63 protein-coding genes, 1 tRNA gene and 1 other RNA gene (1 of these 65 running past the window's edge) are annotated in these 57671 nt (G+C 39.7%); 55 read left to right on the top strand and 10 right to left on the bottom strand.

All coding sequences use genetic code 11. The features are described 5' to 3' along the window. The 6 genes from DDE80_RS02830 to DDE80_RS02805 form a co-directional block, all read right to left on the bottom strand. Nucleotides 1-43 carry the start of a hypothetical protein gene (locus tag DDE80_RS02830; protein WP_108306173.1) on the bottom strand. The gene continues 143 nt to the left of window position 1, outside the view, so only the first 43 of its 186 coding nucleotides appear in the window; it begins with the start codon at nt 41-43; the stop codon falls past the left edge of the window. 65 nt (nt 44-108) lie between these two features. Further along, nucleotides 109-654 (bottom strand): DUF3267 domain-containing protein, encoded by a 546-nt coding sequence (locus tag DDE80_RS02825; RefSeq protein WP_108306172.1) that lies wholly within the window; start codon nt 652-654, stop codon nt 109-111. Nucleotides 655-731: 77 nt separating this feature from the next. Then, nucleotides 732-1289, bottom strand: a complete 558-nt coding sequence (locus tag DDE80_RS02820) for an HTH-type transcriptional regulator Hpr (protein ID WP_201261485.1) — start codon at nt 1287-1289, stop codon at nt 732-734. Between the two features lie 179 nt (nt 1290-1468). Beyond that, nucleotides 1469-1843, bottom strand: a complete 375-nt coding sequence (locus DDE80_RS02815; protein WP_108306170.1) for a YtxH domain-containing protein — start codon at nt 1841-1843, stop codon at nt 1469-1471. A gap of 102 nt (nt 1844-1945) precedes the next feature. Then, entirely contained in the window at nt 1946-2479 is a 534-nt protein-coding gene (locus tag DDE80_RS02810; RefSeq protein ID WP_108306169.1) for a tryptophan transporter, read from the bottom strand. Between the two features lie 123 nt (nt 2480-2602). Then, the gene (locus DDE80_RS02805) at nt 2603-3019 is read right to left on the bottom strand and encodes an HIT family protein (protein WP_108306168.1); all 417 of its coding nucleotides are present in this window, start codon (nt 3017-3019) and stop codon (nt 2603-2605) included. Nucleotides 3020-3122: 103 nt separating this feature from the next. On the opposite strand from DDE80_RS02805, the gene DDE80_RS02800 reads away from it, so the two are divergent. Continuing rightward, nucleotides 3123-3863, top strand: a complete 741-nt coding sequence (locus tag DDE80_RS02800) for an ABC transporter ATP-binding protein (RefSeq protein ID WP_108306167.1) — start codon at nt 3123-3125, stop codon at nt 3861-3863. Continuing rightward, nucleotides 3856-5043 (top strand): ABC transporter permease, encoded by a 1188-nt coding sequence (locus tag DDE80_RS02795; protein WP_108306166.1) that lies wholly within the window; start codon nt 3856-3858, stop codon nt 5041-5043. The genes DDE80_RS02800 and DDE80_RS02795 overlap by 8 nt, the downstream gene beginning before the upstream one ends. A 44-nt stretch (nt 5044-5087) precedes the next feature. On the opposite strand, the gene DDE80_RS02790 is transcribed toward DDE80_RS02795, so the two are convergent. Then, nucleotides 5088-5603, bottom strand: coding sequence for an antibiotic biosynthesis monooxygenase family protein (locus DDE80_RS02790; RefSeq protein WP_108306165.1), 516 nt, complete (start codon nt 5601-5603; stop codon nt 5088-5090). A 211-nt stretch (nt 5604-5814) separates the two neighbouring features. On the opposite strand from DDE80_RS02790, the gene hemE reads away from it, so the two are divergent. From hemE to DDE80_RS02755, 7 genes are all read left to right on the top strand, one after another. Beyond that, nucleotides 5815-6864, top strand: coding sequence for a uroporphyrinogen decarboxylase (gene hemE, locus DDE80_RS02785; RefSeq protein ID WP_108306164.1), 1050 nt, complete (start codon nt 5815-5817; stop codon nt 6862-6864). Nucleotides 6865-6887: 23 nt separating this feature from the next. Continuing rightward, a complete protein-coding gene (gene hemH / locus DDE80_RS02780; protein WP_108306163.1) occupies nt 6888-7817 on the top strand; it encodes a ferrochelatase in 930 nt (309 codons plus the stop codon). Nucleotides 7818-7828: 11 nt separating this feature from the next. Further along, nucleotides 7829-9262: a protoporphyrinogen oxidase gene (gene hemG, locus DDE80_RS02775; RefSeq protein ID WP_108306162.1), complete on the top strand. Its 1434-nt coding sequence runs from the start codon at nt 7829-7831 to the stop codon at nt 9260-9262. A gap of 134 nt (nt 9263-9396) precedes the next feature. Next, nucleotides 9397-10341, top strand: coding sequence for a YncE family protein (locus DDE80_RS02770; protein ID WP_161952252.1), 945 nt, complete (start codon nt 9397-9399; stop codon nt 10339-10341). Nucleotides 10342-10343: 2 nt separating this feature from the next. Further along, complete coding sequence (locus DDE80_RS02765) at nt 10344-11027, top strand: response regulator transcription factor (protein ID WP_108306160.1); 684 nt, start codon at nt 10344-10346, stop codon at nt 11025-11027. After that, complete coding sequence (locus DDE80_RS02760; RefSeq protein ID WP_108306159.1) at nt 11024-12415, top strand: sensor histidine kinase; 1392 nt, start codon at nt 11024-11026, stop codon at nt 12413-12415. Before DDE80_RS02765 ends, DDE80_RS02760 begins: the two co-directional genes overlap by 4 nt. Nucleotides 12416-12422: 7 nt before the next feature. Further along, the gene (locus DDE80_RS02755; protein ID WP_108306158.1) at nt 12423-12854 is read left to right on the top strand and encodes a FixH family protein; all 432 of its coding nucleotides are present in this window, start codon (nt 12423-12425) and stop codon (nt 12852-12854) included. Between the two features lie 212 nt (nt 12855-13066). Here DDE80_RS02755 and yhfH read toward each other — a convergent pair whose 3' ends face one another. Continuing rightward, nucleotides 13067-13192 (bottom strand): protein YhfH, encoded by a 126-nt coding sequence (yhfH, locus tag DDE80_RS02750; protein WP_069514604.1) that lies wholly within the window; start codon nt 13190-13192, stop codon nt 13067-13069. A gap of 139 nt (nt 13193-13331) precedes the next feature. Here yhfH and lplA point away from each other — a divergent pair, with 139 nt between their 5' ends. The 29 genes from lplA to DDE80_RS02605 all read left to right on the top strand — a co-directional run bounded on the left by lplA (nt 13332) and on the right by DDE80_RS02605 (nt 39728). Continuing rightward, a complete protein-coding gene (gene lplA, locus DDE80_RS02745; RefSeq protein ID WP_108306157.1) occupies nt 13332-14324 on the top strand; it encodes a lipoate--protein ligase in 993 nt (330 codons plus the stop codon). Nucleotides 14325-14501: 177 nt separating this feature from the next. Beyond that, nucleotides 14502-15206, top strand: a complete 705-nt coding sequence (locus tag DDE80_RS02740; RefSeq protein ID WP_108306156.1) for a response regulator transcription factor — start codon at nt 14502-14504, stop codon at nt 15204-15206. Further along, nucleotides 15206-16216: a sensor histidine kinase gene (locus tag DDE80_RS02735; protein WP_108306155.1), complete on the top strand. Its 1011-nt coding sequence runs from the start codon at nt 15206-15208 to the stop codon at nt 16214-16216. Before DDE80_RS02740 ends, DDE80_RS02735 begins: the two co-directional genes overlap by 1 nt. Continuing rightward, nucleotides 16194-16604: a hypothetical protein gene (locus tag DDE80_RS02730; RefSeq protein WP_108306154.1), complete on the top strand. Its 411-nt coding sequence runs from the start codon at nt 16194-16196 to the stop codon at nt 16602-16604. The genes DDE80_RS02735 and DDE80_RS02730 overlap by 23 nt, the downstream gene beginning before the upstream one ends. 6 nt (nt 16605-16610) lie before the next feature. Continuing rightward, nucleotides 16611-17387 carry an ABC transporter ATP-binding protein gene (locus DDE80_RS02725; RefSeq protein WP_108306153.1) on the top strand — a complete coding sequence of 259 codons (777 nt, stop codon included), beginning with the start codon at nt 16611-16613 and terminating at the stop codon, nt 17385-17387. Further along, a complete protein-coding gene (locus DDE80_RS02720; protein ID WP_108306152.1) occupies nt 17359-19278 on the top strand; it encodes an ABC transporter permease in 1920 nt (639 codons plus the stop codon). Before DDE80_RS02725 ends, DDE80_RS02720 begins: the two co-directional genes overlap by 29 nt. A gap of 105 nt (nt 19279-19383) precedes the next feature. Beyond that, nucleotides 19384-20934: a fatty acid--CoA ligase family protein gene (locus DDE80_RS02715; protein WP_108306151.1), complete on the top strand. Its 1551-nt coding sequence runs from the start codon at nt 19384-19386 to the stop codon at nt 20932-20934. A gap of 127 nt (nt 20935-21061) precedes the next feature. After that, complete coding sequence (locus DDE80_RS02710; protein WP_108306150.1) at nt 21062-21706, top strand: DedA family protein; 645 nt, start codon at nt 21062-21064, stop codon at nt 21704-21706. A gap of 193 nt (nt 21707-21899) precedes the next feature. Then, complete coding sequence (locus DDE80_RS02705; RefSeq protein ID WP_108306149.1) at nt 21900-23129, top strand: EAL and HDOD domain-containing protein; 1230 nt, start codon at nt 21900-21902, stop codon at nt 23127-23129. 134 nt (nt 23130-23263) lie between these two features. Continuing rightward, nucleotides 23264-23611, top strand: coding sequence for a c-type cytochrome (locus DDE80_RS02700; protein WP_108306148.1), 348 nt, complete (start codon nt 23264-23266; stop codon nt 23609-23611). 60 nt (nt 23612-23671) lie between these two features. Next, nucleotides 23672-24607 carry an HPr(Ser) kinase/phosphatase gene (hprK, locus tag DDE80_RS02695; protein WP_108306147.1) on the top strand — a complete coding sequence of 312 codons (936 nt, stop codon included), beginning with the start codon at nt 23672-23674 and terminating at the stop codon, nt 24605-24607. 14 nt (nt 24608-24621) lie between these two features. Further along, a complete protein-coding gene (gene lgt / locus DDE80_RS02690; RefSeq protein ID WP_108306146.1) occupies nt 24622-25440 on the top strand; it encodes a prolipoprotein diacylglyceryl transferase in 819 nt (272 codons plus the stop codon). 13 nt (nt 25441-25453) lie between these two features. Beyond that, nucleotides 25454-26095, top strand: a complete 642-nt coding sequence (gene ppaX, locus DDE80_RS02685; RefSeq protein WP_108306145.1) for a pyrophosphatase PpaX — start codon at nt 25454-25456, stop codon at nt 26093-26095. 2 nt (nt 26096-26097) lie between these two features. Continuing rightward, nucleotides 26098-26628, top strand: a complete 531-nt coding sequence (locus DDE80_RS02680) for an acyltransferase (RefSeq protein ID WP_108306144.1) — start codon at nt 26098-26100, stop codon at nt 26626-26628. A gap of 178 nt (nt 26629-26806) precedes the next feature. Further along, nucleotides 26807-27964, top strand: a complete 1158-nt coding sequence (locus tag DDE80_RS02675) for an ATP phosphoribosyltransferase regulatory subunit (protein ID WP_108306143.1) — start codon at nt 26807-26809, stop codon at nt 27962-27964. Continuing rightward, nucleotides 27957-28592, top strand: coding sequence for an ATP phosphoribosyltransferase (gene hisG / locus DDE80_RS02670; protein WP_108306142.1), 636 nt, complete (start codon nt 27957-27959; stop codon nt 28590-28592). The genes DDE80_RS02675 and hisG overlap by 8 nt, the downstream gene beginning before the upstream one ends. After that, the gene (hisD, locus tag DDE80_RS02665) at nt 28589-29860 is read left to right on the top strand and encodes a histidinol dehydrogenase (RefSeq protein WP_108306141.1); all 1272 of its coding nucleotides are present in this window, start codon (nt 28589-28591) and stop codon (nt 29858-29860) included. Before hisG ends, hisD begins: the two co-directional genes overlap by 4 nt. After that, nucleotides 29857-30447: an imidazoleglycerol-phosphate dehydratase HisB gene (gene hisB / locus DDE80_RS02660; RefSeq protein ID WP_108306140.1), complete on the top strand. Its 591-nt coding sequence runs from the start codon at nt 29857-29859 to the stop codon at nt 30445-30447. Before hisD ends, hisB begins: the two co-directional genes overlap by 4 nt. Continuing rightward, the gene (gene hisH / locus DDE80_RS02655) at nt 30444-31040 is read left to right on the top strand and encodes an imidazole glycerol phosphate synthase subunit HisH (RefSeq protein WP_108306139.1); all 597 of its coding nucleotides are present in this window, start codon (nt 30444-30446) and stop codon (nt 31038-31040) included. Before hisB ends, hisH begins: the two co-directional genes overlap by 4 nt. Further along, nucleotides 31037-31771 (top strand): 1-(5-phosphoribosyl)-5-[(5-phosphoribosylamino)methylideneamino]imidazole-4-carboxamide isomerase, encoded by a 735-nt coding sequence (hisA, locus tag DDE80_RS02650; RefSeq protein ID WP_108306138.1) that lies wholly within the window; start codon nt 31037-31039, stop codon nt 31769-31771. Before hisH ends, hisA begins: the two co-directional genes overlap by 4 nt. Further along, a complete protein-coding gene (gene hisF / locus DDE80_RS02645) occupies nt 31771-32532 on the top strand; it encodes an imidazole glycerol phosphate synthase subunit HisF (RefSeq protein ID WP_108306137.1) in 762 nt (253 codons plus the stop codon). Before hisA ends, hisF begins: the two co-directional genes overlap by 1 nt. Then, on the top strand, nt 32529-33143 hold the full coding sequence (hisIE, locus tag DDE80_RS02640; protein ID WP_108306136.1) for a bifunctional phosphoribosyl-AMP cyclohydrolase/phosphoribosyl-ATP diphosphatase HisIE: 615 nt from the start codon (nt 32529-32531) through the stop codon (nt 33141-33143). The genes hisF and hisIE overlap by 4 nt, the downstream gene beginning before the upstream one ends. Nucleotides 33144-33223: 80 nt before the next feature. Then, nucleotides 33224-34726, top strand: coding sequence for a tetratricopeptide repeat protein (locus DDE80_RS02635; RefSeq protein WP_235612261.1), 1503 nt, complete (start codon nt 33224-33226; stop codon nt 34724-34726). A 173-nt stretch (nt 34727-34899) separates the two neighbouring features. Beyond that, nucleotides 34900-35853: a thioredoxin-disulfide reductase gene (gene trxB, locus DDE80_RS02630; protein WP_108306135.1), complete on the top strand. Its 954-nt coding sequence runs from the start codon at nt 34900-34902 to the stop codon at nt 35851-35853. A gap of 221 nt (nt 35854-36074) precedes the next feature. Then, nucleotides 36075-36539 (top strand): 8-oxo-dGTP diphosphatase, encoded by a 465-nt coding sequence (locus tag DDE80_RS02625; RefSeq protein ID WP_108306134.1) that lies wholly within the window; start codon nt 36075-36077, stop codon nt 36537-36539. Further along, the gene (gene rapZ, locus DDE80_RS02620; RefSeq protein WP_108306133.1) at nt 36536-37441 is read left to right on the top strand and encodes an RNase adapter RapZ; all 906 of its coding nucleotides are present in this window, start codon (nt 36536-36538) and stop codon (nt 37439-37441) included. The genes DDE80_RS02625 and rapZ overlap by 4 nt, the downstream gene beginning before the upstream one ends. A gap of 1 nt (nt 37442) precedes the next feature. After that, nucleotides 37443-38435 carry a gluconeogenesis factor YvcK family protein gene (locus DDE80_RS02615; RefSeq protein ID WP_108306132.1) on the top strand — a complete coding sequence of 331 codons (993 nt, stop codon included), beginning with the start codon at nt 37443-37445 and terminating at the stop codon, nt 38433-38435. Nucleotides 38436-38466: 31 nt separating this feature from the next. After that, on the top strand, nt 38467-39414 hold the full coding sequence (gene whiA, locus DDE80_RS02610; RefSeq protein ID WP_108306131.1) for a DNA-binding protein WhiA: 948 nt from the start codon (nt 38467-38469) through the stop codon (nt 39412-39414). A gap of 59 nt (nt 39415-39473) precedes the next feature. Further along, entirely contained in the window at nt 39474-39728 is a 255-nt protein-coding gene (locus tag DDE80_RS02605) for an HPr family phosphocarrier protein (RefSeq protein ID WP_108306130.1), read from the top strand. Between the two features lie 73 nt (nt 39729-39801). Here the strand turns inward: DDE80_RS02605 and clpP are convergent, their stop codons facing one another. After that, nucleotides 39802-40395 (bottom strand): ATP-dependent Clp endopeptidase proteolytic subunit ClpP, encoded by a 594-nt coding sequence (clpP, locus tag DDE80_RS02600; RefSeq protein WP_108306129.1) that lies wholly within the window; start codon nt 40393-40395, stop codon nt 39802-39804. Nucleotides 40396-40558: 163 nt separating this feature from the next. Here clpP and DDE80_RS02595 point away from each other — a divergent pair. Further along, nucleotides 40559-40630 (top strand) — tRNA-Arg (locus DDE80_RS02595). 26 nt (nt 40631-40656) lie between these two features. Further along, on the top strand, nt 40657-41289 hold the full coding sequence (locus DDE80_RS02590; RefSeq protein ID WP_108306128.1) for a ribonuclease H1 domain-containing protein: 633 nt from the start codon (nt 40657-40659) through the stop codon (nt 41287-41289). 322 nt (nt 41290-41611) lie between these two features. Here DDE80_RS02590 and DDE80_RS02585 read toward each other — a convergent pair whose 3' ends face one another. Then, on the bottom strand, nt 41612-42487 hold the full coding sequence (locus tag DDE80_RS02585; RefSeq protein ID WP_108306127.1) for a TetR/AcrR family transcriptional regulator: 876 nt from the start codon (nt 42485-42487) through the stop codon (nt 41612-41614). Between the two features lie 145 nt (nt 42488-42632). On the opposite strand from DDE80_RS02585, the gene DDE80_RS02580 reads away from it, so the two are divergent. The 15 genes from DDE80_RS02580 (at nt 42633) to DDE80_RS02510 (ending at nt 57556) form a co-directional block, all read left to right on the top strand. Continuing rightward, nucleotides 42633-44093 carry a DHA2 family efflux MFS transporter permease subunit gene (locus DDE80_RS02580; RefSeq protein WP_108306126.1) on the top strand — a complete coding sequence of 487 codons (1461 nt, stop codon included), beginning with the start codon at nt 42633-42635 and terminating at the stop codon, nt 44091-44093. 67 nt (nt 44094-44160) lie between these two features. Further along, on the top strand, nt 44161-44400 hold the full coding sequence (locus DDE80_RS02575; RefSeq protein WP_108306125.1) for a glutaredoxin family protein: 240 nt from the start codon (nt 44161-44163) through the stop codon (nt 44398-44400). A gap of 95 nt (nt 44401-44495) precedes the next feature. Further along, nucleotides 44496-45506: a type I glyceraldehyde-3-phosphate dehydrogenase gene (gene gap / locus DDE80_RS02570; protein ID WP_108306124.1), complete on the top strand. Its 1011-nt coding sequence runs from the start codon at nt 44496-44498 to the stop codon at nt 45504-45506. Between the two features lie 255 nt (nt 45507-45761). After that, nucleotides 45762-46949, top strand: coding sequence for a phosphoglycerate kinase (locus DDE80_RS02565; RefSeq protein ID WP_108306123.1), 1188 nt, complete (start codon nt 45762-45764; stop codon nt 46947-46949). A 14-nt stretch (nt 46950-46963) separates the two neighbouring features. After that, nucleotides 46964-47731: a triose-phosphate isomerase gene (gene tpiA, locus DDE80_RS02560; protein WP_108306122.1), complete on the top strand. Its 768-nt coding sequence runs from the start codon at nt 46964-46966 to the stop codon at nt 47729-47731. Then, nucleotides 47724-49262: a 2,3-bisphosphoglycerate-independent phosphoglycerate mutase gene (gene gpmI, locus DDE80_RS02555; RefSeq protein ID WP_108306121.1), complete on the top strand. Its 1539-nt coding sequence runs from the start codon at nt 47724-47726 to the stop codon at nt 49260-49262. The genes tpiA and gpmI overlap by 8 nt, the downstream gene beginning before the upstream one ends. Nucleotides 49263-49264: 2 nt before the next feature. After that, a complete protein-coding gene (gene eno, locus DDE80_RS02550) occupies nt 49265-50560 on the top strand; it encodes a phosphopyruvate hydratase (RefSeq protein WP_108306120.1) in 1296 nt (431 codons plus the stop codon). Between the two features lie 121 nt (nt 50561-50681). Beyond that, the gene (gene secG / locus DDE80_RS02545) at nt 50682-50909 is read left to right on the top strand and encodes a preprotein translocase subunit SecG (protein WP_108306119.1); all 228 of its coding nucleotides are present in this window, start codon (nt 50682-50684) and stop codon (nt 50907-50909) included. 61 nt (nt 50910-50970) lie between these two features. After that, entirely contained in the window at nt 50971-51717 is a 747-nt protein-coding gene (locus DDE80_RS02540) for an alpha/beta hydrolase (protein ID WP_108306118.1), read from the top strand. Between the two features lie 22 nt (nt 51718-51739). After that, entirely contained in the window at nt 51740-54178 is a 2439-nt protein-coding gene (rnr, locus tag DDE80_RS02535; protein WP_108306117.1) for a ribonuclease R, read from the top strand. Nucleotides 54179-54224: 46 nt separating this feature from the next. Continuing rightward, complete coding sequence (smpB, locus tag DDE80_RS02530; RefSeq protein ID WP_036146266.1) at nt 54225-54692, top strand: SsrA-binding protein SmpB; 468 nt, start codon at nt 54225-54227, stop codon at nt 54690-54692. Nucleotides 54693-54806: 114 nt separating this feature from the next. Continuing rightward, nucleotides 54807-55162, top strand: a transfer-messenger RNA (tmRNA) gene (ssrA, locus tag DDE80_RS02525). 229 nt (nt 55163-55391) lie between these two features. Further along, the gene (locus DDE80_RS02520) at nt 55392-56258 is read left to right on the top strand and encodes a MurR/RpiR family transcriptional regulator (protein WP_235190392.1); all 867 of its coding nucleotides are present in this window, start codon (nt 55392-55394) and stop codon (nt 56256-56258) included. Nucleotides 56259-56262: 4 nt separating this feature from the next. After that, nucleotides 56263-57372: an amidohydrolase gene (locus tag DDE80_RS02515; RefSeq protein ID WP_108306116.1), complete on the top strand. Its 1110-nt coding sequence runs from the start codon at nt 56263-56265 to the stop codon at nt 57370-57372. 1 nt (nt 57373) lies between these two features. Then, entirely contained in the window at nt 57374-57556 is a 183-nt protein-coding gene (locus DDE80_RS02510; protein WP_201261483.1) for a hypothetical protein, read from the top strand. The last annotated feature ends 115 nt before the right edge of the window (nt 57557-57671 follow it).

The following is a 57671-nucleotide window of genomic DNA, read 5'->3' as shown; positions in this document are numbered from 1 at the left end:
ATAAGTAAAATACCGAGAATAGAATTACAGATAATAGTAGCAAATCTATTCCTCCCCTCTTTCGTTCCTACTAGCATAGCAAAAATGTGAAATAAAATACAAGCAACATTACCTAACATTAGGTGGTACAAGAATCTCGAATCCTCTTTTTGTTTCTTCGATTTGTGATTCTTTTGGAGAGCGCATTAAGTTTTTCACATATAAAAGGTCAATCACGCAAATCGCGGTATGGTAAGCGAGTAAAATAGCACCATAATGAATGAAACGCGGCAGCACTAACATGCCTAAAATAATACTACTGTTAATGACGATAAACGGTGCTAAGCGTGTAATAATATAGCGATTTTTAGGTAAAATTTCGGTAATGCGTAAGTGTAAAGTAGGCAACCAATCATAAATGACTTCCCACTGAGCATTTACATCTTTACGGTAATCAAAAAGTGTTAAATAATGCACGCCTTTATGTATAGGGTACATCATGATAAATAATAGGGCGAATAGCCATAAATAATCGTCTGTAAAGGGCTTGGTATAGTAAAAGGTAAATAATAAGTAGCTGCTACATAACGTTAAAATAAAAACAATAACTGCCCAAAGCAAAATGCGGGTGAGTCCATATTGTTTATAAATATTTAAGATTTTCCAACAATGCATATCGTCACCTCCTATTTAATTATAGGTAACATGAAAAGGAATGTTAAGCATGAGTGTGACTTAACATTCCTTTTGTTTCACCTATCCGAATGTTTACGTTCTAAATCATCGAAGGATTCGTGAAAATGTGAAAATGAGCGTTCAAAAATATCGATAAAATCATCACCGTAAATATTTCGGATGACCGCCATTACGTCTAAAAACTCAGGGAAACGACCGTATAAATCTTTAAGAGGCAATGAGCCATTTAATACGGTGTGCTGTGTATTATGGTAGTTAGCATTAAGCTCTAAAATTAATTGGATGCCAGCCTGTGTCAACTCAACGTAGGTGTTACGTTTATCATCATCACGTTTAGAGAAGGATAAGTAGCCTCGTTCTTCGAGTTTTTTAGAGAAGTTGAAGGCTGTAGAGACGTGCATGACTCCGAATTTCGCCACATCCGAAATAGAGGCACCTTTTAAGTGAAATGAGATCCACAGAATATGATGCTCATTAATATTTAAATCATAAGGTTTTATCCAATGTTGCCAATCTTTTTCTACTGCTTTCCATAGTGCTTTTGATAGCTGAGCAATGCGCTGACTATATAACATTGCTTCTTTTTTTGTGTATAACTCATCTGACATAGCAATCACCTACTACTTTCTCATTAGCATTTTAAAAATATTATAGCAGTAAAGGAAAAGACTTTAAAGTTAGAAAAAATAAAAAATAAAATGACGCTTAAAAAATATTATTTTAAGCGTCATTTTTATTAATTTTATCAACTATTTGATATTTTGTTAGTACTAAAAAACTATTTAAGATTAGTTTAATTTTGTGTGTTTTCTTTAAGTTCGCTAATATTTTTCTCGATTTCGCTAATAGATTGTTGTAAAGAACCGATTTCTTGTTTCAAGTGGTCTGCATTTGGTTCGATATCTTGTTGGAAACGTTGAATTGACCCTTTTAAATCATTTACTATTTGCGGAATATTATTTTTTGCAACCGAAGCTAGAGTAGCGACAGCTGTTTTAACATTCATTGCTTCGTTACGTGTATCAGCGAAGCCCATTTTAAGATTAGCTGTGTTTGTTTTAAGTGAAGAGCGCAGCGCGTTGCCAGATTGGGGTGCTACAAAAGCTGCAACAGCCATACCGCCTACTACACCTGCTGTGACACCTAATAAAAAGTTTTTTGCTTTCATCTTCCATACCTCCAAGTAAATTACGTACTTACCTTTATCATACCCAAATTCATACCTTTCGAAAAGAAAAAACGATCTGCCAAAATGACAGATCGCTTCGACTTACGCATGAGCTGTTGCTGTTTTAAATGACGAGCGTTTTACTAGGTTCGTAATAATAGGGTAAATCACAGCGAATGCTACTGCGTTGAACAATGTAGCAGGTAGTACTACACCGATAAATAGGGCAGAGAAGCCAACAGGTACGTTAGCACCGAATACAAAAAGTGCTGTCCCCAAGAAGATAACACCTGATAGTATCGTACCTAACATTACTACTATTACGCTTGCTACCATATGGTGCATAACTTTTTTTGCTAGTAGGATTACGCCTAAAAATACAAAGCCTGTAATTGCTTTATCGATAATATTTGGTAAGAAGCCACCTGGGAATGTAGTAAATAAACCTGATAGTACCCCCGTTGCTAAAGCGAGTAAAAATGTCTCTTTTGCATAGGGGAATAATAAAATACCGATAAACATCATCGTTAACATGAAGTCAGGCTTCATGCCACCTACTAAACCAGGAACTACCATATAAAGTGCTGCTCCTACACCTACGAGTAACGCCATTAAAACAAGATTTTTTGTGTTCATAACTCATCTCTCCTCAACTAATCTAAACTAAATTTGCTTCCTAACGTCTCCTCATGAGCGCTAGCGAAACTTGGCTAAATTATACAAGTGTTTAGTAATAAATGCAAACGATTGTTCAGAATATTATGCGTTTAGCGCTTGTACGATGGCCTCTGCTGTGGCACTAATTTCTCCCTCAGCTGGCGTAATAGGTTGCCATACTAACGTTAAGCCGTCTTCTTCATAACGTGGAATGAAATGAAGGTGGTAGTGAAACACAGTTTGATAAGCAGCTGCCCCGTTATTATTTAAGGTGTTGAGTCCTTGTGGTTGGAACGCTGTTTTAATCGCATTTGCAATTTTAGGCGCGACACTATAAAGATGACTTGCAATTTCGCTTGGCATTTCAAATAAATCTTTGACGTGCTGTTTAGGAATTAATAGGGTATGACCTTTTGCTAATGGTGTGATATCAAGAAAAGCGTAGACATGCTCGTCTTCATATACTTTGACACTTGGGATAGTGCCATCAATAATCTTACAAAAAATACAATCACTCATTACAATTCCTCCTTTAGTTGATGTAAACTTATTCTATCATACAAATAACTGAACAAAGCGATGAGATTTGCTAAACTAGAAGCAAGATAGGAGTGGAAAATAGATGGCGATTTTACAATTAACGAATGTTACAGGTGGGTATACGAGAAAACCTGTTATTAAAGATGTTAACTTCTCAATAGAAGCGGGCGAATTGGTAGGCCTCATCGGATTAAATGGGGCAGGTAAAAGTACGACAATTAAGCATATTATCGGCACATTGCTACCAGATAGCGGGGAAGTAACATTACAAGGTGTAACATTAGCGCAAAATATGGAGAAGTACCGCAGTTCTTTTTCTTATATTCCAGAAACACCGGTATTATATGATGAGCTGACGTTAGAAGAACATATTGCCTTAACAGGGATGGCATATGGCCTAGATGAAAAAACGGTCAAAGAACGAGCAGACAAACTTTTAAAAGAATTTAGAATGGAACGCCGCTTAAAATGGTTTCCTTCGCACTTTTCTAAAGGAATGCGTCAAAAAGTGATGATTATGTGCGCCTTTTTAGTCGAACCTTCGCTGTATATTATTGACGAACCTTTCGTAGGATTAGACCCACTAGGCATTCAATCATTGCTTGATCAAATGGCTGAAAAGAAAAAAGATGGTGCAGCGATTTTAATGTCGACCCATATTTTATCTACAGCAGAACGTTACTGTGATCGTATTATTTTATTGCATGAAGGACGTGTTCGTGCACAAGGTACGATGGCTGATTTACGACAAGCCTTTAATATGCCAGAAGCTACATTAGATGATTTATATATTGCGATGACAAAGGAGCAAGACCATGCGTAATTTACAAGCGGTTTGGCAAACACGTCTTGCTCATTATACAAACGAATTGCAAAAGTATATGCGCTATATTTTTACAGGGCACATCGCTATTGTTATTGTCTTTTTACTAGGTGCAGGCGGCTATCAATATAGCGCTTGGTTAGAACAGGTTTCACCGACGTTTCCCGCAGCGGCGCTTGTCGGTTGCGTAATGGGGCTACTCATTATGTTCAGTCAGCCTACAACACTGCTACGCGAACCTGATGCAGTATATTTATTACCGCTTGAACAAAAAATGCCGCAGTATTTTTCTCAAGCACTACGTTTTACGTTTACGACGAGTCTTATGCTCATCATAATAGTGTACGTAGCTTTTATTCCGCTGTTAAAAATAGTAACGCCCCTTGCCATTACAATGATTTGGCTAGGGTTGGGTATTGCGCTAGTAATGAAATATATGAGTATTCATAGCGAGTTTGCTTTTCGCTATTTATATCGTGGGCGCTTTGTATGGGTGGATCGAGTAATTCGTTTTATGCTCGTTTGGTTGACGATTGCGACTTATTTAAATGGCTGGTATTACGGCGTAGGTATTGGGGTAATTACACAACTCATTTATATGCAACTACTTAAAAAGAAAGTGCATAATAAGCCTTTTCCTTATGACCATTTTATTACACTTGAGCAAAATCGAATGTTGCGTTTTTATCGATTTGCTAATTATTTTACAGATGTACCACATTTACGCGGAGCGATTCGCAGACGCAAATGGTTGGATATGATTTATCAATTAGTACCATATCGTCAACAAAATGCGCATCGCTATTTATTATGGCGTACGTTTATTCGTACAAATGATCATTTTTATTTATGGGTGCGTTTAACGGTAATAGCTGCTGTATTAATGGCATTTATCGATATTACAGCTGTTCGCTTTGTTATTGCTGGAGCGTTGGCGTTTGCTACCGCGCTACAACTCCAACAAGCACTAACGCACCAAAGCGCTTTTCGTATGGATGTGTTGTATCCTGTAGCACAAGCACATAAGCAAGCAGCCGCTACTTCTATCGTACGTCTACTCATCGTTGTACAAGCGTTAATTGTTACGCTAAGTCATAGCATGCAGCCTTATTTTTATGTCACAGGTGCCATCATGCTCATTGTGGGGCTAGTTACACAAAAAATGATGAAAAAAGCGTAAAGAAAAAGTTAGACCGACCAAATTAGGTTAGTCTAACTTTTTTATTATGCTTCGTCTTGTTGTTTAGCGGTTTGGTAAGTTGTAACGTATGAAGCAGCAGAGAAAATGTTTACAGGAGGCTTAGCACCTTCTGGTTTTTTTTCTGCGTGTGAATTGCGGAATGCTTGAGATTCTGTCCATGCTTTAAACGATTCAGGACCAGCCCATTCTGTTAAAACGATGTACGTTTCTTCACCGATTGGTCGCATTAAACGGAAAGCGATAAAGCCAGGCTCATTTTCAATAGATCCTTTGCGACTTAAGAAGCGATGTTCAAATACAGGACGGCCTTCCTCAGTTACTGGAATATTATTTAAAACATAGTACCCCGTACCTTTTAGTTCGTTGATCGAATCAATTGCTTCGAATTTTCGGGGAGATTGAAAAACAGTTTTACCCTCAGTTTCATGAAGTAATACAGCATTGCCTTCACCGTATAGAACGATCATTTTTTCGTTCGGGTATTTTGCACGCACTTGTTCCATATACTCAGGTGTGCCTGATGTTAAATAAATATTCATTTGTAAATGCCTCCTCAATTTAAGAAAAAAGTCTGAATCTTATCTTCTATTTAAACGATAATACAAGATTATGTCAAAAGAATCGCCCAGAAAGAACGATTTTATGACATTTGTCAGTTCGCGCTATACAATACTAGCATACGCGTTTATAGTGAATAAGGATGTCTAGTTTTACATACAAGTTATTTATTTTGAAGGGATGATGGTAATCATGACAAAGTTTAATGATACATTACTGCGCGCAGCACGTGGCGAAAAGGTGGAGCATACACCTGTATGGTATATGCGACAAGCAGGGCGCTCACAACCTGAATACCGCGAAATTAAAAAGAAATATTCGCTCGAAGAAATTACAATGCAACCAGAATTATGCGCGTATGTTACACGCCTTCCTGTAGAGAACTATAACGTGGATGCTGCGATTTTATATAAAGATATCGTGACGCCACTGCCAGGCATTGGTATTGATGTACAAATTAAAGCGGGTGTTGGTCCGGTTATTTCAAATCCAGTACGCACAGTTGCTGATATTGAAAAATTAGGTGAATTTAATGCTGAAGAGCACACACCATTCGTGTTAAAAACAATTGAAATGCTAACAAAACAACAATTGAATGTACCGTTAATTGGTTTCGCTGGTGCACCGTTTACATTAGCAAGCTATATGATTGAAGGTGGGCCTTCGAAAAACTATAATAAAACAAAATCATTAATGGTGTCTGAACCGAAAGCATGGTTTGCCCTAATGGACAAATTAGCTGATATGATTATTGTAGATATTCGTGCGCAAGTGAAAGCAGGCGCAAAAGCTGTACAAATTTTTGACTCATGGGTAGGCGCTTTAAATGTAGCGGATTACCGCGTATTTATTAAGCCAGTAATGACACGTATTTTTACGACGTTACGCGAAGAAAATATTCCACTGATTCAATTTGGTGTAGGGGCAAGCCACTTAGTTAATGAATGGAATGACCTGCCAATTGATGTAGTAGGCTTAGACTGGCGTTTACCAATCAATGAAGCGCTAGCAAAAGGTGTAAATAAGCCGGTTCAAGGTAACTTAGACCCAGCACTATTACTTGCAGATTGGTCAATTATTGAAGAGCGTGCAAAAGACATCATTGATCAAGGGTTAGAGGCTAAAGGTCATATCTTTAACTTAGGTCATGGCGTCTTCCCAGAAGTAGATCCAGAAGTGTTAAAACGTTTAACAGCATTTATTCACGAATATAGTGCAAAACAAATCGCAGCGCGCGGTTAATAAAAAAACGAGGTGACTCACGCATGAAAGAAGTGCGAGGATTATTAGTAATGGCGTATGGTACGCCTTATAAAGAAGAAGATATTGAACGTTACTACACGCATATCCGTGGTGGTCGTAAGCCAGCACCTGAACATTTAGAAGACTTACGTCGTCGCTATGCGGCAATTGGTGGTATTTCGCCACTAGCAAAAGCAACAGAAGCACAAGCTGAAGCGTTGTGTGCACGTTTAAATGAAGTGCAAGATGAAGTAGAGTATCAATTATATATCGGTCTAAAACACATCGAACCATTTATTGAAGATGCGATTGCAAAAATGCATGCGGATGGTATTAAAGAAGCGGTATCAATCGTGTTAGCACCTCACTTCTCTACTTTTTCGGTTAAGTCTTATAACGGTCGTGTATTAGAAGAAGCAGAAAAAGTAGGTGACTTAAAAGTTACTTGTGTTGAGTCTTGGTATGATGAGCCTTCATTTATTCAATACTGGGCAAATAAAGTTACCGAAACGTTTGATGCAATGTCAGATGAAGAGCGTGAGAAAGCTTGCTTAATCGTATCAGCTCACTCATTACCAGAAAAAATCAAGCTACTAGGTGACCCGTATGAGCAACAATTACATGATACTGCTAAGTTAATTCAACAAGCGACTGGCGTTAAAAATGTAGAAGTAGGTTGGCAGTCAGAAGGCCAAACACCTGATCCGTGGTTAGGGCCAGATGTGCAAGATTTAACGCGCGATCTTTATCATAATAAAGGTTATCGTTCATTTGTATATACACCAGTAGGTTTTGTAACCGAACACCTAGAAGTGTTATATGATAATGACTACGAGTGTAAAGTAGTGTGTGACGAAGTAGGCGCTAACTACTACCGTCCAGCGATGCCAAACACTGATCCATTATTTGTCGATGCAATGGTTAGTGCAATCCAAAAAAAGCTACAGCAATAAAATAGAAAGTGATGATGGCAGTGACAAAGGAAAGACGGAGAATTGTAATCATTGGAGGTGGCATAACAGGATTAACGGCCATGTATTATATACAGCGTGCCATTGATGCTGAAAATTTGCCAATTGACATCACGTTAGTCGAAGCCTCACTCCGTTTGGGAGGGAAAGTGCACACACATCGTAAGAACGGTATTATTATGGAAAAAGGCCCGGAGTCTTTTTTTGACCGAACGGGTAGTGTGAAGCGACTGGCACAGGACTTGCAAATTGAGGACAGTATTGTTGGCAATGCGCTTGGCAAAACATTTATTGCCCTTGGCAATGAATTGTACCCAGTACCCCCGAGTTTGTTAGCTGGCGATGCGCCGCATATTTCATCATTTATCACATCTCGATTATTTTCAGTCAGCGGTAAAGTGCGTGCGGCGGGTGATTTTTTCATTCCACGTACGCAATTGCCTGTTGATCAACCGGTAGGCGCGTTTTTGCGACGTCGTTTTGGCGCAGAAATTGTTGAAAACTTAGTGGAACCACTTCTTGCTAGTGTTTATGCAGGTGATGTGGAGCAATTAAGTTTACAAACTACTTTTCCTGAGCTTTATGAAGTAGAGCAAAAGCACCGTAGCCTATTACTCGGTATGCGAAAAGCGCAGTCGAGTCTTTTTTACAGTGATATACCAAAGCAAGGTGCTGGTATTTTTCAGACGTTTAAAAATGGTTTAGAAACAATGGTCGAAGCAATAGAAGCGACGCTAAAGCCAGGCACAATACGCAAGGGAGTACGGGCGGAAGCAATTGGTCATACCGAGGATGGCATGGCTATTCAATTAAGCCATAACCCAACCTTATACGCAGACGATATTGTAGTTGCTACACCTTATTATGTAGCACAGAGCTTATTTGAAGATAAAACGATGTTACAGCCACTTGAAGCTATGACTACAGCTACAATTGCCACTGTTAATATGGTGTTTAAACGTGAGCAATTTGATGACTTAGAAGCGCTGGCCTTTTTTGTTTCACGTAATAGTGATTTAACGATTACTTCTTGTACGTGGAGTAACCTAAAGTGGCCTTTAACGGCTAGTGAGGATTATGTTGTATTACGAAGCTATATTGGGCGCGTAGGCGATGAAGCAATTGTAGAGCTATCAGACCGAGAAATTGAACAGAATGTGATTGCTGATTTACAGCAAACATTACAAGTGAAAGGTAAACCACTCACTACGATCGTAACGCGTTGGAAAAACGCTATGCCGCAGTATACGGTAGGTCATACTGCACGCATTGCGCAAGCGAGTGAGCAGTTGCAACAACAATTTCCAAATGTGCATCTTGCAGGGAGCTCATTTAGAGGTATTTCAATTCCGGAATGTGTGGCGCAAGGCCAGGCAATCGCTGCACAATTGGTAGCAGCACATAAAGAGCGATTACACATCGATTAATTAACACTTTCAAAGGTAAACTTTGAAGGTGTTTTTTAATGAGCAAAAGTTAGTGGAATATGTTCAAAATATATCCTATGTTGTTTCATGGAAACTTCACACTTATGAAGTATGATATTAAAAGAGGTGAGAACATGCGAAAACAACTGCTACTACTCCTAATGGTGAGCCTAGTATTAGTGGGCTGTTCAGGGCAAAAATATGAGCCTGTAACAGAAAAAGCGTTTGTGGCAACAGTAAATATACTCGAGCCTTCATTATCTTTCTTTAGCGCTACTGGAGAGCCATTAACTACATGGCAACTCGATAAAGCGTATACCGGAGCTACGCTTGTAGGGGACAACGTGGTGTTGTATGGTTTCGGCTTAGACCGTGCCGTTGCTTATGCTTTAGCCACAGGCGAAAAACAGTATGAATTAAAAACAGGTACAGGCGTAACGAACGTTTATTATGATGACGAACAAGCCCTTACTTACGTAGCGAATGGAGAGACAAACCGCATTCATTCGTACAGCTTAACGGGTGAACCGCTAAAGCAAGCACAAGTAGGCAATTATCCTATGTCAATGCTCGTGCATGACGGCGAATTATATAGCATTAATTATAAAGATACCGTACTCACAGTACTTGATGCGAAACAACTAACGAAGAAAAGACAATTTACGATTGATAAATCAGCAAATGGTTTACTCGTTCCGCATAATACAACAGAGTTATGGGTAGGAGGGCACGGCGAAGGTGCGAAGCCAAACACGGATGTGAAGCGCTATGACCTTCAAACAGGTGAGTTGCTTGGTAAATTGCCAATGCCACTAATGCCAATTGAATTTACACAACGCAATAATGAAGTGTACGTAGTTAGCCATGGGCGAAACACTGTTTATGCTGTGACAACAGACGGCACACCTATTTGGAAACAGGATGTTGGCGCTAACCCATTTGCAATTGCTACACTAGGCGAAACAATTTTTGTAGCAGGTTATGATGACCATACCTTATATGCTATTGAAGACGGCACAATTACGAAAGCACTTGACGTTCAAAAAGGACCGTTTAAGTTGCTCGTTAGGGAGGACTAACTTTGACAAAAGTTTTAATTGTAGACGATGAGCGCGATATGCGCCATTTAATAGAGATGATGCTTAAAAATTCACATTTTGAAACGATTACAGCTAGCAGTGGGGAAGAGGCCTATTATGCGCTTCGCCACAATAGCGTAGACTTAATTTTACTCGACGTTATGATGCCAAACGAAAACGGCTTTGAAGTTTGTACGCGCATTCGTGAAACTTCTAAAGTACCTATTATTTTTTTAACTGCACGAGATGCGAGTGAAGATAAAGTGCGTGGTTTAACGATTGGTGCGGATGATTACATCGTAAAACCATTTACGATTGATGAATTAGTAGCACGCATTAACGCAGTATTGCGTCGCACAGGAGCTACAGAACTAGAAATCCAACAAAAATATATCGCAATCGATCCTATTAAGTTAGATGAAGTTGCACGAAAAGTATATGTGGAAGATAAAGTTGTACCACTGACGTTAAAAGAATTTGAGCTATTGTATTTATTTATGTTAAATCCAGGCACTGCTTATTCACGTGAACAGCTGCTTGAGCGTATTTGGGATATTGATTATGCGGGTGGAACGCGCACAGTGGATACGCATATTAAAACACTGCGCTTAAAATTAGGAAAGCAAGCGAGCGAGTATGTACAAACCGTATGGGGTGTAGGTTATCGCTTTGAGCCTAAAAAATGAAAAAGCTCTCTACCCGCATTTGGTTATTAATTGTTACCTTTATTGCGTTAACTGTAATTTTTATGTATTTTTTAACAGAGTTTCTTTATTTACAGTTATATGTGCAAGATGCAGAAAGTTCTATGGAAGAAATCGGCACAAAACTTCAGACGATGTACAAAGGTGGCCGTGTAGATGACCAGCTTATTTTAGATATCGAAACGTATAATAATTATTCCAACTTCAATGTATTTGCGGTACGTAATCCGCGTGAGCTGAGTGCTTGCGTGCCCTTCGATATTGATTACGATACGTTAATAGGTGTTGATGAACGCCAAAAATTATTAGCAGGTGAGTATGTTTCTTCGATGGGATATGAGCCGCGTTTTGAACGCCAAGTCATTTCTGTAATGTTTCCATTAGTAGATCAAAATCGTTTAGAAGGTATTATTTATATTTATTTTCCACTTGCTAAAATTAGCGAGCTGACGAATAAAGAAGTGTTAATATTATTCTTTAGTGCATTTTTATTTGCGCTCGTTGCTGCCTTTTTAGTTTCTAAAGGGCTTCGTCATATTATGCGCCCTTTACGTGACTTGCAGCAGGCGGTGGATAAAATGTCAGCGGGAGACTATAACATTCATGTGCCGGTAAGTTCAATGGATGAAATCGGCAAGCTGTCGCAAGCGTTTAATGAAATGGCTGCGGCTATCCACAAAGAAGATGAGGCACAAAAAACTTTTTTAGCTACCGTATCACATGAGCTACGAACGCCGATTAGTTATGTTAAAGGTTATAGTGAAGCGATACAGAGTGGCATGATTAAAAAAGAAGAACAAGATGAAACGATAGGGCTCCTCGTGCGTGAAGCGAATCGCATGGAGCGTTTAACGAATGAATTATTACAATTAGCGCGTATGACGAATGAGCAAGAAGAAGAAATTACAGTTTACCCTATTCCACTTGCTGAAACACTACGCGAAGTAGAGCAGCTCTTACAACCTGTAGCTACGCGTAAAGCAATTACATTAGAAGTCACTGTAGATGATACGCTAATCGTTATGGCGGATGAAGAGAAGCTAAAACAAATTACTATAAATTTAGTGGAAAATGCCGTAAACTATTCTAGTGAAGGTAGTCGTGTAGTGTTGCGAGCTCAACAGCAAGGACGTTTTGCGCGCATTATTATACAAGACCAAGGAATTGGGATTCCTGCTGAAGATTTACCTCATATTACAGAGCGTTTTTATCGCGTTAATAAAGCGCGTAGCCGATCAGATGGTGGTAGCGGTTTAGGCTTGTCTATCGTTGATCAGTTAGTGAAGCAATTACATGCGACTATGACGATTAATAGTGAGGTAGGGAAAGGCACGACAATTTTAGTGGATATCCCATTGATGGAGGAATGACAGTTCAATGAAAAAATTATGGTTAGCAATAGCCGCTAGTACTGTTATCGTTGCGGGCTGTAATGCAACAAATAAAGAGCCAGAAGTACCGGAAATTGTAGAAGTAGAAATTTTAACGCCTATGGAAGCCCCGCTTGCACCACTGAAGTTAGAAGCGCGTGTAACACAAGGTGGCAAAGATTTAGAGGATGCACATGTCCAATTTGAGTTTTGGCAATCTGGTATGCGCGATGATGCATATATGTTAGACGGCGAATATCAAGGTGAGGGTGTGTACGAGGTTGAAGTAACACCTGAAGAAGACGGTGTATATTATATGTTTGCTCATACAACAGCAAGCGGTATGCACGTTATGCCAAAGCAAGAGTTAATAATCGGTAACCCTAATATGGATGAGGTAATTAAAGAGGGACCAAATGAAAATAACGATATGCGTTAATTAAAATAGAGAAGCAGCTACTTAGAAGGTCGAAATCTTTCTAAGTAGCTTTTTTTTACATGAGAAAACCCGCTACACCATTTGAGCGAGGTGAGCGGGTTAGTGTAAGAGATTTAATTAACAATTCATTGCGTTAAGGGTACGCATCAATTGTAAGGGGCCATTGTTCAGGGAATAACAACTGCCCGTATTAACATGTACTAGACAAATGCTTATAGGCAGTTACATTTTTCACAAGTGTTGCTGTAGCATTCGCTTTGTTCTTCAATTTTTTCGCCACACTCTGTGCATTGTTTTGCAGGTAAATTTTTGAAAAATTCTACAACGTTTTCTAACATAATGTTTCCTCCTCTATAATTATCTGTACTAATACTGTTTTGATATTTCTTATTGTATTATAACAGATTGCGTCCGTCAACACTTAAATTCAAAAATGTTGTAAAATAAATATGACTAAATGGTGAAGGAGCCAAAATCATGCTATTTGTTGATAACGAAAAAAATTATGATCCACGCATTAACTTAGCAATTGAAGAATATCTTGTGAAAACAATGGATGTCGAGCAGGAGCCTATCTTATTATTTTATATTAATCAACCATCTATCATTATCGGTAAAAATCAAAATACTATTGAAGAAATTAATACAGCGTATGTGGAAGACAATGATATCATCGTCGTACGTCGTCTATCAGGTGGTGGCGCAGTCTACCATGATAAGGGTAACTTGAATTTTAGCTTTATAACAAAAGATGATGGTAACAGTTTTTTAGATTATAAAAAATTTACACAACCTGTAGTAGATGCATTAGCAAAATTGGGTGTCAACGCAGAGCTATCTGGTCGAAATGATATTTTAGCAGAAGGAAAGAAAGTATCAGGTAATGCGCAGTTTACTACGCGAGGTCGTATGTTTAGCCATGGTACGCTGATGTATAACACAGACATTGATGCTGTCGTAGCAGCGCTTAACGTTAAGCAAGAGAAGATCGCGTCAAAGGGTATTAAATCAATTCGTTCACGTGTGGCGAATATTGCTGATTTTTTACAAGACCCTATGGATATTGAAGCTTTCCGTATGACGTTGCTCCAATCGATTTTTAATGGAGAGGAAAATATTCGTTACTATAAATTAACCGAAGAAGACTGGGCAGCCATTCATAAAATTTCACAAGAGCGCTATCAACAATGGTCGTGGAATTACGGTAAGTCTCCTCGTTTTAACTTACAGAAAACAGAGCGCTTTCCATCAGGTAGCGTCGACCTGCGCCTAACTGTCAATAAAGGAATAATAGAAGAGATTACAATCTTCGGTGATTTCTTTGGAGTGGGAGAAGTAGCTGAGCTAGCTGAAGCGTTAAAAGGTGTAGCTTATCGCAAAGAAGATATTGCTAAAGCAATTGCGCCATTTGATACGGCTAAGTTATTTGGCGGTGTAAGCACAGAGGCGTTTTTACAATTAATTTATTAAAATTGCAAATAAAATACCGCACACTATCTCAGTGATAAACGCATAGTCGAGTGAAAGTGTTGGTATGCATTTAATAGCAGTAGTAGAAGAGTTCAGTAGGAGCTCTTCTTTTTTAGTTAGAAATTCTCAGCAAGCACGATATTTGCTATACTATAAAGGAGAGAAGGAGGCGTTGTTGTGGAAAAACATCGCATTTTCATCGTAGAAGACGATACTAAAATCGCTTCATTACTTGCCGATACTTTGCGCAAGTATCAGTATGATGTTCAAGTTATCCAAAACTTTGATGCATTAATCGAAGAATTTACGGCCTTTCAACCCCATTTGGTGTTATTAGATATAAATTTACCAGCATATGATGGCTATTATTGGTGCCGTCAATTACGTCAACATACGACGTGTCCTATATTGTTTATCTCTGCGCGTTCTGGTGAAATGGATCAAATCTTTGCGCTCGAAAATGGCGGAGATGATTTTATTACGAAACCATTTAATTATGAAATTGTACTCGCCAAAATTAAAAGTCATCTGCGCAGAACATACGGAGAGTATGCTGCGCGTCAAGAGGAGCGCACGATTAAGCTCGGTCAATTAACATTGCATTTAGAACGTATGGAATTACATACAAAGGTAGATGAAGTACCACTGCAAAAGAAAGAATGTATTATATTAGCTCTCTTAATGGGACAGGCACCTAAAGTCGTCTCGCGTGAACAACTTTTAGAAGAGCTATGGGACGATCAGGCTTTTGTCGATGAAAACACGCTAAACGTAAATATGACGCGTGTACGTAAAAAGTTGGCCGACTATCATATTCAGTCAACAATCGAAACAGTGCGTGGTGCGGGCTATCGATTTACTTTACATGAGGAAGAATATTAATGGGCAGCGTCAAATTATTTTTACGTGACCATGTTTCGTTTATTTTCTTTGAGCTTGTTCTTATTATGTTTATTATGGCTATTTATTGGCTAGATGGTTTTCGCAGTAGCAGTACAGCCATCTATTCATTAGCGATTAGCTTAGTGCTACTCGCATCATTTTTAATTTTGCGCTTCATACCAAGGCAGCGCTACTACCGAAAGATTTTGCGTTTGCCTGAGACGGTAGAAGATGCGCTTCAAAAAAATGCTAGTACAGCAGAAGCTAAACATGTAGAGCGCTATATTCAACAGCTGTATAAGCTTTATCAACGTGAAGTGCAAGAGCTTTATGCCAATCAAAAGCGTCATGATGAATTTATGAATCAATGGGTGCATCAAATGAAGACGCCGATTTCAGTCATTGAATTATTGTTACAAGAAGAAGGTAATCTGGATAAACAAAGCGTTCAGGAGGAAATAGATCGTTTAAAACGCGGTCTTGAAATGGTGCTCGTTAATGCAAGGCTCGAGCGTTTTGAAGACGATATGCATGTAGAGCAAGTAAATTTACGTGCAGTTGTGACGGCAATTATTAATGAAAATAAGCGCCTATTTATTACAAATCGTGTCTATCCTGTAATCGATGTTGATGAAGCGCTTATTGTAGCGAGTGATTCAAAATGGTTGCGCTTTGTTATCGGTCAATTTATTACAAATGCAGTGAAGTATACCTTTGAAGAAAATAAAAAAATTTATATTACCGCCACCACAGGTGAAGAAGTTACGTTAATTATTAAAGATGAAGGCATTGGCATACCTAAGTCTGATTTAAGTCGCGTAACGAAGGCATTTTTCACGGGTGAAAACGGTCGGAAAACAGGCGAATCAACAGGTATGGGTTTATACTTAGCACAAGAGGTATGTGAAAAATTAGGACATGGGCTCGTCATAACATCAAATGTGGGAGAAGGCACAACAGTAACAGTCACATTTAAGGGGGAGTTACATGACGAACATACGCGTCCATGATTGGGTATTAGATGTTGATTTAGAGGCAACGAAAGAAGCATACGCACAAAAGGCAGATTGTTGCTTATGTGAGGAATGCCAAAATTTCCGTTATGTGACGGAACAAATGTCAGCTGAAATTATTGCTTCAGCAGCACGTCTTGGCATTGATTTACTAAATCCTTGTCGCATTAGCGCTTTCGAAGTAGAAGGCGAAAAAATTATGTATACGGGGCATTATTGCCTACAAGGTAAAATTATTGAAGGTGAGCTTGATGCTTGGGATATCGTGGTAGGCGAGCATTGCTTCTCTTTAATGAATGAAGGCGATGTCACAAAGCCATTTACAGGAGAAACATTTGAGATTGCCTTTGAAGTTGTATTACCAAAAGTAACGATAATGGAGTGATGATAAATGCCAATCTTAGAAATCGACAATATGACGAAGGTTTATGAGGGTAAAGTTACGCACCGTGCGATTAATCAACTGAGTTTTACTGTAGAAGAAGGCGAATTTTTAGCGGTGATGGGTCCTTCAGGTAGTGGTAAAACAACATTGTTAAATATGATTTCTACAGTAGATGAACCAACGTCAGGTACGATTTTAATGAACGGCGTTAATCCACACCAATTACCAGAAAACGAGCTGGCGTATTTTAGACGTCGCCAGCTCGGTTTTGTTTTTCAAAATTTTAATTTACTGCAGACGTTAACAGTAGAAGAAAATATTATTTTACCACTCACGTTAGACAATCAGCCGCTTGAAGAAATGGAAGAGCGTCTAGCTATCATTACTGAGCGTTTGCATTTACAAGCGATTTTGCATAAGCGCCCTAATGAGATATCCGGTGGTCAGGCACAACGTACAGCGATAGGACGCGCGTTAATTCACCGACCTAGTTTAATTTTAGCGGACGAGCCAACAGGTAATTTAGACTCCAACACATCACGGGATGTACTCGAATTACTCATGCACGTTAATCAAGAGCAAAAAACAACGATTGTTATGGTGACACATGACCCTATTGCAGCAAGTTATTGCGATAGAGTGCTCTTTATTAAAGATGGCGAATTTTACAATGAAATTTACAAAGATGATCGTCGTCAAATGTTTTTCCAACGTATTTTAAATGTACTCAGTTTACTCGGGGGAGGGCAAGTCGGTGACCTTTCGACAATTCGCTTACCGTAATGTATTTCGTAATGGCCGTATTTACGCTGCATTTTTTATGGCTAGCTGTTTTTCAGTAGCTGTATTTTTCATTTATTCGATGCTGATGTTCCACCCCAATTTAGGTCGTGGCGTACTAGGCGAAGTTTCATTAGTAGGGATGGCGGGCGCTGAAGTAATTTTAGTGCTATTTACGCTATTCTTTTTATTTTATTCAATGAGTGCATTTTTAGCGGCGCGCTCAAGAGAATTCGGTATCCTGCTTCATCTTGGAATGGAGCGTAGACAACTAAATCGTTTAGTATTTATTGAGACGATGGTTATTGGTATCGCATCCATTGTTATTGGCATTATTTTTGGTTTCTCATTTTCAAAATTCTTTTTTATGATTGTACGAGAGATGTTGTACCTTGAACATCTGCCGCTTTATTTAAGTTGGGCGCCATTTTTATTAACGATAGGTGTTTTTACGAGTGCCTTTGTTATTATCTCGTATTTAAGCGTATCTTTTTCGCGAGAATATAAAGTGCTTGATTTACTGCGTGGTATCGACCAAATTGAAACGAGTTTTCAGTATTCGATTAAACGCGCTATTAAAGGCGTTGTTTATATTTTAGTCGGTTATGGTCTTATTATATTTACGTCGTATTTTACCGGTTATTTAGCGTTAACTATTTTTGTACCATTGTTAATTACTTTTGGTACGTATTATTTTTTTAGTGATACAACGTTATTATTACTAGCAATCGTGCGTCGTAAACGTAAAATCAACTGGCGTCGCTTTCGCTTATTAGCCATTGCTGAACAAACGCATATTATGAAAAATAATGCCAAAATGTTTTTCGTAGTGACAATGGTATCAACGCTTGCATTTTTATCCGTAGGTGTGTTGGCGACAATGTCGTCTTATACTACGCAATATAATTTAATTAATCCGATGGGGCTCATCTATAAAGGCGATGCTAATAACCCGTATGAAGGCGAACATATTCGGTCATTAACGGAACAGCTAGAGGAACGGGGGCTGTCCTATCATTTAACGCGCTTTGTTGTAGTGAAGCAAACATCATCGGCTACTAAAAATGAAGTAGAAGTATTGCGCGAATCGGATATTAACCGGCTATTGTACTCTTATAATTATCCAATGGTAAACTTGCAAGAAGGCGAGGCCATGTTCATTCCTAATACCGAAGAGGATTTACAAATATTAAAAGATAAAGTAGTGCATACGGTGTTAGAAGAAAATGATATTGCGATTCAAATTGATCGTGTCTATCCGAGAGTTATTTTTCCTAAAGCTGTTATTAGCGTGAATTCAATTATTTTAAGTGATGAAGATTTTGAAAAGTTATGGTATGTCACGAGTGATCCCACGGTAGCGCAACCTGTATATCACTTATTTACATTTGATGTTAGCAATTGGATGGAAACAAAGGACATTACATTAGATGTTGATCCAACAGCAATGTTAAATAAAAACTCACCTTATAAATTAGAAAATGCAGGGCTCAATTATTCTTACATTGTCGCTACGTATTCTTTATTTACATTAGTTGTGTTATTAGTAGCTACGGTGTTTTTATTAGCATCAGGAAGCTTTATTTACTTTAAGTTACATGCAGCACTCGAACGCAACCAACAACAGTTTGCTGTGCTTCGTCGCATGGGGTTAACCGATAGTGAGTTAAAAAAATTAGTTAACCGTTATTTATTCCCTCAATTTTTTGTACCTTGGGGCTTAGCGTTGTTACACTGTACATTTGCTTTTGCCGCGTTGCAGCTATTTTTAAAAGATCTAGTTAATATTTCTATTGCTAAAGAAGTTATTTTAGCATTTAGTTTTTTAATTATGATTCAAGTCATTTATTTTTATTTGATTCGTTGGCGCTATATTGCCCATGTTCGTTCATGAATAACGATAAAAGGTGCGTAAATGACAGAAAATTGTTGTTTAAGTCAGATTATTCTTGTATAATGTTTGTGAATGGCTATTCATTTTACAAAGGGGATGGTAGTAATGAATTTAGTGTCAAGTTTACACAGTCAAGCACAGCAGCAACCGACAAAAGTTGCTTATCATTTTATGGGGAAAGATACTACGTATGAACAGTTGGAGCAAGCGGTCGGCAAATTTGCACAATCACTTGCGACAATTGGGGTCAAAGAAGGTGACCATGTTGCCTTATTACTTGGCAACACATCGCATTTTATTATTTCACTATATGCAACAATGCGTTTAGGAGCGGTAGCCATACCGATTAACCCTATTTATACGCCGAGTGAGATTAGCTATATTGTTAACAATGGGGACGTTAAGACCGTTGTAGCACTTGATTTATTATTACCATTAATTACAGAAGGAGAGACGCTGTTTCCGCAAGTCACACAGTATATCATTTGTGAAACACAAGACGACGTTGTAGAGCGTGTAGAACTACTGCCAACAGCGGTTCGTACGAAAACATCATTGTTCCAAGCATTATTGCATGCTGCAGAGTCAGAGGCAGCCATACAACCTGTGCAGACTGATGATACAGCTATTATTTTATACACATCTGGCACGACAGGTGTACCTAAAGGCGCGATGTTAACGCATGGTAATCTTTACTCAAATGCGCGCGATATTGGCACTTATTTAGGCTATACCAAAGAAGATAAAGTTATCGCAACCTTACCTGTCTTTCACGTTTTTGCGTTAACTGTAGTCGTCAATGCACCGCTAATTAGCGGCGCTACTATTATATTGTTGCCTAAATTTAGCCCTACGGAAGTTTTCCAAATTGTTAAAGCGCAACAGGCTACAGTTTTTGCGGGAGTACCGACAATGTTTAACTTCCTATATCAATTACCAGAGAGCGATCCGAGTGATTTTTCAACGATTCGTTTGGCGATTTCTGGCGGTGCTTCAATGCCGGTATCATTGCTACACAACTTCGAAAATAAATTTAACGTGCGTGTATCGGAAGGCTACGGTTTATCAGAAGCATCACCTGTAACATGTTTTAATCCACTGGTGCGAGAGCGCAAAGCAGGCTCAATTGGTATGTCCATTAACAATGTCGAAAATAAAGTGGTAAACGAATACGGTGAAGAAGTACCTGTAGGTGAAGTTGGTGAGTTAATTGTACGTGGACCTAACGTTATGAAAGGGTATTATAAAATGCCGGAAGATACAGCGGTAGCATTACGCAATGGCTGGCTTTACACAGGCGATTTAGCACGTATGGATGAAGAGGGTTACTTCTATATTGTAGACCGCAAAAAAGATATGATCATTGTTGGTGGTTATAATGTTTATCCACGTGAAGTAGAAGAAGTATTTTATGCGCACCCAGCCGTAATAGAAGCAGCTGTTGTAGGCTTTCCTGACCCTGACTTCGGTGAAGCTGTACATGCTTATGTTGTCGTTAAGGATCCAGCTGTAACAGAAGAAGTATTAATGGCTTATTGTAAAGAGCATTTAGCAAAATACCGTGTGCCAAAAGAAATTGAAATTATTGACGAGCTCCCTAAAAATACAACTGGGAAAATTTTGCGTCGTTCTTTAAAAGAACAAAGAAAGCAATAATAAAAAAATTCTTCTTAGCTTAAGCTGAGAAGAATTTTTTTGTGTGAAATATGCTATGATAAAAGCCGAAACCTTTTTAAAGAAGTAACGTTAAAGGTATTAAAACATGATGAAAGTGAGTTATATAATGGATATTCTCTATTTTTTGTTTGATTTTATTATGCACATTGATGTACATCTAGGAGAAATCATTGAGAAATTTGGCGCTTGGGCATACGCTATTTTATTTACGATTGTGTTTGTTGAAACAGGGCTTGTCATTTTTCCGTTTTTACCAGGTGACTCACTCTTATTTGCTAGCGGTACGTTTGCAGCATTAGGCCATTTTAATTTACCTGTTTTATTGCTTGTTTTTCTAAGTGCAGCAATTATTGGGGATACCGTAAACTATCATATCGGTCATAAAGTAGGGATGGCTATTCCTGAAGATAGTTTTTTAGGGCGTGTCATTAATCGCGAGCGTTTAGAAATGGCACAAAACTTTTTTAATAAACATGGCGGCAAGACGATTGTCATCGCACGCTTTATGCCTTTTATTCGTACGTTTATTCCGTTTGTAGCAGGGGCGAGCCGCATGAACTATCGTTACTTCATTATGTTTAACGTAATTGGTGCGTTCCTTTGGGTATTTATTTGTACGTTTTTAGGTTATTTCTTTGGCAATATTCCAATTGTTAAAGAAAACTTTTCGACCGTATTATTATTAATTATTTTCATCTCAGTTTTACCGGCAATCATCGGTATCCTTAAAGCAAAATTTGGGAAAAAATAAGGGTGTGGCATAGCTGCACTCTTATTTTTTAATGTACAGGTACAGTTTTGGGGCGCAGCGATTATTTTTATCCGAAGCGGGTATAAAAATCTAGTATGTGGAAAATAACGTGAAAAAGTAAAAAAAATAAGTATTTAGTATCAATAAATGTTATAATAAACAGTAGAATCTTATTATAAAGTGAGGAATAATAGTGGAAGTTTTTATCGGAAGACAGCCTATTTTAGATATAAATGAAAATATTGTAGCGTACGAATTATTATATCGAAGTAAAAATAAAAATTCATTTCCTATGGTAGATTCAGATGCTGCAACAGTGGATGTATTAATTAATTCATTTTTATCAATAGGCATTGAAGAAGTAACAAAAGGTAGACCAGCTTTCGTTAATTTTACCGAAAATCTTTTAATGAGTAATTTAACAGACTTTTTAAATCCATCTCAAGTAGTAATTGAAATTTTAGAAGATGTGGCTATTACACATGATTTAATTGATCGTGTAATTAAACTAAAAAAAATGGGCTATAAAGTAGCATTAGATGATTTTGTTTTAGATGATTCTGTCGATATTTACGACGAACTTTTTGAGCATATTGACTACATTAAAGTTGACTTTTTACTATCACCATTAAAAGAGCGTTTAGAAATTGAGAATCGTGTTAAAACATCATTCCCCCATATTACATTACTTGCAGAAAAAGTAGAAACACGTGAAGAATTTGAAATCGCCAAAGTATCAGGCTATCAATTATTCCAAGGGTATTTCTTTGAACAACCACAGGTGTTAACATCGACAGATATTCCGGTAAATACGATTCAATATTTCCAATTGATTTCGCTATTGCGTGAAGGTGAGCCTAATATGGATGTAGTAGCTGAAAGTATTGAGCGCGATATCTCATTAAGTTATAAACTACTACACTTAATTAATACATCGCCGCGCCGACGAACAAAAGTACGTTCGATTAAACATGCGGTAATGATGTTAGGTATTGCGCAATTACGAAACTGGATTTATTTATTAGCGATGCGCGAAAATAATAATAATCATGATAGTGACGTATTCACAGAAGTTATGCATTCGACATTATATCGTGCTAAAGTATGTGAAATTTTAGCGAAACGCGATCGTCATAAAAACTTCTCAGAGTATTTCTTAATAGGGATGTTCTCATTAATGGATACATTATTGCAGCGACCGATGCATGTAGTATTGCAACAAATGCCATTCTCTGAAGAAATTATCGAAACAATTTCAGGGCAGCAGACGACAATGTCGCCTTATTTAAATTTAGCTGTAGGTATGGATAAAATCGATTGGGATGCTATCGATGAAGGATCAAGTCATTTTGATTTATCACCGACAAAATTAGAAGAGATTCACAATGAAGCAAACGAATGGGCAGAAAATGCGTTTGCTTAAGCAATAATTTGTGAACATATAATGTATAGACGTTTACTTTCTTCGTATACTGGGGCCTTTCTCTTTAATAATATAAAAGGGATTTGTTATACTTAGAGATGTACGTTTTACTATTATAATTTGGAGGGGTTCAAATGAAAAAAGCATTACTAACAGCAGTATTCGGATCAGCATTATTCCTAGCTGCATGTGGTGGCGGAGACGACGCTGCAAAAGACAAAGATACAACAGCAACAGATGGTGGTAACACAACTGAAGTTGCAGCTGGTGAAGCAATTGCTAAGCAAAAATGTATTTCTTGTCACGGTGGCGATTTAAAAGGTCAAGGTAGCACACCTTCACTAATCGGCACAGGCAAATCAGCAGATGAGTTACAAGACATCATTGAAAACGGTAGCCCTGATTTCCCAGGTATGCCACCAGGCCTTATCAAAGGTGACGACGCTAAAGAAGTTGCAACTTGGTTAGCGGAACAAAAATAATAAGATGAAGGTTGTTGGTGCATTCACCAACAACCTTTTTTTACGTAGAGGAGTGAAAAAATGGTGGTAGTAACGACAAGAGATGTAATGGAGAGATTTCATTTACAAGTAGTAAGTGGTGGGGAAGGCTTAGGGCGTTATATTGCAACAAGTGATTTATCAAGACCAGGGTTAGAAATGGCAGGTTACTTTATGCACTATCCTGCCGACCGTGTGCAACTTCTTGGTAAAACAGAAGTCTCCTTTTTTGACATGCTAGATGCATCGGTTAAAAAGGAACGCATGTTAAAGCTCTGCTCACCAGATACGCCTGCTATTATTATCGCACGTGGCATGCATGTGCCAGAAGCATTGATAGAAGCTTCTAATGAGACTCAAGTGCCTGTACTAACGACAACAATGACAACTACGCGTTTTTCAAGTAAACTAACGAATTATCTAGAAAGTCGTTTAGCACCGACTACCGCTGTACATGGTGTGTTAGTAGATGTGTACGGTATTGGTGTGCTCATCGTCGGTAAAAGTGGGGTAGGTAAGAGTGAAACAGCACTAGAGCTCGTAAAAAAGGGACACCGTCTTGTAGCAGATGATAGCGTCGAAATTAGACAAGAAGCAGAAGATTTTCTTGTCGGTAGTGCGCCGCCATTGCTCGAACATTTGCTTGAGATTCGCGGTATCGGTATTATTGATATTATGACGTTATTTGGCGCGAGTGCTGTACGACCTTACAAACGTATTACGCTAGTCGTGGAGTTAGAAATTTGGGATGATGAGAAAGTGTACGACCGTCTAGGTTTAGAAGAAGAAAAACTAAAGATTATTGACACAGAACTTACTAAATTAACAATTCCTGTAAGGCCAGGGCGTAACGTTTCTGTATTACTAGAAGTAGCGGCCATGAACTACCGCTTAAAACGTTTAGGTATTAACGCAGCAGAAGAGTTTTCTCGTCGTTTAGATGATGTTATTAATGCAAATGAACGAGAAGATTATTAAGAAGGGAGCAAGTTATGGAGTTTTTATTATTACGAATTGACCCCACCGCATTCCACTTAGGGCCAATACCGGTACAATGGTATGGCGTGTTAATTGTTTCAGGCATTATTATTGCGTATTTAATGGCGCAAAGAGAAGCGTTAAAGCTTGGCTTTGAAGAAGATACGATTGCTGATTTATTACTATGGGCTGTGCCTATTGCGATTTTATCAGCGCGCGCGTATTACGTTATTATGCGTTGGGATTATTATAGTGCGCACCCTGAACGAATTATTCAAATTTGGGAAGGCGGTATTGCTATACACGGAGCACTAATTGGTGCATTTATTACCGCATACATTTTCACGCGTAAAAAGCATATTAGTTTTTTTAAACTTGCGGATATCGCGGCACCGAGTATTTTAGTAGGGCAAATTATTGGTAGATGGGGTAACTTTATTAACCAAGAAGCTTATGGTGGAGAAGTAAGCCGTGCTTATTTAGAAGGTTTACATTTACCGAACTGGTTAATTGAACAAATGTATGTAGAGCACCTAGGTAGTTATGTACATCCCACATTTCTTTATGAATCATGTTGGAATATTGTCGGTCTAATTATCGTATTAGTGCTTAGACGCTTTAATCCACGTCGCGGGGAGTTATTTATTTTCTATTTAATTTGGTATTCTATTGGTCGTTTCTTTATTGAGGGATTACGCACAGATAGCTTATATTTAGTAGGAGAGTTGCGCTCTGCACAAGTCGTATCGATTATAGCGATTGCGGTAGGTATTATTTTATTTGTATATCGACGTACTATGATTCGACCAGCTGTTCGTTATAAAGATAAATAAGGAGCTGAGATAGATGAAGTATAAGGCATTACTATTCGATTTTGATGGGACATTACTCAATACGAATGAACTTATTTTACAATCATTTCACCATGTATTGGCTACAAGATTTCCTGGGAAATATCAAGTGGAGGATTGCGCGCAATTTATTGGGCCTTCTTTACAACAAACGTTTGATACGCTAGCACCAGGAGAAACAGAAACGTTAATTGCGCGCTACCGTGCATTTAATGAAGCAAATCATGATAAGTTGATTAGTGAGTATCCAGATGTTGTAGAAGTGTTGACGGAGCTAAAAGCAATGGGAATAAAATTAGCTATCGTCTCTACTAAACGCAATGATATGATTGAGCGAGGCTTAACATTGCTTGGCGCTAATCACTTATTCGATGTTAAAATTGGAACAGATGATGTTGCGCATGTTAAACCGCACCCGGAGCCCGTGCTATTAGCATTAGAGCGCTTAAACGTACCGAAAGAACAGGCTATGATGATCGGCGATAATTCTCATGATATTGAAGCAGGTAATAATGCAGGCGTTACTTCTGTCGGTGTCGCATGGGCGCATAAAGGCGAAGCTTATTTACGCAAATATAATCCTACGCATATCGTCACAACGATGCACGACTTTATTCCGTTAGTAAAAGGAGAATAGCGATGGCGCGTAAAACAGAACGATATCGTGTGCAGGGCGCTAATTCATTATGGCAACTTTATAAAACCGTATCGTTTTTTAAAGTGATGAAATGTTTTATCGTCATACAACTCGGACGCTTTACGCCTTCTTTGCGTGTGAAAAATGCGATGTACCGTCGATTATTGAAAATGAAAATTGGCAAACAAACTTCATTGGCACTTATGGTAATGCCGGATACGATGTTTCCAGAACGTATTACAATAGGAGATAACAGTGTTATCGGCTTTAATACGACAATTTTGGCACATGAATATTTAATCGAAGAATACCGCTTAGGAGATGTCACAATCGGTAAAAATGTGATGGTCGGTGCTAACTCTACTATTTTACCTGGTGTAACAATAGGTGATGGTGCAGTAGTATCTGCTATGACATTAGTGCATCGTGACGTACCAGCAGGCTGTCTTGCGGGGGGAAATCCTATGCGCATCATTTATACAAAAGAGCAAATGGACGCACGACGTCATGAAGATCCATTTTGGAAGAGCTAGCCTGCAGCTAGTTCTTTTTTTTGTGGAAAAAACGTCGGTAATTAGTAACAATTAACAAGTGTGAAATATGTGATAATACAGATAATATTATGTATAGTATTGACTTACTAAAAAGAGTGCGATAAAATTACTTTAACGTTCTAGTTCTCTAGTGAACTAAAGTGAAAGGGTGGCAACAATGTCTTCTATTAAAATGTTCGAAAAACCTGTAGGTATGCGTGATACTTTACCTAAAATCTTTGATAAAACAGAACAATTGCGCCAACAAACGCGAGAGTTTTTACGCGTACGTGGCTATGATTTTATTAAAACACCAAGTGTAGAATACTACGATACCGTAGGCAAAGCTTCAGCTATTCAAGATGCGTTATTGTTTAAACTATTTGATAACCAAGGTAATACACTAGTATTGCGACCAGAAATGACGACACCTATCGTGCGTGTAGCTTCTTCAAAATTATTAAAAGAACAAACGCCGCTACGTTTAGGTTATTTCTCTAATGTTTTTCGTGCACAAGAAGTAGAAGGTGGCCGCCCCGCTGAATTTGAACAGATGGGGATTGAACTCATCGGCGATGAAACAGTTTACGCCGATGCTGAAGTTGTAGCTACTGTTATTGAGCTATTACAGGCGCTGCACGTACAAGATTTTAAAGTGACGATTGGTCATGCAGGTATTTTGCAATGTGTGTTAAGTGATTACACAGAAAGTGCTATTGAAGCTAATGCTTTACGCAATTTATTAGTGAAGCGTAATTATGTTGGTTTTGAGGAAGCTGTAGCTTCATTTGATTTACCGAAAGCGAAATCTGATGCGCTTATGCAATTTATTGGTGAAGCAACGAACATCGAAAAAATTAAAGATATCGAAAAATACGTACGTAAAAATGAAGCGTTACAATATATGCAAAAGTTGGATGAGTTGTTAGCTGATGCTGGTTTAGCTGACTATATCGACTTTGACTTTACATTATCGAGCCATATGAATTACTACACTGGCATGCTATTTGAAGTATTTGCAAGTGGTAGTGGTTTTGCGCTCGGTAACGGCGGACGTTACGATGGGTTATTAACAGAGTTTGGTGTTACAACAGGCGCTACTGGTTTCGGTTTACGTGTGGATCGTTTATTAGAAGTGCTACCGCTACCGACTGTAGCAACGGAGCGTGTACTCGTACAATTTAATGAAGCGACCTTTACTAAAGCGTTGCAACTAGCTAATGAGCTGCGTGAGCAAGGTGTAAGTGCGACACTTCATAACGCTGATGTACCAGTAAATGAAGCAAATTATAGTCGTGTAATACATGTGACGAAGGGAGCGATTGGCAATGAGTGAATTAACAATTGCAATGCCAAAGGGGCGTATTTTTGAAGAGGCCTACCAAATGCTAATCGAAGCGGGCTTTAATCTACCAGCGGAAGTCGAAATGTCTCGCAAATTAATGATTGAAATACCAGAAGAAAATATTCGTTTTATTTTAGCTAAGCCGATGGACGTACCTACTTATGTAGAACACGGCGTTGCAGATATCGGAATCGCAGGTAAAGACGTACTACTAGAGCAAGAGCGTGAAGTGCATGAATTACTCGATTTAAAAATTAGCGCATGTTATTTAGCTTCAGCAGGGCTACCTAATACAGTAATGGACGAAATTGCACCGCGTATCGCAACAAAATATCCGCATATTGCGACAAAATATTATAAAGGCATTGGCGAGCAAGTTGAAATTATCGAACTTAACGGCTCGATTGAGCTTGCGCCTATGATTGGCCTAGCAGACCGTATTGTTGACATTGTATCTACAGGGCGAACATTAAAAGAAAATGGCTTAGTGGAGTATGAGCATATTGCCGATATTTCTTCTCGTTTAATTGCTAATCCTGTAAGTTATCGTATGAAGAGCGCACGCATTTTAGATTTAGCGAAGCGTCTAAAGCAAACTATTGAGGGGGGCGTACAATGAAGATTGTAGCATTACAACAAGGCGTATCATTAAAGCGCCCATTAGAGCAAGGTAATGAACAGCAGCTTGCGACTGTGCGTCAAGTATTGCGAGATGTGAAATCGCAAGGTGATGCTGCTGTAAGAAAGTATACTGAAAAGTGGGATGGCTTTACACTACCTACATTTAAAGTGACTGTAGCTGAAATGGAAGTGGCGGTGGCTACATTTGATCCTCAGCTATATGACGATTTAGTAGAAGCGGCAGCGAATATTCGCGCTTACCATACAAAACAAAAGCGTGAAGGCTATACAATGCCTTTAGCTGATGGTTCGTATTTAGCGCAAAAAGTAACACCTATGGACGCAGTAGGCTTGTATGTACCTGGGGGCACAGCAGCATATCCTTCAAGTGTGCTAATGAATGTCATTCCTGCACAAGTAGCAGGGGTGCAGCGTATTGTAATTACGTCGCCAGCAGATAAAGAAGGCAATGTGCCAAAAGGTGTGCTAGTAGCAGCGCATATTTTAGGTGTAAGTGAAATGTATAAGGTTGGCGGTGCTCAAGCGATTGCAGCACTCGCGTATGGCACCGAAACAATTGCACCTGTTGATAAAATTACAGGGCCAGGCAATATTTTTGTAGCATTAGCTAAACGTGAAGTGTTTGGTGAAGTGGCGATCGATATGATTGCAGGACCTAGTGAAATTGCTATTATTGCAGATGATACAGCTTATGCGGATGAAGTAGCGGCAGATTTATTATCCCAAGCCGAGCATGACACAATGGCTTGTGCCATCTTAGTAACTACTAGTGAAGCGTTAGCAACAGCAGTTGCCGAGCAGGTTGAGCAACAGCTACAAGCATTGCCACGTGAGGCTATTGCACGTAAAGCAATCGAAAATTTCGGTACAATTTATGTAGCGAAAACTATGGGTGAGGCAATAGCGGCAGTAAATACATTAGCGCCAGAGCATTTGGAAATTATGACGAAGGATGCTGAAGCCGTAGCTGCAAAAATTAAGCACGCAGGTGGTATTTTTATCGGGCGTTACTCATCAGAGCCTGTAGGTGATTACTTCGCAGGTACAAACCACGTCTTACCTACTAACAGCACGGCACGCTTTGCTAGTGGTCTTGGGGTAGATGATTTTGTGAAAAAATCGAGCGTAGTTTATTATAGCGAACAAACATGGGCAAAAAATGCGCCTAAAATTGCACGACTTGCACGTCTTGAAGGTTTAGAAGGACATGCACGTGCAGTAGAATCGAGAGGATGGGACAAATGACGCGTTCAGCAAAAATTACACGTACAACGAGTGAAACACAAGTAGCGGTAGAAATTAACTTAGACGGTGAAGGACAAGCGAAAATTGAAACAGGTGTGCCATTTATGGACCATATGCTCGACTTATTTATTAAGCACGGTTTAATGGATGGAACAATTGTCGCTAATGGTGACACGCATATTGATGATCACCATACAACAGAAGACTTAGGCATTGTACTAGGGCAAGCGATTCGTGAAGCATTAGGCGATAAAAAAGGAATTAAGCGTTACGGCAATGCTTTTGTACCGATGGACGATGCGCTTGCACAGGTGGTCGTAGATTTTTCAAATCGCCCTCACTTAGAAATTCGTACACCAGATTTAAAGCAAAAAGTCGGCACTTTTGATACAGAACTTGTGCATGAGTTTTTATGGAAGTTTGCATTAGAAGCACGTATGAATGTGCATGTTATTGTGCCATACGGTCATAATACACACCATATTATTGAGGCAATCTTTAAAGCGTTAGCACGCGCGATTGATATGGCAATTCAAATTGATCCACGTGTTAAAGGAGTACCTTCTACGAAAGGACTGTTGGGATGAACATAGGCATTATCGATTATGGTATGGGTAATTTATTTAGCGTAGCCGAGGCAATTAAACGCCTCGGTTGCGATTATTTTATCGCAGGGGATAGCACAACGTTGGCACAAGCTGATGCGCTTATTTTACCAGGTGTTGGTGCTTTTCCTGATGCGATGCATAAACTAAAGGCTTCAAAACTTGATATGTTTATTGCGCAACAAACAAAACCTGTACTCGGTATTTGTTTAGGTATGCAGCTATTGTTTGAATTCAGTGAAGAAGTACAACCGACAAGTGGGCTCGGTGTCATTAACGGTCAAATTACGAAGTTTGACGCTAGTGCATTACGTGTTCCTCATATTGGTTGGAGCGAGCTAACTTGGCATAAACCGTACGTAGAAAGTACGACAGATTTTGTCTACTTTGTACATTCGTTTTATGCAACGCAAACAAATGAAGCGGATATCGTAGCTAGCGCTCAGTACGGGGATGTACAAGTCCCTGCAGTTGTGCAATATGCTAACTTTACAGGTATGCAATTTCACCCTGAAAAATCAGGTGAGTTAGGCAAACAATTACTTAAACGATGGTTAAAGGACGTGGCGAAATGACAATTGAAATTTACCCAGCAATCGATATGCTAGGCGGCAAATGTGTGCGCTTATTTAAAGGAGATTATGAGCAAGAGACCGTATATGGTGATTCACCATTTGAGATGGCAAAAAAATTTGCTGAAGCAGGTGCTCGTAATATTCATATGGTAGACCTTGACGGTGCAAAGGACGGCGAGCGAGTGCATTCGGCAGATGTCATTCGTGTAGCGAAAGAGCTGCCTTTACGTGTGCAAATTGGTGGCGGTATTCGTACAGAACAAGACGTACGCTTTTATTTAGATAACGGTGTAGACCGTGTCATTATTGGTAGTTTAGCTATTCGTGAGCCAGCGCTAGTTGCACAAATGATTAAAGATTTTGGTGCAGAGCGCATCGTTATTGGTCTAGATGCTAAAGACGGTATGGTAGCAACACATGGTTGGTTAGAAACTTCCGATAAATCGGCGATTGATGTAGGTAAGTATTTTGTTGAGGCAGGTGCTAAGCACTTTATCTTTACTGATATTGCAACAGATGGCACATTAGCAGGACCAAATATTGCAGCTAATAAGGCATTAGCTGAAGCAACAGGCGCTAACATTATCGTGTCAGGTGGTATTAGCTCACTTGAGGATATTACAGCAGTGCGTGAGGCAAGCACTACAACAACGGTTGGTGGTGTCATTATTGGTAAGGCGCTATACGCTAATCGCTTTACATTAGAGCAGGCACTTGAGGAGGCAAAGTAATGGTGACAAAACGTATTATTCCTTGTTTAGATGTTAAAGATGGCCGTGTCGTAAAGGGCATTCAATTTGAAGGCCTACGTGATGCAGGCGATCCTGTAGCACTGGCTAAATACTATGATGAACAAGGGGCAGATGAGCTCGTATTTTTAGATATTTCGGCATCGCATGAAGGACGTGCTACTATGGTTGATGTTGTGCGTGAAACAGCTAAAGCATTAGCCATTCCATTTACGGTTGGCGGCGGTATTCGCACAGTTGAAGATATCGAGCGCATTTTACGCGCGGGCGCAGATAAAGTATCCGTTAATACAGCCGCACTTGATAACCCGAGCCTACTCACAGAAGGTGCTAAAAAGTTTGGGGCACAGTGTATTGTCATTGCGATTGATGCTAAATATAGTGAGGAAGACCAAACATGGATGGTGTATACACATGGTGGTCGCAATAAAACGACTTGGGCTGTTGTAGACTGGGCTAAAGAAGCGACGCGTTTAGGCGCAGGCGAGATTTTACTTACAAGTATGAACCGTGACGGCGAAAAATCAGGGTTTGATTTAGCGGTAACGCGTGCTGTACGCGAGGCTGTAACTGTACCAGTTATTGCAAGTGGCGGTGCAGGAAGTGCAGAAGATTTTTATCAAGTATTAACAGGGGATGTCCAAGCAGATGCAGCACTGGCTGCTTCGATTTTCCACTATAAAGAGACGAGCGTAGCTGAAGTGAAGAGCTACCTACGTAATAAAGGGGTCGACATTCGATGATTGAAATTACATTTGACGAACAAGGTTTAGCACCAGCAGTTGTGCAAGATGCACGCTCTAAAGAAGTATTAACGGTAGCTTATATGAATAAAGAGTCACTTGAAAAAACGATGGCTACAGGCGAAACATGGTTTTATAGCCGTTCACGCCAAGAGCTATGGCATAAGGGTGCAACGAGCGGTAACACACAGCAAGTTGTCAGCATTCGTACAGATTGCGATCAAGATGCATTAGTGATTGAAGTATTACCAAGCGGACCAGCGTGCCATACAGGCGCCCGCTCTTGCTTTACAGAACTGCTACAAGAAAATACGAAAGCGGGATCAGTCGGTATTTTGCCACACTTAATGGCTGTAATTGCTGAGCGTGAACAAGCGATGCCAGAGGGCGCTTACACAACGTATTTATTTACAGAAGGTATTGATAAAATCTGTAAAAAAGTTGGTGAAGAAGCAACTGAAGTAGTCATTGGCGCAAAAAATCGTGATGCGGAAGAAGTAAAATGGGAAGCGGCTGATTTAATTTATCACCTCCTCGTTTTACTCCAAGAGCAAAAGGTAAGTTTCTTCGATGTTTTACAAGTATTAGAGAAACGCCATGAGGAAAAATAAACAACCTATGGTATAATAAAGTTTACTTTGTAAAGGAACGTGCTATGCGTTCCTTATTTCTTGTTTTGGAGGAAAAATGAATGAAAAATAATAAACCACAACACAACGTTGTTTCATTTCTTCCGACGGGTGATTTTTATTATACAAAAGCTATGGATGCCATGCTTTTAGGACAAATAGAAAAAACACATAAGTATTTATTGAGAGCGGTCGAGCTAGAGCCAACAGATGCACGTAGCTTTTTACAGCTAGGGATATTAGCGTTAGATGCAGAAAACTATCATGAAGCTTATGATTATATTGCGAAAGCTCATATGTTAGACCCAACGAATACCGAGACATTATTTTTTATGTCAGAAAGCGCTGGTTGTTTGGGGCTCGTGCAAGAAGCAAAAAGTTACGCTAGCAAATACTTAACTGTAGCACCAGAAGGCCCTTATGCAGAAGAAGCTGAAGAAATCATTACTTTTTTTGATTACGAGGCAGAAGCTATGCCGGGAACGACGGAGCATACGTTAGAAGAAATACAAGCACAAGAAAAGGCTAGATTGTTAATGGAGCAAGGCGACTTTGAGCAAGCGGTCGGCGTATTAGAAGATGTAATTATTGATTTCCCCAAGCTTTGGTCAGCTTATAATAACTTAGCACTTGCGTATTTTTATATCGGTGAAGCGACAGAAGCGAAGGCAACGTTAGCAAGCGTGTTGCGAGGGGATCCAGGTAATTTACATGCGTTATGCAACTTAGCTGTCATTGCCTTTTATGAAAAAGATGAAGAGACGCTACACGACTACATTACGTTATTAAATAAAATTCAGCCGTATGCGTGGGAGGATCGTTATAAATTAGGCGCTACACTGGCACTCATGGGCGAGTATGAAGGTGCCTATAAGTGGTTAAACAGCATGCAAAAGCGAGGATACGAAGGTGATCCGGGCTTTTATTTTTGGTTAGCACATGCAGCTTATTATACAGGTGCTAAACAGCAAGGTGAGCGTGCCTGGGATAGCCTCGTAGCGATTGATCCAACAAAGAAGGACAGCGCACCGTGGTTGACGCATGCCAAAGATCGTGATTTTTTAAATGAGCTCGCTTTTATTCGTGATAAATTAGCGAGCCATTATAGCAGTGACCACCTTTTTGCACTCTTTCTCATTAGTAAATCCGCTTACCGCGATGAATTATTAAGCGAACCAGCGATTATTGATGTAGAGAACTATACAGGCTTAGAAAAAATGTATTTGGCTTTTTTATTAGGTCATACATTTTCGCAAAAAGAACCGCTCGAAAAAATTTTTTTGCGTGCTAGTGAAGTAGCAGAGCTATTGTATGAACAAGTCGGGATTAAAATTACAACATTACCCCTTTATCAATTGTGGTTTGTGCTATATGAAAATGCAATTAATGCCGGCTACACGTTCAAAAACCCTAAGGCGCTGGCAGCAGCTAATGAATATTTATTTTTATCTGCCCATGATGAGCGCGTAACAAAAAAGGCAATAGCTGAAAAATATGCGATTAGCCCATCTACTTTAACGAAGTATATTGATGAGTTGTTAAATTATTTACCAGATGTAGATTGAACGAAAGATGTTGTGCCAGTGCACAGCATCTTTTTTTACATAAATAATACCCCTATAGGCATATAATTTGTAATCGGTGACGTTATGCCGTAAAGTGAAAGTATCAAGTAAATGACTTACAGGAGTGCTTCAGTTAAAATAGAAGCACGACAATCGAAAGGGGCAATTTAAGAATGTCAACAGAAGAGAAAATTTATGATGTAGTAATCATTGGTGCAGGTCCAGCAGGTATGACAGCAGCGGTATACACATCTCGTGCAAACTTATCTACATTAATGTTAGAGCGCGGTATGCCAGGCGGCCAAATGGCAAGCACTGAAGAAGTAGAAAACTACCCAGGTTATGACCATATTTTAGGGCCAGATCTTTCTACTAAAATGTTTGAACACGCGAAAAAATTCGGTGCAGAATATGCGTACGGTGATGTGACAGAAATCATCGACGGTGAAGAATATAAAGTCATTAAATCAGGCGCAAAAACGTACAAAACACGTACGATTATTATTGCAACTGGTGCTGAATATAAAAAAATGGGTGTACCAGGTGAGCAAGAGCTTACAGGTCGCGGTGTAAGTTACTGTGCGGTATGTGATGGTGCATTCTTTAAAGATAAAGAATTAATCGTTGTAGGTGGCGGTGACTCAGCAGTTGAGGAAGGTATGTATTTAACACGCTTTGCTAGCAAAGTAACAGTAGTGCACCGTCGCGATAAACTACGCGCACAAAAAATTCTACAAGATCGTGCATTCGCTAATGAAAAAATGAACTTCATTTGGAATAAAACAGTGAAGCAAGTAAACGGCAATGCTGATCAAAAAGTAGAAAGCCTAACAGTAGTAGATACGCAAGACGGCACAGAGACAGACCTTAAAACAGACGGTATTTTCGTTTATGTTGGTATGTTGCCATTAACTAAACCGTTTGAAGCATTAGGTATCTTGAATGAAAACGGCTATATCGAAACAAACGAGCGTATGGAAACAGCAGTACCTGGCATTTACGCAGCAGGTGACGTACGTGAAAAAATGCTTCGTCAAATTGTTACAGCTACAGGAGATGGCAGTGTTGCAGCTCAAGCAGCACAAGGCTATGTAGAAACATTAAAAGAAAAATACGAGTTAGCTTAATACTATTTTCGAATCGCTTACACGTTATGAAAAGTATTATCGTATTGTAACTGCTCTGTAATGAAGTAAAAGTATAATAAAGGTGTAGCGATGAATCCACGCGTTGCACCGTTAGACCATTATCGTAATTTGCGATAATGGTCTTTTTTTGGCGCATCGTTTTGGTCGGATGTTAAAAAAATTGTTATACTTATACTATATAAGCTAGGAGGTGGCGAGCTATGCAACGCATCGCAAATTTACTTGCTATAAAAGATGGCAAGGTATTATTATTACAAAAACCACGACGAGGTTGGTATGTAGCTCCCGGAGGTAAGATGGAGAGCGGTGAATCGATCTATGAGGCAGCTACACGCGAGTTTTATGAAGAAACAAATATTACGGCTCATAATGCTCATTTAAAAGGAACCTATACGATGGTTATTAAAGAAGGCGAACGTGTAGTAGATGAGTGGATGCTCTACACCTTTATAACGACACAAATTACGGGTGAGGCCTTTACAGAAACACGAGAAGGAACACTCGCATGGCATCCGATTGAAGCGTTAAAAACATTACCAATGGCAGAAGGAGACCGCACAAATTTATTGTTCGCTGTATCCCATAAAGGCATGCAATATGGTACATTTGAATATACAACTGATTTTGAATTACTCAACGAACACATTCAACAATCAATAGAATGAAAAGGGGCTGTTGTTTAGTGGAAAGTAAGCATACATCAAATGAGCTAGTTATTATTACGGGGATGTCTGGTGCAGGACGTACAGTAGCGATTCAAAGTTTTGAAGATTTAGGGTATTACTGTATTGATAATTTACCTCCTGTGTTGCTCACTACTTTTTTAACGCTTCTGCATGATGCTGACAAAACAAACTTCCGCATTGCAGCGGTGATGGATATGCGGGGCGGGGTATTTTTTGAGGAGCTCATTGCAGCGCTTGATTTATTAATGCAGGAAGAAGATATTAATGTGCGCATTTTATATTTAGATGCTACAGATGATACATTAGTGCGCCGTTACAAAGAGACGCGTCGTTCGCACCCATTAGCGCCGAGTGGTTTACCGCTAGAAGGTATTCAAAAAGAACGTAAAATTTTATCGGAGATTAAAGGGCGAGCGGATTCAGTTTATAACACATCAACGATGAAGCCGCGTCAATTAAGAGAAAAGATCCAACAGCAGTTTGCAAGTACGACGACGCCAATCTTCACCGTCAATGTGATGTCTTTTGGCTTTAAGCATGGTATGCCAATTGATGCTGACCTCGTATTTGATGTGCGCTTTTTAAAAAACCCTTACTATGTAGAAGAGCTACGTCATAAAACAGGGCTTCAAACAGAAGTCTCATCATACGTACTAGCTTTGCCAGAAACGCAACAATTGATTGAAAAGTTAAAAGATTTATTTGAGTTTATGATTCCACTTTATAAAGAAGAAGGCAAGTCACAGTTAGTAATTGCTTTCGGTTGTACAGGTGGTCAACATCGTTCAGTTACGCTAGCAGAGTATTTTGGTAAAGTATTAGCCGCAGAGGAAATGACGGTCATTACACACCGTGATATCGAGCTGAGAAAGAAGGGATAGCATGCGAAAAAATCCCATTAAATTAGTTGTTATAGGAGGCGGGACAGGCCTTTCTACATTACTGAGAGGGCTGAAACGCTTCCCTTTTGATATTACGGCAATTGTCACTGTTGCAGATGATGGTGGTTCTTCTGGACGCTTGCGCGATGATTATGATATTCCGCCGCCAGGCGATGTGCGTAATGTCATCGCTGCACTATCAGATGTCGAGCCTTTAGTAGAGCAAATGTTTCAGTATCGCTTCTCTCATTCGGACGACTTACACGGCCACTCATTAGGCAATTTAATGCTGACGGCTTTAACAGACATTACGGGGGACTTTAGTTATGCCATTAGTGAAATGAGTCGAGTGCTTCAAGTGCATGGTCATGTTTTACCGGCAGCTAATAAAAAAGTTACGTTACGTGCAGAGCTTGAAGATGGCACAATCATTACAGGTGAATCAAATGTGCCAACTGCTCAGTCACGCATCCATCGTGTATATTTAGAACCTGAAAATGTGAAACCGCTACCAGCGGCAATTCGCGCCATAGAACGAGCAGATTTAATCGTCTTAGGCCCAGGGAGTTTGTACACGAGTATTATTCCTAATTTATTAGTTAAAAACATTAGTAAAGCGCTTTGTCGTACGCGAGCGCCTAAACTTTACATTTGTAATTTAATGACCCAATTAGGTGAAACGATAGGGTATAATGCAGAGGACCACATTAATGCCTTGCATGATCATGTAGGGAGGCCGTTTATTGATGCGGTGCTTGTTAATGATCTCGAGCAATCTACGCTCGTGCAAACGATTTGTTCTATCGGTAAAGTAAAGCCTGTTACGTATGATGAACAGCGTTTAGTCGAAAAAGGGATTAAAGTTATTAAACGAGACATTGCCATCATTCGTGAAGACACGTTATGTCATGAAGCAAATGAAGTGGCAAAGTGGCTGTATGACTATATGTTAAAAGAAACACAATTACCCCATAAAAAAAGTAGGTTACTATAAGGTATCACTGGTTTAGAAAGGAGTGGACGCTATGTCATTTGCTTCCGAAACAAAAAAAGAGCTGACGTTGATTGAGGCGGATTTAACATGTGTGAAGGCGGAGGTGTCTGCGCTCATTCGCATGAATGGCTCCATATCATTTTCTAATCGTCAATTAAGCTTAGATATTCAAACGGAAAACGCAGCGATAGCGCGCCGCTTGTATACAAATTTAAAAAAGCTTTACACGTACAATGTAGAGTTGCTAGTGCGTCGAAAAATGCGTTTGAAAAAAAACAATGTATACATTTGTCGTGTACGAGAAGGAGCAAGAGAGCTGTTAATTGATTTACATATCTTAACCGATGATTTTCAATTTGCGAATCAAATCTCTCCTACCCTTATACCGAAGACAATGCAAAAGCGAGCGTATTTACGCGGCGCTTTTTTAGCGGGAGGGTCCGTTAATAACCCAGAAACGTCTGCTTATCATCTCGAAATCTATTCCTTGTACAAAGAACATAGTGAAGCACTCATGCAAATTATGAATGAATTTGAACTGAATGCTAAAACAATTGAACGTAAAAAAGGGTTTGTAACGTACTTAAAAGAAGCTGAAAAGATTTCAGATTTTTTAAGTTTAATCGGAGCCCACCAAGCTATGATGCGTTTTGAAGATGTGCGTATTTTACGAGATATGCGCAATAGCGTAAATCGCATTGTGAATTGTGAAACGGCTAACTTAAATAAAACGATCGGTGCCTCAGTACGACAAGTAGAAAATATTAAATACATTGATCGTACAATTGGTATCGATCAATTGCCTGAGCGCTTGCAAGAAATTGCTCGGCTGCGTGTCGCGTATAAAGAAGTATCGTTAAAAGAGCTTGGCGAAAAAATTTCATCAGGCACAGTTAGTAAATCAGGCGTAAACCATCGCTTACGTAAAATTGATGAGATTGCTGATTCCTTACGCCGTGGAGAAAATACGTATCGCTAATATAAGTGAAGGGAAGGTGACATCTGTTGCTAACATAAGTTAGTAACAGAGTGACAATCATGTATGAAAAAGAAGTGAATGTACAATTAAAAGTAGGCTTACAAGCTCGACAAGCCGCACATTTTGTTCAGCAAGCCAATCGTTTCCGCGCTGAAGTATTTTTACAAAAAGGAGACAAACGCGTTAATGCCAAGTCTATTATGGGTGTTATGAGTTTAGCTGTAGCTAAAAATACGACCATTGTATTAGCAGCGGATGGCGATGACGAAAAAGAAGCAGTAGAAACATTAGCTAATTTTATTACAGCTGAATAAAGCAAAAAGGCGAGCTACTCACTCTTCATTATGAAGAGACAGAGTAGTTCGCCTTTTATATCAAGCAATGTGATTATGCTTTTAATTGGTTGCGCTCAATTACGTGGTCAATTAGCCCGTAATTTTTCGCTTGCTCTGCAGACATGTAGTTATCACGGTCTGTATCACGAGCAATTGTTTCTAAATCTTGGCCGGTACGCTCAGCTAAGATTTTGTTTAATTTTTCGCGTGTTGCTAAAATATGTTTTGCTGCGATTTCGATTTCAGTCGCTTGACCTTGAGCACCACCAAGCGGTTGGTGAATCATTACTTCAGCGTTTGGTAATGCGTAGCGCATACCTTTTTCGCCAGCTGCTAGTAAGAATGAGCCCATTGAAGCGGCCATACCGATACAAATCGTTTGTACTTTAGGTTTAATAAATTGCATCGTATCGTAAATTGCCATACCTGCTGTAACTGAGCCACCAGGTGAGTTAATGTAAAGGTGAATATCCTTATCTGGGTCTTCAGCCTCTAGGAATAATAGTTGGGCAACGATTGCGTTAGCGACGTTATCATCAATCGCACTACCTAATAAAATAATACGGTCTTTTAATAAACGTGAATAAATGTCGTAAGCACGTTCACCGCGGCTTGTTTGTTCAATGACTGTAGGAATTAAGTTCATGTTTAAATCCTCCTTAAAATTTACTAATTATTAAGCTGAGTACCTTTGTTCTCAACGGTAATTTTATCATACACGCAATAGTCAAGGAAGGTCAAATATAAACTCCTATTTTCAATGGAGCTTGAAGTGACATTAGGCAATTTGCTATAATAGCTAACATACTGCCCTCGTGGTGTAATGGATAACACGTAAGATTCCGGTTCTTACACTGGGGGTTCGATTCCCTCCGAGGGCGTACGATAAACGTAAAGGGTGAAAATAATGGCGAAATTTTATGCTGTGCGTGTTGGCCGCACACCTGGCGTTTATACGACATGGGCAGCCTGCACTGAGCAGGTAAAAGGTTTTTCAGGCGCTGTCTATAAAAGTTTTGCTACGGTACAAGAGGCAGAAGCATTTCTAGCAGGAGCTCAACCTTCACAACCCGTAACAAACGAACAAATCGAAACGATGATTAAAGCACTAGACGATGAAACAATGATTGCTTTTGTAGATGGTAGTTACGATAAAACACATCGTTACTATAGTTATGGTGCGATTTTATTAACAGCAGATGGTATGTCAGAGCGCCACGCGAGTAATAATGATCCGTTATATGTAGAAGCGCGCAATGTAGCAGGCGAGATTGAGGGCGTTAAGGCGGCGATTACAGCCGCGCTTGAGCAAGGTTACCGTAAGCTTCATATTTTTTATGACTATGCAGGCATTGAAAAGTGGGCGGTAGGTGATTGGCGTGCAAATAAACCTGTTTCACAGGCATACGTTACTTTTATTAATGGTTTACCCAAAACACTTGAGCTAACTTTCGTTAAAGTAGCGGCACATACAGGGATTTTATATAATGAATTAGCTGATGAGCTAGCTAAAAAAGCAATACAAGAACAAATTAGTTAGTACGTTAGAGGGTATATGCTTTACTTTATGACGAATTTGTGAAATGATGCAAATAATAATGAAAAAGTTATTGATTTTTTATGAGCTTTTGCCTATTATTAATTATGTCCTTGAAAAAGGGCACCATTTTACTGTTTTAAATGATATATTTTTGAATAATTGGATTCACACTATTTTTAGTATAGCAGCCTAGAAATAGTGTGGAGCACATAGAAGTGAGGTAGCTCGCTACTTCACTTTCTGTACTGATAATATAAAGCGAGAGTTGCTCTCGACATAAAGAAAATCTCGAAACCGTTGTTGGTTTCGAGATTTTTTTACGTTAGCTATACACTTCCTCTAAATAGCGCCAAAGCGCACTCGTAATAGCAATGGCCTCCTCTGTATAAGGTGTCGTAGCAAAACTTCCTGAAAAAGAAGGCAAAATCGCACGAATAATCGTAATGTTAGGTTCACTTTTACGTAACTCATCTAGTAAAAAGGCGGTAAGTTCGTAACTTTCTGTTGAAACCTTTTGAGCGAGCGGCACGAGCTCTTGCAAATCCTGTAAAATGTCTCCTTTTTCGATAGGCTCCGACGCAATATATTGAGCCATATAACTATTAATTTCATCCGTCATAAAACCTTCATGTAAATGCGGCATCATATTGTCCAATTGACTAAATAAAAAATGAAGCGCACCTTCTACATGAAATGGCTCTTGTGTAACGGCACGCCACATTTTTTGAAAGCTCTGTAAGCTGCCAAATAACATCATCGTGACATCGTATTTAACCGGTTTAATTTTAGTTCCGTAGACGTCTACTAAGCGTGTAGCTAGCCATTTAATTTCTCTTAAGTGATAGTTACGTAACGCAGCTTTTAACGCTTGGTTACCATATTGAAAGACGTTTTCTAAAAGAGGGAGTAGGCTCTGGTTGTAGTTGAGTTGGATGCCAACGACGATTTGTTGGATGAGTACTTGGACGTCGCAGCGTTGTTTGCCAAGGAGTAACTCATTGCGTTTAACCATCGTTTGTTCGCGCCCAATTTCGATAATCGCAATGAGGCAATCATCTTTAGAAGAAAAATAATTGTAAAACGTTCCCTTTGAAATTTCAGCGTGTTCAATAATATCTTGTATTGAAGTTTGGACGTAGCCTCTCTCTAAAAAAAGCTGCAAAGCTACTTGTATTACTTTACGTTTGCGCGCGTTCATACTAGCGCTCCTTTCACTTAATGTACGTATATTATCGCATAGCTCGAAAAAAAAACCTATAAAATGAACTGCAAGTATAAAAAGTTTGATTTTTTTAGACGATGTGTATAAAATGGGTAAGTGATTTAGAGGAGTGAGTAAAAAAATGAGCGAAAAGAAAGTCCCTTATTTTATGATAAGTATCTTATTTATTGGTGCATTTATTTCAATATTAAATAACACACTATTAAATATTGCACTACCAACAATTATGAATGAATTTTCGATCTCCCCGTCAACAGCTCAGTGGTTAATTACTGGCTATATGTTAACGAGTGGTGTATTAATTCCAGCAAGTGCATTTTTAGTCACACGTTTCACTAATCGTAAGCTATTTATTGTAGCGATGGGATTATTTACATTAGGTACAGCGACAGCAATGTTAGCACCGAGCTTTGCAGTACTACTAACAGGTCGTTTTTTACAGGCAGCAGGGTCAGCCGTTATGATGCCGCTGTTAATGAACGTTATGCTTTTAGCGTTTCCTGTAGAGCGTCGTGGTGCGGCGATGGGTGTCTTTGGTATGGTAATGATTGTAGCACCAGCCATAGGCCCGACATTATCAGGATGGGTAATTGAACACTACACATGGCGCACGTTATTTACGATTATTTTACCGTTCGCAGTACTTAGCTTAGTGCTCGGTATTTTTAAACTGCAAAATATTACACCTAATCGTAAAGTGTCACTAGACGTATTATCTGTACTGTTATCAAGCGTAGGGTTTGGCGGTATTTTATATGGCTTTAGTTCGGCTGGTGGCGATAAAGGATGGGGTGCGCCAGAAGTATATAGCACAATTATTATCGGTACGATTGCTTTAGCCTGGTTTATTGTGCGCCAGTTAAAGCTTGAGGAGCCACTCTTAAATTTAAGCGTATATCGTTATAATATGTTTACACTTTCGTCTATCATCGTCAGCGTTATTTCAATGGCGATGTTTTCCGGTATGATTTTGACGCCACTTTATGTACAAACTGTGCGTGGTATTTCGCCATTTGACGCTGGCTTATTAATGTTACCAGGTGCGATTATTATGGGCTTAATGTCACCGATTACCGGTCGTATTTTTGATAAGTACGGTGCAAAACTATTAGCGGTTATTGGTCTTACAATTATGGTTATTACGACATATTTATTATCAACATTAAAAATTGATACGAGCTATTATTATATTATGGCAGTGTATACGACGCGTATGTTTGGTATGTCGATGGTAATGATGCCAATTTCCACAAATGGTTTAAATCAATTGCCACGTGAGTTAAATCCACATGGTGCAGCGATTAATAATACCTTGCAACAAGTTACGGGTGCCATTGGGACAGCGCTACTGTTAACAATTATGCATAATCGAACAGAGAGTACGATGGTAAACTTAGTAACAGATGCGACAAAAGCAGGTATGCAAATGACAGCGGAGTTACAAGCGAAACTGGGTGTAGAAGCGATGCTAGATGCCATTAACTATTCATTTTATATTTCAACATGGATTGCAGCAGTAGCACTCGTATTAGCATTCTTTGTTAAACGTGTAACACCACCAACAAGCTTGGCAAAAAAATAAACGATAAGCTACCACTTGAGCCGTTCATAGTGGTAGTTTTTTTGTATACTACTGATGAGGTGATAACATGACAGTGCTATTTTATGGTCGTCCTAATTGTGCGTTATGTGACGAAGGAAAAAAAATAATGGCTATGGTAGCGCAAGATTTAGCGCTTAATGTAGCGTATATTAATATCGAAGAAGACGATCAAGTGCATGAAAAATATATGTTGATGATTCCAGTTGTAGTAAAAGGGGAAAAGGTAGTTCAATACGGCCAATTAGATTACCTCACGCTACTTGATGGTTGTAGCGACGGGTTATAAATTGTATTTGCCAAAATAATCTTTATAATTAAAGACAGATGTCTGACAAGAGGTCTTATGTCGTATTACTATACTTACAATTGGAGGAATTTATGATGGCACTACAATTAGCAATCAACGGTTTTGGACGTATCGGTAGACTGGTGTTTCGTGAGGCAATGTTGCATGACGAATTTGAAGTAGTAGCAGTGAATGACTTAACGGACGCGCATCAACTGGCGCATTTACTAAAGTACGACTCTGTACACGGTATTTATGATCGTGACGTACAGTCCGAAGACGATGCATTCGTCGTAGATGGCAAACGTGTTCGCGTGTTTGCTGAAAAAGATCCAGCACAGCTACCTTGGGGTGAGTTAGGCGTAGACGTTGTGCTTGAGTGTACAGGTAAGTTTCGTTCAATGGAAGATGTAAAAAAACATATTGAAGCTGGGGCTAAAAAAGCAATTTTATCAGCACCGGCAAAAGGTGAGATGCCAACGTTTGTAATGGGCGTTAACCACGAGGATTATAATCCTGAAACGGATCATGTTATTTCCAACGCTTCATGTACGACAAATTGTTTAGCGCCTGTTGCTAAAGTGCTAGACGAAAAATTTGGTATTGAGCGCGGCATGATGACGACAATTCATGCGTATACAAATGACCAACGCATTTTAGACTTTCCGCATGCTGACCCGCGTCGCGCACGAGCAGGTGCAGTGTCGATGATTCCGACAACAACAGGTGCGGCTGTAGCAGTAGCAAAAGTGTTACCGCAATTAAAAGGTAAATTAGACGGCTTCTCTATGCGTGTTCCTACACCGAATGTTTCGTGTGTTGACTTAGTAGTAGAATTAAAACAAGGTGCAACGCGTGAACAAGTGAATGAGGCATTAAAAGAAGCTTCTGAAAATGAGTTGAAAGGCATTTTAGGCTATAATGAGCTACCGCTAGTGTCCATTGACTATAACGGTGATCATCATTCTTCTACTGTAGACGGTTTATCTACGATGGTATTAGAAAGTAGCATGGTAAAGGTACTTGCATGGTACGATAACGAAATAGGCTATGCGACTCGCTTAATGGACTTGGCATTATATTTAGTAGCGCGCGGTTTAAAATAATAGGACGAGCACGATTTAGCAATACTTTGCTAGGTCGTGCTTTTTCATTTGTTGCGATAACCTAATTCTTATTAAGTGTGACATATTAGTGGATTTGCTAATGAAAAGTATAGCCTTTATACAAGTGAACGGCTATAATAAATAAGGATAATTTTTAGATAACCATACAATTTGATGCAGGTGGAATTAGTGTTCAAGCAAGGTGGCGAGACGCATAATTCGCACGGCTTTATAAACTGAAGGAGGGTTTTCTTCATGTATAATAAGAAAACAATTAACGATGTCAAGGTAGAAGGCAAACGCGTAGTCATTCGCGTAGATTTTAATACACCGATGGAAAATGGCGAAATTACGGATGATACACGTATTCGTGGTTCATTACCAACGCTTAAACAACTCGCTGATAACGGCGCTAAAGTTATTATTTTAACGCACCTTGGACGTCCAAAAGGCGAGGTGAAAGAAGAGTTACGTTTGGATGCTGTAGCAAAGCGCTTAGGTGAGCTAATGGGTCAACCTGTTACAAAGCTCAATGAGTGGAAAGGCGAAGCAGTAGAACAAGCAGTAGCTGCTATGCAAAATGGCGACGTTATTATGTTAGAAAACGTACGCTTTGACGCAGGCGAAGAAAAAAATGATGAAGCTTTATCAAAAGCTTTCGCAAGCCTTGCAGACATTTATGTTAACGACGCATTTGGTACAGCACACCGTGCCCATGCTTCAACAGCAGGTATCGCGGCATTTGTAGACGAAGCGGTATCAGGGTTATTAATGGAGCAAGAAATTAAAGTGTTAGGTCAAGTGTTAAAAACACCACAGCACCCGTATACAGCAATTATCGGTGGCGCTAAAGTTAAAGATAAAATCGGCGTAATTAATAATTTGCTTGATGAAGTAAATCATCTTATTTTAGGTGGTGGCTTATCATTTACATTTATTAAAGCGTTAGGCCATGATGTAGGTAAGTCGTTATTAGAAGAAGATAAAATTGAATTAGCCAAATCATTTATTCAAAAAGCTAAAGATAAAGGTGTTCAATTACACATCCCAGTAGACGCAGTAGTAGCGGATGCTTTTTCAAATGATGCGCATACCGAAGTTGTAGCGACTGATGCAATTCCTGCAAATATGATGGGGCTTGATATTGGTCCAAAAACAGCAGAAAAGTATGCTGAAATTATTAAGGGTTCTAAATTAGTTGTATGGAATGGACCGATGGGCGTATTTGAAATGGAAAAATTTGCGAATGGTACGAAAACCGTAGCACAAGCAATGGCAGAGACTGAGGGCTATACAGTTATTGGTGGCGGAGACTCAGCGGCAGCAGTAGAGAAATTTAACGTAACAGATAAGATGGATCATATTTCAACAGGTGGCGGTGCTTCACTAGAGTTAATGGAAGGTAAAGTGCTTCCGGGTATTGCAGCGCTAGACGATAAATAAAAAGGAGGATAAGGATGCGTAAACCAATTATTGCGGGCAACTGGAAAATGTATAAAACATTTGACGAGGCAGTAACGTTCGTGGAACAAGTAGCAGAAAATTTACCGACAGCACAGAAGGTGGATGCTGTGATTTGCGCAACATCTTTATTTGTACCAACATTAACAGCAATCGCACAAGATAGTGAGTTAGCTATCGGTGCACAGACGATGCACTATGAAAACGAGGGCGCATTTACAGGCGAAGTTAGCCCAGCGCAACTTGCAAGTGTGGGTGTAGATTACGTGGTGCTCGGTCATTCAGAGCGTCGCGAATACTACAATGAAACAGACGAAGCGGTAAATAAAAAGGTCGCGGCAGCACTTGCGCATGACATCGTGCCAATTATTTGCTGTGGTGAAACGCTACAAGAGCGTGAAACGCAACAAACCGCAACAAAAGTAACGACACAAATTACGAAAGCGCTTGAAGGCTTTACAGCTCAACAAGTGGCGCATTTTGTTATCGCTTATGAGCCAATTTGGGCAATTGGTACAGGTAAAACAGCAACAGCTGAACAAGCGAATGAAGTGTGTGGTATCATCCGTCATGTCATTGCAGACATGTATGACGAAACAACAGCGAATGCCGTGCGTATTCAATACGGTGGTAGCGTGAAATCAGAAAACATTGACGAACTTTTAGCAAAAGAGCATATTGACGGAGCATTAGTAGGTGGCGCGAGCCTTGAGCCGCAATCGTTTTTAGCCTTAGTAGAAGCGGGGGCGCGTGTTAATGACTAAGCCAGTAGCATTAATTATTTTAGATGGTTTTGCTTTTCGTGATGAGGTGTTTGGTAATGCAGTAGCACAAGCTAACAAACCAAACTTTGACCGCTACTACGCTAACTACCCACATAATACATTAGGTGCAAGCGGCAGTAGTGTTGGCTTACCCGACGGACAAATGGGTAACTCCGAAGTAGGTCACTTAAATATTGGTGCAGGACGTATTGTGTACCAAAGCCTAACGCGTGTTAATAAATCCATTACAGATGGTGACTTTTTCGAAAACCAAGCGTTTATGGATGCCATTCACCATGTGAAAAAAAATAACAGTAAGCTACACATCATGGGTCTATTATCAGACGGTGGTGTACATAGCCACAATGATCATATGTTTGCTTTGTTACAATTAGCTCAACAGCATGATGTACAAGATGTGTTTGTGCACGGCTTTTTAGATGGTCGTGATGTTGGACCAAAAACAGCGCTAACTTATATTGAGCAAACGGAAACACAAATGACAGCAACAGGTGTTGGCGAATTTGCATCTATCCATGGTCGTTACTATGCGATGGACCGTGATAAGCGCTGGGAGCGTGTAAAGTTAACGTATGATGCACTTGTTGACGGTGTAGGTGGCTCGGCAACTTCTGCTAAGGAAGGTGTGCTTGCCTCATACGAAACAGAGGCGACAGATGAGTTTGTGCTACCATTTGTTATTGAGCGCGACGGTAAGCCTGTAGCGACAATTGATACAAATGATGCCGTCATCTTCTACAACTTCCGCCCAGACCGAGCAATTCAGCTATCATATGTCTTTACTAACCCTGCGTTTGATGGTTTTGCATTATCACCAAAGCATCCACAAAACTTAGAGTTTGTGACATTTATGCATTATAGCGATATCGTAAAGGCGAATGTGGCGTATGCCAATACAGATTTAAAAAATACAATTGGTGAAGTATTAGCGGATAATAAGCTGCGTCAACTGCGCATTGCCGAAACCGAAAAATACCCACATGTCACATTCTTTATGAGTGGCGGACGTGAAGCTACTTTTGCAGGTGAGGAGCGTATTTTAATCGCTTCTCCTAAAGTAGCAACATACGATTTAAAACCAGAGATGAGCGCTTATGAGGTAACAGATGCTTTAGTCGAAAAAATTGAAGCAGATGCCTTTGACGCGATTATTTTAAACTTTGCTAACCCTGATATGGTAGGGCATAGCGGCATGTTAGAGCCAACAATTAAAGCAATTGAAGCAGTAGATGAGTGCTTGGGGCGTGTAGTAGATGCCCTGCTTGCTAAAGGCGGCGCAGCTATTATTACAGCTGACCACGGTAACTCAGATGAAGTTGTAACGATTGAAGGTCAACCAATGACGGCGCACACAACAAACCCTGTGCCTGTTATCGTAACGAAGGAAAATATTGTGTTACGAAACGGTGGCATTTTAGCCGATTTAGCCCCAACCATGTTAGACTTATTACAAGTATCACAACCAACAGAGATGACAGGTACGTCATTAATCGAAAAAGAGGAGAATTAATCATGCCATTTATTACACAAGTGAATGCACGCGAGGTTATGGACTCACGTGGTAACCCAACAGTAGAAGTAGAAGTATTTACAGAATCAGGTGCTTTTGGCCGTGCTATCGTGCCATCTGGCGCATCTACAGGTGAGTATGAAGCGGTTGAACTACGTGACGGCGACAAATCACGCTACTTAGGTAAAGGTGTTTTAAAAGCAGTAGAAAACGTTAACACAGTAATCGCTCAAGAATTAGAAGGTCAATACTCAGTACTTGACCAAGTTGTCATTGACAATGCATTAATCGAACTTGATGGTACAGAAAACAAAGGTAAATTAGGTGCTAACGCAATTCTTGGTGTATCTATGGCAGTTGCACACGCAGCAGCAGATTACTTAGATCTTCCACTTTACCAATACCTTGGTGGTGTAAACGCTAAGCAATTACCAGTACCAATGATGAACATCGTTAACGGCGGTGAGCATGCTGATAACAACGTTGATATTCAAGAATTTATGATTATGCCTGTTGGCGCAGAATCTTTCCGTCATGCATTACGCATGGGCGCAGAAATTTTCCACAGCTTGAAAAAAGTATTACAAGATAAAGGGCTTAACACAGCTGTAGGTGACGAGGGCGGTTTCGCACCAAACCTTTCTTCTAACGAAGAAGCACTTGCTACAATTATCGAAGCTATTGAAAAAGCAGGCTACAAACCAGGCGAAGAAGTTCGCTTAGCAATGGACGCAGCTTCTTCTGAGTTTTACGACAAAGAAAAGGGCGTTTATAACTTAGCAGGCGAAGGCGTTGTAAAAACATCAGCTGAAATGGTTGAATGGTATGCAGAGCTTTGCGAAAAATACCCAATCATCTCTATTGAAGATGGTTTAGACGAAAACGACTGGGATGGTCACAAACTATTAACAGAGCGTATTGGTGACAAAGTACAATTAGTGGGCGACGATTTATTCGTAACAAACACGAAAAAACTTGCAGCTGGTATTGAACAAGGCGTTGGTAACTCAATCCTAATCAAAGTAAACCAAATCGGTACATTAACAGAAACATTTGATGCAATCGAAATGGCAAAACGCGCAGGTTATACAGCAGTTATCTCTCACCGTTCAGGTGAATCAGAAGACGTTACAATTGCTGATATCGCAGTAGCAACAAACGCTGGTCAAATTAAAACGGGCGCACCATCTCGTACAGACCGCGTTGCAAAATACAACCAGTTACTTCGCATCGAGGATCAACTTCACCAAACAGCGAAGTACGAAGGTTTACAGTCTTTCTACAACATTAAAAAATAATTTTTTAAGAGCGGTGGTTGGTTAGCAATCACCGCTTTTTTGTCGCTAGCATTGTAACAAACATTGTAATTTGTTATAATGTGTTGTATTGTGAAGTTTCATTATCGGGAGGTGCAGTAGTTTGCATACAGTTCTTTTAGTATTACTTATGGTAGTTTCATTAAGCTTAATTACGCTTGTTTTATTACAATCAGGGAAGAGTGCAGGGTTATCAGGCGCTATCTCAGGTGGAGCGGAGCAATTATTCGGTAAGCAAAAAGCTCGCGGGATGGACTTAGTCCTTCACCGTGCGACAATTGTTTTAGCAGTTCTATTTTTTGTTTTAGCATTAGCGATTTCTAAAGTTTAAGCATACTTACGCCTAACCATAAGTTGTGGTTAGGCGTTTTTTTTAAGGGGATGGTTAATTTATGAAAAGATTAGTAATGGAGCCATTTTATTTCCAAGCAGGTAAACGTGCGGTGTTATTATTGCATGGTTTTACAGGCTACTCAGCAGATGTGCGTCAAGTAGGTCGCTTTTTAGAGAAAAAAGGGTATACCTCTATTGCCCCTCATTATAAGGGGCACGGTGTAGCACCAGAGCAATTAGTACACACAGCACCTACAGATTGGTGGCAAGATGTGGAGGGCGCTTATCAAACTTTACAGCAAGACGGGTATGAACAAATTGCCGTTGTCGGTCTATCACTTGGTGGTGTGTTTACGTTAAAATTATCAACGGTACAACCTGTACTTGGCGCTGTTGTCATGTGTGCGCCGATGACGATGCGTACAACGGATAAGATGTTTGAGGGTGTACTACGCTATGCCGAAAACTATAAAAAACTAGAAGGCAAAGCTGAAAATATAATCGAAAAAGAGCTAGCCGCTATTAAAGCACAAGGCATGCCTTCGTTAGCTGAATTACGTAAATTAGTAACGGAAGTAAGAAGTGAATTAGATATGGTGTATGCACCACTTCTCGTCATTCAAGCGACGCATGACGAAGTGATTGATCCACAGTCAGCAAAGGTCATTTATGAGGGCGTATCTTCAGACGAAAAACAGCTAAAATGGTACGATGAATCTGGGCATGTTATTACATTAGATAAAGAAAAAGAGCAAGTACATGAAGACATATATACATTTTTAGAAAGCTTGCCATGGCAAGTGTAATGAGATAAAAGGAGGGAAATGTATGACAACACAAGATTTAACACAGCGCATTTTAACGATTATGAAGCGTGAGGGTTATAAACCGTTAAAAGTGCAACAATTTGAAGATGAGCTCGGCATGATTGAAGCAGCTGAATTTAAAGAGTTAGTAAAAACACTCGTACGTATGGAAGCTATGGGTAAAATTGTACGTTCAGCTGACAATGCGTACGGGCTACCAGAGCAAATGAATCAACTTAGAGGGCGCTTTATCGGCCACGCTAAAGGATTTGGTTTCGTCGTGCCTGAAAAAGAAGGTATGCAAGATATTTTTATTCCGCCTACTGAAATTAACGGAGCAATTAATGGTGATATTGTACTCGTTCAACTGGCGAGTCAGTCATTTGGTGACCGCCAAGAAGGTACGATTTTAAAAGTTGTAGAACGCACACAAACGAGCTTCGTTGGTACGTTTCAAGATAATCGCGGCTTCGGTTTCGTAATTTTAGACGATAAAAAATTACCGTTTGATATTTTTGTAGCTAAAGGTGATACCCTAGGTGCAATGGACGGTCATAAAGTTGTGGTAGAAGTTAGAGAATGGGCAACAGATGAGCGTTCTGTATCGGGCTATATTACAAAGATTTTAGGTCATAAAAATGATCCAGGTGTCGATATTTTATCGATTATTTATAAATATGGTATTACGATCGACTTCCCACAAGAAGTGATGAACGAAGCGAACGCTATTCCTGAAACTGTACAACCGAAGGAATATGAAGGTCGTCGCGACTTACGTGACCAAACGATCGTGACGATTGACGGAGCGGATGCTAAAGACTTAGATGATGCCGTTACTGTTACAAAGAATGAAGACGGTACGTATAAATTAGGTGTGCATATTGCCGATGTTAGTCACTATGTACAAGAAGGTAGCGCACTCAATGAAGAAGCTTATGACCGTGCAACGAGCGTCTACTTAACAGACCGTGTCATTCCGATGTTGCCACACCGTCTATCAAATGGGATTTGTTCATTAAATCCAAACGTTGACCGCTTAACAATGTCATGTGAAATGATTATTGATGGCAATGGTAAAGTGGTATCGCACGAAATTTTTGAAGGTGTTATTAATACGACAGAGCGTATGACGTATACAGATGTTTATAAAATTCTTGAAGAGAAGGATGAGGAGCTATTAACACGCTATGCGCCACTTGTGCCGATGTTTACGCATATGGCAGAGCTCGCACAAATTTTACGCAATAAGCGTGCAGACCGTGGTGCGATTGATTTTGATTTTAAAGAATCTCAAGTGTTAGTGGATGCAGACGGCTGGCCAACAGACATCGTCATTCGTGAACGTACGGTTGCCGAACGTTTAATTGAGGAGTTTATGTTAGCAGCTAACGAAACTGTAGCCGAGCATTTCCATTGGATGAATGTGCCGTTTTTATACCGTATTCACGAAGACCCAAAACCAGAAAAATTGCAGCGCTTCTTTGAGTTTGTCACAAACTTTGGTTTATTAATTAAAGGTACGGGCAATAGTGTACATCCCAAAGCAATGCAAAAAATTATTAAAGAAATTGAAGGCTTGCCAGAGGAGCCAGTTATTTCAACGATGATGTTACGCTCTATGCAACAGGCGAAATATTATCCAGAGTCATTAGGTCACTTCGGTCTATCTACTGATTTTTATACGCATTTTACGTCACCAATTCGACGCTATCCTGATTTAATTGTACACCGTTTAATTCGCACGTATTTAATCAACGGCGATACATCGCGTGAAACGATTAAAAAATGGGGAGAGATGATGGACGAAATTGCTGATCATACATCAGGGCGTGAGCGCCGGGCTGTAGAGGCAGAGCGTGATACAGATGCACTGAAAAAAGCGCAATTTATGGCTGATAAGATTGGCGAAGAGTTTGTCGGTATTATTTCATCTATTACGAATTTCGGTATGTTTATTGAACTGCCGAATACTGTAGAAGGTCTCGTACACATTAGCAATATGCATGATGATTATTACAACTTCAACGATCGTCAAATGATTATGATTGGTGAGCGTACCAACCGCCAATTCCGCATAGGAGACGAAGTAAAAGTTATTGTGACTAATGTAAACATCGAAGAGTCGGCGATTGATTTTGAAATCGTAACAGATGGTGTTGCGCCAACCTTTAAACGTACGCGTAAAGTTGCACCGCGCGTTATTCAAGCCGAGCGTGGCAAGCGTCGAACAGGTGGCAGTGAACGTAAGCGTAGCAATCGCCGTCGTAGTGACGAGGATAAGCCAAAACGCCGAACAGATGATAAACCTGCAAAGCGTAGTAAGAGCCGTCGCGCAACAGGTGACAAGCCAAGAGATAAACAAGAGCGTGACCCACGTGGTAAACGCGTAGGTGATAAAGATAAACCAAAATTTTATGAGGCTATCGCTAAAAAGAACAAGCGTAGCCGACGACGTAAATAACGAGTGGGCGGCTTTGGCCGCCTGCGTAAGTGAGGAGTAGAGGGATATGGCAAAAGGAGAAGGTAAGGTATTAGCGCAAAATAAAAAGGCAGGGCATGATTATTTTATCGAAGAAACATACGAAGCGGGCTTAGTGCTACATGGTACAGAGATTAAAGCCATTCGTGCAGGTAAGGTGCAACTTAAGGATTCATTCGTCCGCATTCGCAACAATGAGGCATGGATTTCAAATATGCATATTAGCCCGTACGATCAGGGTAACCGCTTTAACCATGACCCGCTGCGCTCACGTAAATTACTATTGCACAAAAAACAAATTGCACAATTGATTGGTCGCATTAAACAAGATGGCTATACGATTGTGCCGTTAAAAATGTATATTAAAGATGGCTTTGCTAAGCTATTAATTGGCGTTGGTAAAGGTAAGAAAAACTACGACAAGCGTGATGACCTACGTAAGAAGGAAGCAAAACGCGAAATGGAGCGCGCATTCAAAGCAAAAAACCAAATGTAATAAGGCATTTGCTTGCAAGCTGCCCAAAATTATTTTATACTAATGAAAGTCAGTATAAAAAGTTGTTACCGTACTAGCCGTTTAGCTAGACCCTCACTTGTTTGAGGCAAACAAGGGGGCGTTACGGATTCGACAGGGATGGTTCGGGCTCTAACTGCGCGTCGGAGGTCTCGTCTTCGTCATCAACGGAAGTTATATAATAACTGGCAAACAACAAAACTTAGCTTTCGCAGCGTAAGCTCTTAAGCGCTCTACCTATACATCGCCCATGTGTATAACGTAGGGCTCAACTTTAGTGGGATACGGTCGCTAGTGCAACTTGAGCTAGTGTCAAGAGACTTCCAAGTTAGCGTACAGGACGCCAGTTTATCGGCATAATGCTACGTGAAATGCAAATAGGTAAACTACACGCGTAGACGTTGGAGTAACGGAGTCTTTGGACGCGGGTTCGACTCCCGCCGCCTCCATACATACTATAACTGCAACTGCAGTTATATCAATGATTGAATAGAAAAGGGATATTGCATGAGAGTTTAACTCTTGTACAATATCCTTTTTTTGATGAGTTAGCCTCCCTTTTCACAAAGTAATTATAAATTTCAGAAAATTCATTGAAATTAGTTAATAGTTGTGGTAAATTACAATACACAACATGAAGTTTACGCTTCATAAAATATAAAAATGAAGGGAGAGCTTCTTTTGGCGACATATCGTATTACGAAAAGAATAGAAGACTACTTTCCTATGCTTTCGAAAGGTCAACAAAAAGTGGCACGTTTTATCCGGGACAATTTAGCGTATTCAAGCAGCCATTCAGCAAGTGATATTGGTAAGCGGGCAGGAACAAGTGAAACAACCGTCATTCGCTTTTGTTATGCGATAGGGTTAGCAGGTTTTGCACAATTGCAAAAAGAAATAGGTATGCTTGTTTTTGAACAAAATTCGGATAGTTCCTTACGATACTATGTGGCTTCAAAACAATCTCTCTTTGAAGAGCAACAGCTAGCAGAAATAGTGATGGGTCAAATTAGTCATCAAATTATTTATGTAGCAGAAAATATTGAGCCTGAACAATTTAATGGCTTTACGAAGCAACTGCATGAGGCAGATACCATTTATTTAATTGGTTCTGGTGCTTCAAGTTTTGCTGTTCAGTGGTTACAGTTTACACTCAATATTTTGCGACCTAACGTACAGCTTGTGACTACAGAGGCAAGTAGCTTAATTAGACTAATGCAGCAAGTCACTTCACGTTCAGTTGTTCTTGTGGTGTCACTTCACCGCTATGCGAGTGAATCAATTTCGCTAGCTAAATCTTTCCAAGAGCAAGGCGCTTATGTTATGGCCATTACCGATTCTAGTGTGGCGCCTATTCATGAGTATGCAAATGCAGCTTTTGTGTTACAGCAAATGGAGCTCTCACCAATTGACTTAATGCCAATTTTAATTTCATTTATGAATACACTTGTCGTAGGCATGATGGCGCATGATGCGACGTATTATAATAGCCAAAGACAAAAATTTGATGAATTTCAAAATAGCTTTTTAGCAGATCGATGGAGTTGAAAACATGGAACAACGTCTTTTTGAAATATTTACTCATTTACACAATCACCCTGAGCCAAGTTGGCAAGAAGTAAATACTACAGCCTATTTGGCAGAACAATTGCGCGCTGCTGGTCTTAATCCGATAACATTTGATGATATAACAGGTTTGTATGTGGATATTGGTCAAGGGACACCACGTGTAGGTTTCAGGACAGATATTGATTCCCTATGGCAAGAGGTAGACGGAGAGTTTAAAGCAAATCATTCTTGTGGGCATGATGGCCATATGACAATGGCACTCGGTGTAGCTTTTGCGTTACAACGCTATAAGTTACCAGGTGCCATACGAATTTTATTTCAACCTGCTGAAGAAAAAGCAGGTGGCGCTAAAGCTTTTGTAGAGAAAGGGCTTGTAGATTCACTCCAATTTTTATTTGGTGCTCATGTTCGTCCACTTGTTGAGTTAGAGGATGGGTGGCATGCACCTGCTTTATACCACGGGGCGGCTAAACTTATTACCGGTACTATTACAGGCGTAGAGGCGCATGGTGCTCGCCCAGAACAAGGAATTAATACGATAGAAGTAGCGGCAGCACTTATTGATGCTATCAAAAATATTTGGGTAAGCCCTAACGAGTCGTATTCGATTAAGATGACACAAATTCAAGCAGGTGGCACTTCAACTAATATTATTCCAGGAAGTGCAACATTTAGTATTGATATGCGTGCGCAAACAAATGATACGATGGCAGCAGCTTCTAAAGGGCTCGCTAAAGCAATCGAAGCGGTAAGTTTATTATACGAGGCAAAAATTACAACAACGGTATCGGCTCATATTGTTGCAGCAACGGTAGATGAAGTAGCAAAAAACATCTTAGCAACAGCGATTGAAGCAACAGAAGGTGCGAGTTGTGCTCCACCTGTCATTACCCCTGGTGGTGAAGATTTTCATTTTTATGCCTACCACCGTCCGCACTTACAAACGACAATGCTAGGGCTAGGCTGTGGCGTAACACCAGGGTTACATCACCCTCACATGACCTTTAACACAGAACAGCTATCCGTCGGTGTAGACATTATTACGACAGCGTTAGTCAACGCCTTACAGCATGTAAAGGAAGAAGTGATTTGAGTTGATCGAAATTAAAGAACTCACAACAATAGAAGAGATGGCACAAGTGCAACAATTAGAAGTAGCGGTTTGGAAAACTACACCGCTACCAACGCATCAAACGTTAACAGCAATTAAACACGGCGGTATTATCGTAGGGGCCTATGATAAAGATAAATTAGTAGGGTTTAGCGTAAGCCCGTAATCAAATAACGCATATATTCATTCAGGCACCTCCGGTACCATAAAGGTATCAATTTTAAGGAGGTGCCATCTCTATGTCTAAAGATAAATTAACGATTGTCCCCGTTTCACTTGAT

This window comes from Metalysinibacillus jejuensis, assembly GCF_003057615.1.
In the GTDB taxonomy this organism is placed as follows: Bacteria; Bacillota; Bacilli; order Bacillales_A; family Planococcaceae; genus Metalysinibacillus; species Metalysinibacillus jejuensis.
The sequence above is the reverse complement of the archived record's forward strand: the minus strand, read 5'-3'. Positions and strand labels throughout refer to the sequence as shown.

What these genes read in the sequence shown, in the direction of transcription:
- smpB (WP_036146266.1), top strand. Translation starts at nt 54,225, where the DNA reads ATGGCAAAAGGAGAAGGTAAGGTATTAGCGCAAAATAAAAAGGCAGGG.
- DDE80_RS02795 (WP_108306166.1), top strand. Translation starts at nt 3,856, where the DNA reads ATGCGTAATTTACAAGCGGTTTGGCAAACACGTCTTGCTCATTATACA.
- DDE80_RS02625 (WP_108306134.1), top strand. Translation starts at nt 36,075, where the DNA reads ATGCAACGCATCGCAAATTTACTTGCTATAAAAGATGGCAAGGTATTA.
- DDE80_RS02575 (WP_108306125.1), top strand. Translation starts at nt 44,161, where the DNA reads ATGACAGTGCTATTTTATGGTCGTCCTAATTGTGCGTTATGTGACGAA.
- hemH (WP_108306163.1), top strand. Translation starts at nt 6,888, where the DNA reads ATGAAAGAAGTGCGAGGATTATTAGTAATGGCGTATGGTACGCCTTAT.
- eno (WP_108306120.1), top strand. Translation starts at nt 49,265, where the DNA reads ATGCCATTTATTACACAAGTGAATGCACGCGAGGTTATGGACTCACGT.
- gap (WP_108306124.1), top strand. Translation starts at nt 44,496, where the DNA reads ATGGCACTACAATTAGCAATCAACGGTTTTGGACGTATCGGTAGACTG.
- DDE80_RS02715 (WP_108306151.1), top strand. Translation starts at nt 19,384, where the DNA reads ATGAATTTAGTGTCAAGTTTACACAGTCAAGCACAGCAGCAACCGACA.
- rapZ (WP_108306133.1), top strand. Translation starts at nt 36,536, where the DNA reads ATGAAAAGGGGCTGTTGTTTAGTGGAAAGTAAGCATACATCAAATGAG.
- hemG (WP_108306162.1), top strand. Translation starts at nt 7,829, where the DNA reads ATGATGGCAGTGACAAAGGAAAGACGGAGAATTGTAATCATTGGAGGT.
- hisG (WP_108306142.1), top strand. Translation starts at nt 27,957, where the DNA reads ATGAGTGAATTAACAATTGCAATGCCAAAGGGGCGTATTTTTGAAGAG.
- DDE80_RS02735 (WP_108306155.1), top strand. Translation starts at nt 15,206, where the DNA reads ATGGGCAGCGTCAAATTATTTTTACGTGACCATGTTTCGTTTATTTTC.
- DDE80_RS02725 (WP_108306153.1), top strand. Translation starts at nt 16,611, where the DNA reads ATGCCAATCTTAGAAATCGACAATATGACGAAGGTTTATGAGGGTAAA.
- hisA (WP_108306138.1), top strand. Translation starts at nt 31,037, where the DNA reads ATGACAATTGAAATTTACCCAGCAATCGATATGCTAGGCGGCAAATGT.
- DDE80_RS02810 (WP_108306169.1), bottom strand. Translation starts at nt 2,479, where the DNA reads ATGAACACAAAAAATCTTGTTTTAATGGCGTTACTCGTAGGTGTAGGA.
- DDE80_RS02790 (WP_108306165.1), bottom strand. Translation starts at nt 5,603, where the DNA reads ATGAATATTTATTTAACATCAGGCACACCTGAGTATATGGAACAAGTG.
- DDE80_RS02585 (WP_108306127.1), bottom strand. Translation starts at nt 42,487, where the DNA reads ATGAACGCGCGCAAACGTAAAGTAATACAAGTAGCTTTGCAGCTTTTT.
- hisD (WP_108306141.1), top strand. Translation starts at nt 28,589, where the DNA reads ATGAAGATTGTAGCATTACAACAAGGCGTATCATTAAAGCGCCCATTA.
- DDE80_RS02760 (WP_108306159.1), top strand. Translation starts at nt 11,024, where the DNA reads ATGAAAAAGCTCTCTACCCGCATTTGGTTATTAATTGTTACCTTTATT.
- DDE80_RS02635 (WP_235612261.1), top strand. Translation starts at nt 33,224, where the DNA reads ATGAAAAATAATAAACCACAACACAACGTTGTTTCATTTCTTCCGACG.
- DDE80_RS02590 (WP_108306128.1), top strand. Translation starts at nt 40,657, where the DNA reads ATGGCGAAATTTTATGCTGTGCGTGTTGGCCGCACACCTGGCGTTTAT.
- DDE80_RS02675 (WP_108306143.1), top strand. Translation starts at nt 26,807, where the DNA reads ATGTCTTCTATTAAAATGTTCGAAAAACCTGTAGGTATGCGTGATACT.
- ppaX (WP_108306145.1), top strand. Translation starts at nt 25,454, where the DNA reads ATGAAGTATAAGGCATTACTATTCGATTTTGATGGGACATTACTCAAT.
- trxB (WP_108306135.1), top strand. Translation starts at nt 34,900, where the DNA reads ATGTCAACAGAAGAGAAAATTTATGATGTAGTAATCATTGGTGCAGGT.
- DDE80_RS02815 (WP_108306170.1), bottom strand. Translation starts at nt 1,843, where the DNA reads ATGAAAGCAAAAAACTTTTTATTAGGTGTCACAGCAGGTGTAGTAGGC.
- DDE80_RS02540 (WP_108306118.1), top strand. Translation starts at nt 50,971, where the DNA reads ATGAAAAGATTAGTAATGGAGCCATTTTATTTCCAAGCAGGTAAACGT.
- hisH (WP_108306139.1), top strand. Translation starts at nt 30,444, where the DNA reads ATGAACATAGGCATTATCGATTATGGTATGGGTAATTTATTTAGCGTA.
- DDE80_RS02730 (WP_108306154.1), top strand. Translation starts at nt 16,194, where the DNA reads ATGACGAACATACGCGTCCATGATTGGGTATTAGATGTTGATTTAGAG.
- hisIE (WP_108306136.1), top strand. Translation starts at nt 32,529, where the DNA reads ATGATTGAAATTACATTTGACGAACAAGGTTTAGCACCAGCAGTTGTG.
- lgt (WP_108306146.1), top strand. Translation starts at nt 24,622, where the DNA reads ATGGAGTTTTTATTATTACGAATTGACCCCACCGCATTCCACTTAGGG.
- yhfH (WP_069514604.1), bottom strand. Translation starts at nt 13,192, where the DNA reads ATGTTAGAAAACGTTGTAGAATTTTTCAAAAATTTACCTGCAAAACAA.
- rnr (WP_108306117.1), top strand. Translation starts at nt 51,740, where the DNA reads ATGACAACACAAGATTTAACACAGCGCATTTTAACGATTATGAAGCGT.
- DDE80_RS02805 (WP_108306168.1), bottom strand. Translation starts at nt 3,019, where the DNA reads ATGAGTGATTGTATTTTTTGTAAGATTATTGATGGCACTATCCCAAGT.
- DDE80_RS02580 (WP_108306126.1), top strand. Translation starts at nt 42,633, where the DNA reads ATGAGCGAAAAGAAAGTCCCTTATTTTATGATAAGTATCTTATTTATT.
- DDE80_RS02615 (WP_108306132.1), top strand. Translation starts at nt 37,443, where the DNA reads ATGCGAAAAAATCCCATTAAATTAGTTGTTATAGGAGGCGGGACAGGC.
- DDE80_RS02710 (WP_108306150.1), top strand. Translation starts at nt 21,062, where the DNA reads ATGGATATTCTCTATTTTTTGTTTGATTTTATTATGCACATTGATGTA.
- DDE80_RS02700 (WP_108306148.1), top strand. Translation starts at nt 23,264, where the DNA reads ATGAAAAAAGCATTACTAACAGCAGTATTCGGATCAGCATTATTCCTA.
- DDE80_RS02515 (WP_108306116.1), top strand. Translation starts at nt 56,263, where the DNA reads ATGGAACAACGTCTTTTTGAAATATTTACTCATTTACACAATCACCCT.
- DDE80_RS02825 (WP_108306172.1), bottom strand. Translation starts at nt 654, where the DNA reads ATGCATTGTTGGAAAATCTTAAATATTTATAAACAATATGGACTCACC.
- lplA (WP_108306157.1), top strand. Translation starts at nt 13,332, where the DNA reads ATGCTATTTGTTGATAACGAAAAAAATTATGATCCACGCATTAACTTA.
- DDE80_RS02755 (WP_108306158.1), top strand. Translation starts at nt 12,423, where the DNA reads ATGAAAAAATTATGGTTAGCAATAGCCGCTAGTACTGTTATCGTTGCG.
- tpiA (WP_108306122.1), top strand. Translation starts at nt 46,964, where the DNA reads ATGCGTAAACCAATTATTGCGGGCAACTGGAAAATGTATAAAACATTT.
- hemE (WP_108306164.1), top strand. Translation starts at nt 5,815, where the DNA reads ATGACAAAGTTTAATGATACATTACTGCGCGCAGCACGTGGCGAAAAG.
- DDE80_RS02770 (WP_161952252.1), top strand. Translation starts at nt 9,397, where the DNA reads ATGCGAAAACAACTGCTACTACTCCTAATGGTGAGCCTAGTATTAGTG.
- whiA (WP_108306131.1), top strand. Translation starts at nt 38,467, where the DNA reads ATGTCATTTGCTTCCGAAACAAAAAAAGAGCTGACGTTGATTGAGGCG.
- DDE80_RS02565 (WP_108306123.1), top strand. Translation starts at nt 45,762, where the DNA reads ATGTATAATAAGAAAACAATTAACGATGTCAAGGTAGAAGGCAAACGC.
- hprK (WP_108306147.1), top strand. Translation starts at nt 23,672, where the DNA reads ATGGTGGTAGTAACGACAAGAGATGTAATGGAGAGATTTCATTTACAA.
- hisB (WP_108306140.1), top strand. Translation starts at nt 29,857, where the DNA reads ATGACGCGTTCAGCAAAAATTACACGTACAACGAGTGAAACACAAGTA.
- DDE80_RS02680 (WP_108306144.1), top strand. Translation starts at nt 26,098, where the DNA reads ATGGCGCGTAAAACAGAACGATATCGTGTGCAGGGCGCTAATTCATTA.
- hisF (WP_108306137.1), top strand. Translation starts at nt 31,771, where the DNA reads ATGGTGACAAAACGTATTATTCCTTGTTTAGATGTTAAAGATGGCCGT.
- DDE80_RS02605 (WP_108306130.1), top strand. Translation starts at nt 39,474, where the DNA reads ATGTATGAAAAAGAAGTGAATGTACAATTAAAAGTAGGCTTACAAGCT.
- DDE80_RS02800 (WP_108306167.1), top strand. Translation starts at nt 3,123, where the DNA reads ATGGCGATTTTACAATTAACGAATGTTACAGGTGGGTATACGAGAAAA.
- clpP (WP_108306129.1), bottom strand. Translation starts at nt 40,395, where the DNA reads ATGAACTTAATTCCTACAGTCATTGAACAAACAAGCCGCGGTGAACGT.
- gpmI (WP_108306121.1), top strand. Translation starts at nt 47,724, where the DNA reads ATGACTAAGCCAGTAGCATTAATTATTTTAGATGGTTTTGCTTTTCGT.